This is a genomic window from Variovorax sp. J22G73, assembly GCF_030317035.1.
Lineage (GTDB): Bacteria > Pseudomonadota > Gammaproteobacteria > Burkholderiales > Burkholderiaceae_C > Variovorax.
Map to the genome: position 1 here is coordinate 220,626 of NZ_JASZYK010000009.1, position 56,644 is coordinate 277,269.

Sequence of the window (56,644 nt, forward strand, 5' to 3'; positions counted from 1 at the left end):
CCATTCGATGGCCGAGGCCAGCTCGAACATGGCGCGCGCGCCGTGCTTGAGGTAGTGCGGCAAGGCCGGCAGCGCGGCGGTGCCGAAGTGATGCAGCACCGGGCGGATGCGCGACGCGTCGCTCAGCGCGTGCAGCAGCGCCGGCCCCTGCGTGAACACCGCCATGGCCAGCTGCGCCGGCAGCTGCCAGATGTAGTCGGCGGTCGACCAGGCCGTGCCGGGCGGGTCGCCGAAGTCGTCCGGCTGCATGTCGGCACCATTGGCGCCGTCGGCGATGTCGTCGATGCGCTCGGGCCGCACGCCGAGCATCCACAGGGCCTTGCGCACGCGGGCGCCATCGCCCTGTGCATCGCGGACAGCCTCTGGCGCCTTCGGCTCATTGCGCGCGAAATTCTTCACCTGCTCGTCGGAGCGCGCGCGCAGCGCCCGCACTTCCTGCGCCAGCCAGTCGTCCGACGCGTCGCCGGTGGCCTGCTGGTACTGCGGCGGCGGCAGGCCGGCCCAGTGCAGCGCGGCGGTCGCGGGCAGCGGCTGCAGGGCCAGCGTGGGAACCACCGGCAACGCCTGCCGGTTCTTCCACGGCGGGCGGCGCAGCAGCGCGGGCCAGGCTTCGGGGGCGGCGTCGGTCACGCCGTCGGCGCTGTCTTCCTGCAGGCGCGCGAGCGTCTTGCGCTGGCTGTCGTCGCAGGCTGCTTCCAACGGCGCTTGCCAGTCGGGATTGGCGGCCAGCAGCTCCAGCACGAGCGCGGCACCGGCCTGGTGGCGCGCCGGGTTGGCCGAGAGCAGTTCGCGCAGCACGAACAGCGGCCAGCGCGCGGCCTGCTTGGCCAGCGCGGTCTTGCAGTCGATCTGCTTGACCTGCGTCACGAAGAAGCGCACGACCGCCGCGTCGTGGATGGCCAGCAGGTCGGTCACGGCCTCCTTGTGCGGCGAGGGCTCGAAGAACAGCTCGGCCGCTGCGGCGCCATGCATCTCGAGCATGCGCAGCCGCGCGGCGCGGGGCGGGTAGAAGCTGGCGCGGTGGCGGCGGTAGAAGTCGAGGCTGTCGGCCAGGCTGCGCTCGGTGGACAGCAGCCCGCCGCAATGGCCGCAGGCCCGGTCGTTGAAGCGCGCGAGCGACTCGCGCATGCCCTTGGTCCAGCGCACGCTGCCATCGGGCTGTGCATGCAGGCCGCTCTTGCCTTCACTGCCTGCCTTGCCTTCGGTGCTTTCAGTGCCTTCAGTGCCTGTCCCTGCCTTCGATTTGCGACCCACCGCCATGCCATCCTCCCTCGAACTGATGCGAGCGGCATTGTCGGCCAAGGCCGCGCGGGCAAAAAAAAGCGCCCTCGCGGGCGCTCGAATCCTGGAGAGAGGCGTCAGCCTTCAGGGTTGCTTGCCCTGGAGCAGCCCGCTGAGCGAACCCAGCAGGTCTTCATGGTTGCCCAGGCCCTGCTCCGGCACCTTGCCGTGCGGTGTGAGCTGGTCGATGAGCGCGGGCAGCATGGTCGCGAGCATCGGCAGCAGCGTTTGCGCATTGATGCCCAGCTTGGACGCGATGGCGGCAATGGTGTCGCCGCCCAGCGCGTTCTGCAGCTGGTCGCCCGAGACCGGCTGGTTCTCGCCCTTGCCGATCCACGAGTTGATGACGCTGCCCAGGCCGGCCTGCTCGAACTTCGAGACCAGCCCGCCCAGGCCACCCTGCGCGCCATTGTTCGCAAGCAGGCCGCCCAGCGCCCCTGCGATGCCGCCGAGATCGCCCAACCCACCGAGGCCGCCGAGGCCTCCGCCTTGGGGCTGCTGCTGTGCAGCGCCTCCCAGCACTTGACCGAGTACCGAATCGAGCAATCCCATGGCCGTTTCCTTGGTGTGTGACAGAACCGCCAACATTGTTAAATGCGGCGGCGCTTAAGTGGAAAGTTGCACAGGCACTTTCGAACCGGCAACGTGACAAATTACTTGGTACGCGCCACGCGTTTGGGCAGCAGTGCGGGGCTGATGCCCTGCACGCCCACCAACCCGAGCACTGTCACCAGCGAATTCTGCGCGCCTTTCCAGGCGTCTGTCACGTCGATGGACTCGGCCAGCGAATGGAATCCCGAGCCCTTGCCGCCGCCGCCGACGATGATGGCCGGAATGCCCAGCGAGATCGGCACGTTGGCGTCGGTGCTGCCGCCGCGCAGCATCGTCTTGTGGCCGAAGGCCGCGTTCGATCGCGTGGCGGCCTCGACGATCACCGAGTCGGGCGGCGTGCGGCCGCCGGGCCGGTCGCCGATGAGGCGGGTGCTGGCGCTCAGCGAATTCACGTTCCAGCGCCTGTTTTCCTCGGCCACCGCCTCGTCGATGGCGGCCAGGATCTTCTTTTCGGTGTCCAGCAGCGCGCCCATGTCGTCCGAGCGGATGTCGATGGCCATGCGCGCGTCCGGCGCGATGGTGTTGACCGAGGTGCCGCCGCCCACGGTGCCGACGGTGAACGTCGTCTTGGGGAAGCTCGGCGTGCGCACGTCGGCGATCTTGGCGATGGCGCGGCCCATGCCGTGGATGGCGCTGGGCACCAGGCCGAAAGCGCCGAAGCTGTGGCCGCCCGGGCCCTGGAATGTGACCTCGTAGCGGTGGCTCGCGGTGCCCAGCACCAGCACCGCGCCCGGCGGCGAGGGCTCCAGCCCGACCATGCCGTCGATGTCGAGGTGGTCCCTGAAGATCGCCTTCATGCCGCGCAGGTTGCCCAGCTCTTCCTCGCCCACGTTGGCCACGAACAGCAGGTCGCCCACGGTCTGCACCTTGTTGTCGTTCAAGACCTTGAGCCACGACAGCAGCACCGACAGACCGCGCGTGTCGTCGCCGATGCCGGGGGCGTACAGGCGGCCGTCGCGCTCCTTCACCTTCACGTCGGTGCCGGCGGGGAACACGGTGTCGAGGTGGGCCGACACGAGCAGCCGGGGCCCGTTGCCCGTGCCCTTGCGCAGGCCGACCACGTTGCCTTCGGCATCGATCTTCGCGTGGCCCAGGCCGAGCGCCTTCATGCGGGCGAGAAAGGCCTCGGCGCGCTTGTGCTCCTTGAAGGGGGGCGCCTCGATCTCGGTGAGCATCTTCAGGTCTTCCACCGAGCGCTCGTGGTCGGCCTTGACCGCTTCGAGCAGCTTCTGGATGGCTGGCGAGGCCATCAGCTGCGTGTAGGCCTTGTCGACTTCAGGGCTGACTTGCGTGGGCGTGGGGGCGACAGCGGGACTTTGCGCCAGCGCGGCAGGGGCCGCGCACAGCATCGACAGAACGAAAGGGGCGAGGCAGGGGGCAAGGCGCAAAGCGCCCGGCAGGCGGGACATGGGGCAAAAGTCCTTCTTTTGTTTTAAAGAGGTAACGATTGTTTCCCAAGCCTTCGGCGCGCGCGTTGCGGAAAACACTCGTTTTTCGCCCTCTGTTCGGCGCTTGGGCTGCGCCTGGGCCGCTGGCCCCGCAAGTCGCAAGCGGCTCAGAGCCCTGCGAGCGACACCAGCGCGGCCAGCGCCGCCGTTTCGGCGCGCAGCACGCGGGCGCCCAGGGTGACCGGCGCGAAGCCGCGGCCGATGGCCTGCTGCTCCTCGGTGCCGCTCAGGCCGCCTTCAGGGCCGCTGAGCACGAGCGCGCCGTGGCTCTCGGGGACCTGCACCGCCGGCATGGCGCGCGTGCCTTCGGCCAGGCTCAGCACCAGGCGCACGGCGTTCGAGCTGCCCTGGGCGTCGATCCAGCCTGAAAACGACTGCACCGGGTGGATCACCGGCACGCGGTTGCGGCCGCACTGCTCGCAGGCCGCGACCGCAATGGCTTCCCAATGCGCCCGCTTCTTGTCGGCGCGCTCGCCCGACAGGCGCAGCACGCCGTGCGCGGTGGCCAGCGGCTGGATGCTCGCAACGCCCAGTTCGGTGGCTTTCTCGACCAGCCAGTCCATGCGCTCGTTGGCCGGCATGCCGACCACGAGGTGCACCGCACGCGGTGCCTCGCGCTCGACCGCCAGGTGGGCACCGACCACGACCGCGACGTCGCTGCGGCCCATGCGCTCGACCGTGGCGGCGTACTCGCCACCCGCGCCGTCGAACAGGGTGAGCGCGTCGCCGGGCTGCATGCGCAGCACCTGCACGTGGCGCGCGGCGCCGGAAGGCAGCGCCAGGCTGGCGCCGGCGGTCAGCGGCACGGAACAGTGAAAACGCGGCATGCTATTGAATATGTAGCGAAAGGCGCCCGCTGGGGACGCGTTCGGCGGGCATGGCGGGCATTGTGGGCATCACACCCGGCCGTAGGCAAAGCCGGTGAGCGCCGAAGTGCCCTCGACCTCGTCGATCACGCGCACCAGCGGCGTCAGCTCCATGTAGCGCCCGGCGGTGGCGCGGATGTAGGCGATGAAGCGCGGCGTGTCGGCCAGGTACTTGGGCTTGCCGTCGCGCAGCGTGAGCCGCGCGAAGATGCCAGCCACCTTCAGGTGGCGCTGCAGGCCCATCCACTCGACCGCGCGGTAGAAGGCGCCGAAGTCCTCGTCGACCGGCAGGCCGGCCTTGCGCGCCGCGGTCCAGTAGCGGATGGTGATGTCGAGCACGAACTCCTCGTCCCAGCTCAGGAAGGCGTCGCGCATCAGGCTGGCGATGTCGTACGTGATGGGGCCGTACACGGCGTCCTGGAAGTCGAGCACGCCCAGCGCGGGGGCCCCACTCACCATCAGGTTGCGCGGCATGAAGTCGCGGTGCACGTACACGCTGGGCGAGGCCAGGTTGCTGTCGACGATGAGCTTGAAGCTGCGCTCCAGCCGTTCCTTCAGCTTGCCCTCGATGGCAACGCCGCGGTGCCGGCCGATGTACCACTCGGGGAACAGCGCCAGCTCGCGCTCGAGCAGCGCGCGGTCGTAGGGCGGCAGCACGCCGGGCCTGGACGACAGCTGCCACTTGATGAGCGCGTCGATGGCCTGGTCGTAGAGCGGGCGGCTGGCGTCGGGGCGGGCTGGGTCGAGCACGTCCAGCATGGTCTGGCGGCCCAGGTCGTCGAGCAGCAGGAAGCCGTTCATGCGGTCCCAGTCGAGCACCTGGGGGGCCAGCACGCCGGCCTCGGCCATCAGCTGGGCGACCTGCACGAACGGATCGCTGTTTTCCTTGTCCGGCGGGGCGTCCATCACGATGCGGGTGGGGGCGGCCGGGTCGGTGGTGTCGACGCGAAAGTAGCGCCTGAAGCTCGCGTCGGCCGAGGCGAGCCGCACCGTGTCGGGCAGCAGCCGCTGGGCCGGCGCGATGCCCGCCAGCCAGGTCCGGAACACGTCGGCGCGCTGCGGATCGGTCCAGGCGATCGGCTCGGCAGACAGTTCGGCAAACGGCTCGGCGGGGTGCGGGGCGGGGCTCGGGGCCGAGTTAGGGGCCAATGAGGCCGGGGGCGAGGGTGCTGTCATGGATAATCGATTCTACAAATCCGCCTGGCGCGGCAACCCCTCGCGGCCGGCTTCCGGCCGAGCCGGGTCGCCGCCGGCCCCTGCAACCCGCCGGCTTGCCGCGCCGTCCCCCGACGAATCTTTCGTTCCGAACCGATGCCTACGACCCAACGCCTTCACGCTTGGCACCTTGTGCGCTCGCTGCTTACCCCCGGGGAGTCGCCTGCTTTCCTCGGAACGGCCGGGCGGGAGGCTTGATGAGCCGACGCGTTCGAGGTGCCGCCGTGCGGCGTTCCAGCCCGCCACTGCCGTTGGCGCTGCTGTCGCTGGCCCTGATGCACGCGCACGGCGCGTCCGCGCAGACCGTGCCTGGCGTGTCCGCGCAGCCCGCCGCCGGCGCGTCCTCGCAAACCGCCGTCGGCGTCGATGCGCCGCTCACCCTCAAGCGCACGCCGCTGCTCACCGAGGTGGTCCCACCCGCCGAGCGCGGCCAGCTGCCCAGCCTGGTCACCGGCGACCGCATCTCCGGTCGCCCCGACCTCGACACCGTGGTCGAGGGCAACGCCACGCTGCGCCGCGGGCCGGTGTCCATCACCGCCGACCGGCTCGAGTACTACCAGCCCGATGACCTCGCCAAGGCCACCGGCAATGTGCGCGTGAACCAGGCCGGCAACGTGTACGAAGGCCCCGAGCTGCAGCTCAAGCTCGAGACCTTCGAGGGCTTCTTCAACAACGTGCGCTATCAGTTCCTGGCGAATGAGGCGCACGGCGAGGCGCAGCGCATCGACTTCGTCGACGCCAATGTTTCGGTGGCCCGCCAGGCCACCTACACCACCTGCCGCCGCGAAGACTTTCCCGGCTGGATGCCCGCCTGGCTGCTGACCGCGACCACGCTCACCACCGACACCGAAGAAAACGAAGGCGTGGCCAAGAACGCGCGCCTGAGCTTCATGGGCATCACCACGCCGCCCATTCCGAGCGTGAGCTTCCCGCTGTCGAACGACCGCAAGAGCGGCCTGCTGCCGCCCACCGTCGGCATCGACAACACCAACGGCATCGAGATCGCGCAGCCGTACTACTGGAACATCGCGCCCAACCGCGACGCCACCATCACGCCCACGCTCATGAGCAAGCGCGGGCTCAACCTGAGCAACGAGTTCCGTTACCTCGAAAAGGAATACAACGGCACCGTTCGCCTCGACCTGATGGGCAGCGACCGCCTCGTGGGCCAGCGCTACAACGAGCTGCGCACCAGCCAGCTGCAGCAGCTGGCGAACGGAGAAATCCAGGCCAAGGACCTGACGAGCGCGCCCAGCAGCAGCAAGCGCTGGGGCCTGTGGCTGACGCACCACCAGGACTTCGACGCCAAGGCGTTCGGCCTGGACTCGCTGTCGGCCAACATCGCGATCAACCGCGTGAGCGACAACGACTACTGGCGCGACTTCACCCGCACGCCTTCGCTCGCGCAGCGCCAGCTGCCGAACGACGCGTCGCTCAACTGGAGCAAGGGCGACTGGAACGGCATGGTCCGCACGCTCAAGTACCAGAACCTGCAGTACAACCTGTCGCCGATCGTGCCTGCGTACGACCGGATGCCGCAGATCACGGCGAACTACAACAAGTACGACTGGCACGGCTTCGATGTGTCGCTCAACCTGGACTACACGCGCTTTCGCGTGAACACCATCCTGAGCGGGCAGCCCGGCTTCGACTTCAACCAGCAGTCGCAGCCCGATGGCGACCGGGCCTCGGCCATCGCGTCGATCAGCCGGCCGTTCATCACGCCCAGCTCGTTCGTCATTCCGAAGCTGATGCTGAACACGGCTTCGTACAACTACTACGTGCCGCAGGCGAACCTGCCGGTTCTCAACGTCAACGGCACGCAGTACATCGGCGGCATTCCCTACAACCCGGCCTCGCTGTATTTCCTGCCGACCTCCAGCAACCGGACGGTGCCCACCTTCAGCCTGGACAGCGGCCTGATCTTCGAGCGCGACGCCAACTACTTCGGCCGCGCCTTCCGCCAGACCCTGGAGCCGCGCGCGTACTACGTGTACACGCCGTACCGCAACCAGAGCATGCTGCCGAACTACGACTCGGCGGCCAACGACTTCAGCTTCGCGACCATCTACACCGAGAACGCGTTCTCCGGCGGCGACCGCGTTTCCGACACCAACGCCCTCACGCTCGGCGTGACCTCGCGCCTGATCGACCCGGCCACCGGCGTCGAGGCGGCGCGCTTCGGCATTGCGCAGCGCCTGCGCTTCGCCGACCAGAAGGTCACGCTGCCCGGCGGCACCCCGGTGACCGACCGCGCGAGCGACCTGCTGCTGGGCGCCCAGATCAACTGGACGCCGAAGTGGAGCCTGGACACGGTGGTGCAGTACAACCCCGACACGCGCAAGTCGGAGCGCTCGGCCGTCAGCGCGCGCTACAACCCCGAGCCGTACCACAACCTGAGCGCGGCGTTCCGCTACCAGGCACCCTCCACCCCCACCGCGACCGACGGCAACAAGTCGTTCGACGTGGGCTGGCAATGGCCCATCAACGACCTGTGGGGCGACAAGGGCAAGAACCTCGGCCCCGGCAAGGGCCAGGGCGGCGGACGCTGGTACGCGGTGGGCCGCCTCAACTACAGCCTGCAGGACAAGAAGCTGACCGATGGCGTGCTCGGCTTCGAGTACGACGGCTGCTGCTGGATCGGGCGCGTGGTGCTGCAGCGCATCACCACGGGCCTGGTGACGGCCAACACCCGCATCATGTTCCAGCTCGAATTCGTCGGCTTCTCCAGCATCGGCTCCAGCCCGATGCAGGCGCTGCGGCAGAACATCCAGCGCTACGAGCCCCTGCGCCAACCGGGCGAGGCACCGAGCCGCTTCACCAATTACGACTGAGTCGACTGACTGAGCTAGCCATGAAAAACATCCGTTCCATCATCACCCTCGGCTGCCTCGCGGCCATGGCTGCAACGTCGGGCGCCCAGGGCTTCCGCTCGGGCGGCGGCATCACGGACATCATGCGCGCAGGCCCGCGCCTCGGCCCGCCCGCGGCACGTCCGGCACCGAGCGCGCCCAGCGCGGCGCCGGTGCAGCGCTCGGCCGAATTCATCGTCGCGCTGGTCAACTCCGAGCCCATCACCAACACCGAGGTGGTCACCCGCGTGGAGCGCCTGCTGAAGGAAAACCCCGACGCCCAGCGCGTGCCGCGCAACGAACTCACGCGCCTCGTGCTCGAGCGCCTGGTTTCCGAGCGTGCGCAGCTGCAGCTCGCCAAGGAAGGCGGCATCAAGGTCGACGACGTGGCGATCGACCAGGCCGAGCAGACCGTGGCGCGCCAGAACGACATCAGCCTGGCCGAGCTGCGTCGCCGCGTGGCCGCCGAAGGCATCGCGCAGCAGGACTTCCGCAACGACCTGCGCGACCAGCTGCTGCTCACGCGGCTGCGCGACCGCGAGGTGGAGTCGAAGGTGAAGGTCAGCGACGTCGAGGCCGACGAATACCTGCGCGACCAGCGCAACGTGTCGGTGAAGAACGCCGCGCTCGAAAACCTGAACCTCGCGCAAATCTTGGTCGCGGTGCCCGAGAACGCCACCGACGCGCAGATTGCCACCGCGCAGCAGAAGGCCCAGGGCCTGGCCCAGCGCGCGCGCGCCGGCGAAGACTTCGCCAAGCTGGTGCAGGACAACTCCGATTCGCCCGACCGCGCCAATGGCGGCGCCATCGGCATGCGCAGCGCCGACCGCTATCCGTCGCTGTTCGTCGAGGCCACGCAGTCGACACCGGTGAACGGCATTGCCGGCCCGGTGCGCTCCAGCGCCGGCTTCCACGTGCTCAAGGTCGTGGCCAAGGCCACCGTGGGTTCGGGCGACGCCACCGTCACGCAGACGCAGGTGCGTCACATCCTGCTGCTGAACGACCCGAAGCGCACCACGGCGCAGGCCGTTGCGCAGCTGGCCGAGTTCAAGCGCCGCGTGCAGGCCGGCTCGGCCGACTTCGCGGGCCTGGCCCGCGACAACTCGCAAGACGCCAGCGCCAAGGCCGGCGGCGACCTCGGCTGGTCGCGCCCCGGCCAGTTCGTGCCCGAGTTCGAGGAAGCCATGGACCGGCTTGCCCCGGGCCAGATCAGCGACCCCGTGGTGTCGCGCTTCGGCGTGCACCTGATCCAGGTGATCGGGCGCCGCGAGGCCAAGCTGAGCCAGGGCGAGCAGCGCGAAGCCGCACGCGCCGCGCTGCGCGAACAGCGCATCGAGGAAGCGCTGAGCACCTGGATGCAAGAGGTGCGCGCGCGCGCCTACGTCGAATTCCGCGAACCGCCGCAGTCCTGATTCGATGGCACATATCGCCAGGAAGCGGTTCGGGCAGCACTTTCTGTCCGACGGCGGAATCATCGATGCGATCGTGCGGGAGATCGCCCCGCAGCCCGGCGATGCCATGGTCGAGATCGGCCCGGGGCTCGCCGCGCTCACCCAGCCGCTGGTGGAGCGGCTCGGCCGGCTCACCGTGATCGAGCTCGACCGCGACCTGGCCAAGCGGCTGCGCGACCATGCGCAGCTCGACGTGATCGAGTCCGACGTGCTCAAGGTCGACTTCGCCGCGCTCGCGGACCGATTCCCTGGCAAGCCGCTGCGCGTGGTGGGCAACCTGCCCTACAACATTTCCACGCCCATCCTCTTTCACCTGCTGGGCTCGGCCCACCTGGTGGCCGACCAGCACTTCATGCTGCAGAAAGAGGTGATCGACCGCATGGTGGCCAGGCCCGCCACCTCCGACTACAGCCGCCTGAGCGTGATGCTGCAGTGGCGCTACGACATGCAGAACGTGCTATTCGTGCCGCCCGAGAGCTTCGACCCGCCCCCGCGCGTGGACAGCGCCGTGGTGCGCATGGTGCCGCTGGCAACGCCGCCCGCGGTGGACGCGGCGCGGCTTGGCGAGATCGTGCAGGTCGCCTTCAGCCAGCGGCGCAAGCTGCTGCGCCACACGCTGGGCAAATGGCTGCAGGAACATGGGTTCGCCGGCGAGTTCGACACCCAGCGCCGGGCCGAGGAGGTGCCGGTCGCGGAATATGTGGCTTTGGCGCAAACCGTGGCCCCATGAAAAAAGCCCGTCACAGACGGGCTTTTTAATGTGCGCTGGGATCGTCCCTCGCGCACTTCCTGAATCGACGACGTTTAAGCCGCTGCGAGCCAGTAACCCGCGTTGAACGGGCTGCTCATGCGCAGTGCCAGCGGCGACACGTCGACGAGCTTGTCGGTCGGCATTTTTTCGCCGGCCGGCTCGGTGCTGGCGGTGGTTGCTGCTGCTGCGGTATCGGTCACTTCGATGCTGCCATCGAGGTTTTCAGCTTTGGGCTGAGCCTCGTTCGCCCGTTCTGCTTGGCTGGTAGATGCAGAACGGGCTACAGAAAAGAATAGAAGCACCGGAACGGGACCTTGCGGTCGCCCCAGTAGTCCGAGGCGTCGCGGAAGATGTCGAGCAGTTGCTCGCGCGCTTCCTTGTCGAACTTGGCGTTGGCCGGAATCTGCTCCAGCACGATGACGAAACCTGGCTGCGGGCCCGATTTATGCAACGGGTCGGTCATGCAGTCGTACAGCGCGTCGAAGTTCTTCCCGAAGTGGGCCGGGAACGTGAACTGCTGCGCGATCAGGTCGAGCACGTCCTGCTTGGTCTGGGCGTTGCCCAGGTTGGCGTACAGGAAGTGCTGGCCGGCTGCGTTGGCAGCGTCCTGCAGGTCGTTCACGCGGAACGCGCGGATCGATTGCACGATGTTCGGGCGTACGGCACGAAGGGATAAGGTCATCTCCGCTGGTCTTTCCATAGTCATCATCATTTCTTCGGGGCGCTTCGGAGCGCCACCCAGGTCGTTGTCATCGCTCATGGCGCAATCCGTCTGAAACTCGCATAGTGGTCCGCCGTGTACCAGCAGGCCTCGGGTGTGGTGCGTTGTTCGCCACCGCAAACGATCCGTTGTGCACCACGATTGCGCGAGCCGGGTGTCGTCACCGTGTACTCGCGGTAGTGGCCCCGCCGTGCCGGCGGCAAAAGACGTTCGCGATTGCCGAAGACCGTGCCGTCCTTGTCGTACTTGAAAGGGCCGCCGTCGAGGATGGCCCTGTAGGTACGCTGGCCCTGCGCCGGCAGGTCGGACAGTGCAATCGTTCCTTCAGTGGACGTTTTTCCTGCGCCGAACCAGCCGCGGGCCTCGGCCCCCGTCGTCAGCGCCGCCAGCATCAGGCCGGTGAGCGCGAACTTAGTGACAGAAGACGTGATCGAGGCGTAAGCCGCCATGGGGCACCACAAGAAAAGAGCGGGGGGGTGAATTGGCGATCAACCTCGGGGTTAACCCGCAAATTCAAGCCCGCGAGTGTGCACCACGCTGGAGAAAATAGCAAGCGACTGCTCAAAGTTTGAGCAGTCGCAAGGGCTTCGAATGGTGTTTTAAGTTGGCGACCACTCTCGCCAAAGTGCTTATCTCTCGGCGTTTGCGTCGGCCACTGTCAAGGCTGTCATGTTGACGATGCGTCGAACAGTCGCGCTGGCCGTGAGAATGTGCACAGGTTTGGCCGCGCCGAGCAGAACCGGGCCGATCGCGATGTTGCCGCCCGCTGCCGTCTTGAGCAGGTTGTACGAAATATTGGCCGCGTCGATGTTCGGAAAAACCAACAGATTGGCATCGCCCGCCAGCGCGCTGTGCGGCATGACGACCGCGCGCTGCTTGCTGTCGAGCGCCACGTCGCCGTGCATTTCGCCGTCCACTTCGAGCCAGGGAGCCTGCACGCGCAGCAGGTCGAGCGTCTTGCGCATCTTGATGGCGCTGGGCTCGTTGCTGGTGCCGAAGTTGGAGTGCGACAGCAGCGCGGCCTTCGGCTTCAGGCCGAAGCGCATCATTTCCTCGGCCGCCATGGTCGTGATCTCGGCCAGCTCCTCGGGAGACGGGTCGTAGTTGACGTGCGTGTCCACCAGGAACACCTGGCGGTCGGGCAGCAGCAGGCCGTTCATGCAGGCGTACACCGGCACGTCCTGCGGGGTGCTGGCGCAGCCGCCGGGGCGCTTGCCGATGACCTGGTCGATGTAGTGCAGGTGGATCAGCGTGGTGCCCCAGGTGCCGCAGATCATGCCGTCGACCTCGTCCTTGTGCAGCAGCATCGCGCCGATCAGCGTGAGGCGGCGGCGCATCTCGATCTTCGCGACCTGGGTGGTGATGCCCTTGCGCTCGGTCATGCGGTGGTAGGTCTGCCAGAAGTCGCGGTAGCGGTGGTCCTGCTCGACGTTGACCACGTCGTAGTCGAGCTCTTCCTTCAGGCGCAGGCCGAACTTCTCGATGCGCTGGGCAATGATGGCCGGGCGGCCGATCAGCGTCGGGCGGGCCAGGCCCTCGTCGACCACGATCTGCGCGGCGCGCAGCACACGCTCTTCCTCGCCCTCGCTGTACGCCACGCGCTTCTTCGGCGAGCGCTTGGCCGCGTCGAAGATGGGCTTCATCGTGGTGCCCGATGCGTAGACGAAGCTCTGCAGCTTGTCGCGGTAGGCGTCCATGTCCTTGATCGGGCGCATCGCCACGCCGCTTTCCTCCGCGGCCTTGGCCACGGCCGGCGCGATCTTCATCATCAGGCGCGGATCGAAGGGCTTCGGAATCAGGTATTCGGGGCCGAACGACAGCTTTTCACCGACGTAGGCGGCGGCCACGCGCTCGCTCTGCTCGGCCTGTGCCAGGTCGGCAATGGCGTGCACCGCGGCAATTTCCATCTCGTCGGTGATCGTGGTCGCGCCTGAGTCGAGCGCGCCGCGGAAGATGTACGGGAAGCACAGGACGTTGTTGACCTGGTTCGGGTAGTCGGTGCGGCCCGTGGCCATGATCACGTCGGGGCGCACAGCGTGCGCGTCTTCGGGGGCGATCTCGGGGTTGGGGTTGGCCAGCGCGAAGATCACCGGCTTGGGCGCCATCTTGGCAACCATGTCGGCCTTCAGCACGCCGCCGGCGGACAGGCCCAGGAACACGTCGGCGCCCACGATGACTTCGGACAGCTTGCGCATGTCGGTCTTCTGCATGTACTGGCGCTTGTCGTCGTCCATCAGCTCTTCGCGGCCTTCGTAGACCACGCCGGCCAGGTCGGTGACGAACACGTTCTCGCGCTTCAGGCCCACCTTCAGCAGCAGGTTCAGGCAGGCCAGCGCCGCGGCGCCCGCGCCCGAGGTCACCAGCTTGACCTCGCCGATGTTCTTGCCGGCCACCTTCAGGCCGTTGACCATGGCGGCGGCCACGGTGATGGCGGTGCCGTGCTGGTCGTCGTGGAACACCGGGATCTTCATGCGCTTGCGCAGCTCGCGCTCCACGTAGAAGCAGTCGGGTGCCTTGATGTCTTCCAGGTTGATGGCGCCGAAGGTCGGCTCCAGCGACGCGATGATCTCGACCAGCTTGACCGGGTCTTTTTCGTCGATCTCGATGTCGAACACGTCGACGCCGGCGAACTTCTTGAAGAGAACGCCCTTGCCTTCCATCACCGGCTTGGACGCCAGCGCGCCGATGTCGCCCAGCCCGAGCACCGCGGTGCCGTTGCTGATGACGCCCACCAGGTTGCCGCGCGAGGTGTACTTGAAGGCGTTCAGCGGGTCCTTGACGATCTCTTCGCAGGGCGCGGCCACGCCGGGCGAGTAGGCCAGCGACAGGTCGCGCTGGTTGACCATCTGCTTGGTCGCCGCGATGGCGATCTTGCCGGGGACGGGAAACTCGTGGTACTCGAGGGCGGCACGGCGCAGCTCGGCGCGTTTGTCTTCGGGCGTGGGAGTCGAGGTCGAGGGGGTCGAAGGGGTCGAATCGGACATGTGCCTGTAGCTCCTGGTGGCGCTTCTTCTGGGGGCGCCGATTGTAGACCTCGCTCCGCGGGGCCCGGGCAGAGGCCATACGCCGCATGGCCAGGGGGTGTACATGACCAAATGCACGGGTTACGCCGTCAAGTCGCTGTGGCAATATGCACAGTTCGGGCAAAAACCTGAAAACACCCTGATAACACCGAGAGGAGCGACCATGGCGCTGATGGATTTCATCAAGAAACAGTTCATCGACATCATCCAGTGGACGGAGACCGGCGATGGCACGCTGGCCTGGCGCTTCCCGATGGCGGAGATGGAAATCCAGAACGGCGCCTCGCTCACCGTTCGCGAATCGCAGGTGGCGGTCTTCGTCAACGAAGGCAAGGTGGCCGACGTGTTCGGCCCCGGCATGTACAAGCTCACGACGCAGACGCTGCCCGTGCTCACGTACCTGAAGAACTGGGACAAGCTCTTCGAGTCCCCCTTCAAGAGCGACGTCTACTTCTTCAGCACCCGCCAGCAGGTCGACCAGAAGTGGGGCACGCCCCAGCCGATCACCATCCGCGACAAGGACTTCGGCGCCGTGCGCCTGCGGGCCTTCGGCAACTACAGCTTCCGCATCGGCGACGCCAAGCTGTTCCACACCGAAATCTCCGGCACCCGCGACATCTACAGCGTGGCCGACCTCGACGGCCAGCTGCGCGGGCTGGTGCTGCAGAACATCAGCAACGCCATCGCGTCCAGCGGCGTGCCCTTCCTCGACCTGGCGGCCAACCAGATCCAGTTCGCGCAGGCGCTCGCCGCGCAGCTGGTGCCCGAGTTCGAGAAGATCGGCATCAAGCTCGAGAACATCACGGTGCAGAACGTGTCCCTGCCCGAGGAGCTGCAGAAGATCCTCGACCAGAAGATCGGCATGGGCATGGTCGGCAACGACATGGGCAAGTTCATGCAGTACCAGACGGCGCAGGCCATTCCGAAGTTCGCCGAAGGCGCGGCCAACGGCGGCGGCATTGCCGGCGACGCGATGGGCCTGGGCGCCGGCGTGGCGCTCGGCCAGGTGCTGGCGCAGAACCTCGCGCAGGGCCTGAGCCCCAACGCGGCGGCCGCCGCCGCGGCCACACAGCAGCAACCCGCCGTGGCCGTGGTGAGCCCCACCGACGTGATGACCACGCTCGAGAAGCTCGGCGAGCTGAAGACCAAGGGCATCCTCACGCAGGAAGAGTTCGACGCCAAGAAGGTCGAGTTGCTCAAGAAGCTGGTCTAACCCCCAGGCTTCGCGCACTTCGTGTCGCTTCCACTCCCCCCTTGCAGGGGGCGATGCCCGCGGCCCGGCGTAGCCGGACCCGTGGCGTTCCCCGCCCCGTTCGCCGTATCTCCGTCAGCGCGCCATGGCTGAGGAAACCGGCAACCAACGCTACTACCGCGCGCCCTGCCCCGGCTGCGGCGCGCCGGTCGAATTCCGCTCGGCGCAATCGACGCACGCGGTCTGCCCCTACTGCCAGAGCACCGTCGTGCGCCAGGGCGACACGCTCGCGCGCACCGGCAAGATGGCCGAGCTGTTCGACGACTTCAGCCCGCTGCAGCTGTTCGCCGCCGGCCGCATCCAGGACAAGCCGTTCACGCTGATCGGCCGGCTGCAGTACACCTACCCCGGCGGCCGCTGGACCGAGTGGATCGCCGCGCTCGACGGCGACCGCACCGGCGTGCTCAGCGAGGACAACGGCGCCTACGTGTTCGCGCTGCCGTTCGACATCCAGCGCGCCGCGCCGCCCTTCGGCGAGCTGCGCGTGGGCGCCACCACCGCCTTCGCGGGCCAGAGCTACACCGTCACCTCCAACGAACAGGTGGCGCTGACCTCCGCGCAGGGCGAGCTGCCGCACCTGCCAGAGCTCGGCAAGCCGTTCGCGATGGTCGAGCTGCGCAACGACAAGGGGCTGGTGCTCAGCCTCGACTACGGCACCGCGCCGCCCGCCGCCTACCTCGGGCGCTCGGTGCAGCTCGAAGACCTGCAGCTCACCGGCCTGCGCGAGGACTCCGCCAAGAACGAGACCGGCCGCAGCTTCAACTGCCCGAACTGCGGCTCGCCCGTCACCGTCAACCTGGCCGACAGCAAGAGCATCACCTGCCGCTCGTGCAACAGCATCATCGACCTGTCGCAGGGCATCGGCGGCGAGCTGAAGCACGCCGCGCAGAACGAGCCCGTGCGCCCGCTCATCGCGCTGGGCACCATGGGCCAGCTGCAGGGCGCGCAGTGGCAGGTGGTGGGCTTCCAGCACCGCATGGGCACCGAGCCCGGCGACGACGAGATGTTCGGCTGGGACGAGTACCTGCTCTACAACAAGAAGCGCGGCTTCAGCTTCCTGGTGGACGCCGAAGACGGCTGGAGCCTGGTCAAGCCGACCACCGGCGCGCCGGTGATGGCCGAGAACGGCAGCACCGCCACCTACCTGAGCAAGCGCTACCAGCAGCAGTACGCCTACAACGCCGAGACCACCTACGTGGCGGGCGAGTTCTACTGGCAGGTGGAGCGCGGCCAGAAGACCTTCAACCGCGACTTCGCCAACGGCCCCGCGCTGCTGTCGATGGAGCGCTCGGCCAACGAGCTCACGTGGTCCTCGGGCATCAAGCTCGACAGCGGCGTGGTGGCCACCGCCTTCAAGCTCGACGCCAAGAAGGACATGTTCAAGCGCGCCGACGCGCTGCCCGTGAGCGCCGCCTCGGGCATGGGCTGCGGCACGATCATCCTGATCATCGTGGTGATCATCATCGTGCTGATCATCCTGAGCACCTGCAGCAGCGGGTCGTCGGGCGGCTCGCGCAGCTCGGGCGGCTCCTACGGCGGTTATTCGAGTGGCGGCGGCCACAAATGACGGCGAAGATGCGCACGCGGTGTGCGATGACCCTTACTACTACGACTGGAGGTCCCCATGGGATTTGAATGGCTGAAACCGGGCGTGGTCCTCGGATCGCTCGTGTACGCGCTGATCGGCGTGATCATCTTCTGGCTCTGCTTCCTGATCATCGACAAGATCACGCCCTACGACCTGTGGGGCGAGATCGTCGAGAAGCAGAACGTGGCGCTGGGGCTGGTGGTTGCCGCGATGAGCCTGGGCATCAGCATCATCGTGGCCGCAGCAATCCATTGAGCGACGCGGCCCTGCCCGCGCGCACCCCGGATGCGCGGGGGCCGCAACCCGTGGAGGTCGCGCTGCTCGCCAGCGTGTTCGTCGTCGCGGCCTGCGGCCTCGTCTACGAACTGAGCGCGGCCGCGCTGAGCAGCTACCTGCTCGGCGACTCGGTGCTGCAGTTCAGCACCATCATCGGCACCTACCTGTTCGCCATGGGCGTGGGCTCGTGGCTCTCGCGCTACTTCGACCGCCAGCTGCCCGCGCACTTCCTGCGCATCGAGCTGATGGTGGCGCTCATTGGCGGCGCGCTGCCGGCCATCCTGTTCCTGGCCAACGCCTACGTGCCCAGCGCCTTCCGCCTGCTGCTGTACGGCCTGGTGATGGTCGTGGGCACGCTGGTGGGGCTCGAAATTCCGCTGGTCATGCGCATCCTGAAGCGCAACATCGTGCTGAAGAACCTGGTGTCGCAGGTGCTCACCTTCGACTACCTCGGCGCGCTCGCGGTGTCGGTGGCGTTCCCGCTCATCCTGGTGCCGCAGCTCGGCATGATCCGCACCGGCCTGCTGTTCGGCTTCATGAACGCGGCCGTGGCCGTGTGGGCGCTGTGGCTGTTCCGGCACGAGCTGCGCCGCATTGGGGCGCACGCGGTGGCCTGCTTTCTCGCGCTGGCCGCGCTGCTGGCGGCCTTCGTGTGGGCCGACCACATCACCACGCTGGCGGAAGATAAGTTCTACCAGGACCACATCGTCTTCAGCGCCACCTCGCCCTACCAGCGCATCGTGGTCACGCGCGGGCTGCTCGGGCACCGCCTGTTCCTGAACGGCAACCTGCAGTTCGCCGAGCGCGACGAGTACCGCTACCACGAGGCGCTGGTGCACCCCGTGATGGCCGCGCAGGGCGCGCCGAAGAAGGTCGCCGTGCTCGGCGGCGGCGACGGCATGGCGGTGCGCGAGATATTGAAGTACCCCTCGGTCGAATCGGTCACGCTGGTGGAGCTCGACCCGAACATGACCCAGCTCTTCACCACGCACGAGACGCTGGCCGCGCTCAACGGCCATTCGCTGTCGTCGCCGAAGGTGAAGATCGTGAACACCGACGCCTTCCAGTGGCTGCAGCAGCCGGGTGATACCTACGACGTGATCGTGGTCGACTTTCCGGACCCGACCAACTTCGCCATCGGCAAGCTCTACACCAACAGCTTCTACGCGCTGCTCGAAAAGCGCCTGTCGGCCAGCGGCTACGCGGTGATCCAGACCACCTCGCCGCTGGTGGCGCGCAAGAGCTACTGGACCGTGGCGAGCACCATCGAGTCGGTCGGGCTCACCGCCACGCCGTACCACGCGCACGTGCCCAGCTTCGGCGAGTGGGGCTACATCATCGCGAGCCGCCGGCCGTACCGCATGCCCGATGCGCTGCCCGCGGGCCTGCGCTTCCTGTCGCCTTCCACGCTGCCGCTGATGTTCGACTTTCCGCTCGACATGGCGCGCGTGCCGACGGAAGTGAACCGCCTGTCGAACCAGATCCTCGTCACCACTTACGAACAGGAGTGGGGCAAGGTGATGGCGCATTGATATGACTCGCCCCCAGGCTGCGCGCACTTCGTGTCGCTTCGCCAACCCCCTACCGGGGGCAACACCTGCGGCCCGGCAAAGCCGGTTCCGCGGTGTTCCTCGACGAAAGCAGGTGCCATGAGGCGTCGTGGTTTCCTGGGAGCCGCAGCGGGCGCCTTGGCGCTCGCGGGCTGCGAGGCGCCGCCCGCGCCCATCGAGGGCGGCTTCACCGGCATCGACGTCGCGCGCGGCCACGCCATGCGCGACGGCGCGCTCAAGCGCCAGGCGCCCGCCGTCGTGAAGCGCACGCGCGTCGTCATCGCCGGCGGCGGTGTCGCCGGCCTCGCCGCCGCGCGCGCGCTGCGGCTGGCGGGCATCGACGACTTCGCGCTGCTCGAGCTCGAAGACTCGGCCGGCGGCAACGCGCGCGGCGGCATGGTCAACGGCATCGCCTGCCCGCTGGGCGCGCACTACCTGCCGGTGCCCGGCGACGACGCGCGCGAGGTGCAGGACCTGCTCGAAGAACTCGGCCTGCGCCGCCGCGTGGCCGGCCGCTGGGAATACGACGAGGTCACGCTCTGCCACAGCCCGCAGGAGCGCCTGTTCTTCCACGGCGAATGGCAGGACGGCCTGCTGCCCGTGCACGGCGTGACCGACAGCACGCTGGCGCAGTACCGCAAGTTCTCGCAGCGCATCGACGCGCTGCAGCACGCGGCGCACTTCGCCATTCCCACGCTCAAGGTCGCGCTCACGCCCGAGCTGCTGGCGCTCGACGCCATCAGCTTCGCCAGCTGGCTCGACAGCGAAGGCTTCAGCGACGCGCAGCTGCGCTGGTACCTCGACTACTGCTGCCGCGACGACTACGGCGCGGGCATCGCGCAGGTGTCGGCGTGGGCCGGCATTCATTACTTCGCGAGCCGGCACGGCTTTCATGCGCCCGGCGACCCGACCGGCAGCGCCAACGACGCCAACCCCGAGCGCGACGGCATCCTCACCTGGCCCGAAGGCAACGGCTGGCTCACCAAGCAGCTGGCCCGCCCGCTCGGCGAGCGGCTGCGCACCGGCCAGGTCGTCACGCGCATCGCCGACGTGCGCGGCGGCGTCGAGGTCGACGCGTGGGACGCGACCAGCCAGTCGATGGTGCGCTGGCAGGCCGAGCGCTGCATCGTCGCGCTGCCCGTGTTCATCGCCGCGCGCGTGGTCGAGAACCCGCCCGAGGTGCTGAAGAACGCCGCCGCCCATGTGCGCTACGCGCCCTGGCTGGTCGCCAACATCCACCTGCGCGGGCCGCTGTCCGACCGCCACGGCGCGGCGCCCAGCTGGGACAACGTGATCTACGGCACCAAGGGCCTGGGCTATGTCGACGCCCGCCACCAGGCGCTGGACCCTACGCCGCGCGGCACCGTGCTGAGCTGGTACCGCCCGCTGGGCGCCAGCGGCTACGACACGGGAGACGGCCGCAAGCTGCTGCTGGAGCGCCCCTGGACCGGCTGGCGCGACGACCTGCTGGCCGAGCTGTCGGTGCCGCACCCCGACCTGCCTTCGCTGGCCACGCGCATCGACATCACGCGCTACGGCCACGCCATGTCCATTCCGCACCCCGGCCTGCTCGCGCGGATCGGCCCGCAGCGCAGCGCGCCCGACGACGCGCACCGCGGCAGCGTGGTCGCGGGCCGGCTGTCGTTCGCGCACGCCGACTGGTCGGGTTACTCGATCTTCGAAGAGGCGTTCACGCGCGGGCACGTGGCGGGCGCAGCGCTCGCATGAAGACGCTGGTGCTCGGCGGCTACGGCAACTTCGGTGCCCGCATCTGCCGCGCGCTGGCCGCGGACCCGCACATCGAACTGCTGGTGGCGGGCCGCGATGCGCAACGCGCGGCGGCCTTCGCGGAGACGCTGGGCGGTAACGCTCGCAACCCTCGCAACCCTCGCAATGCGCGCGGCGTGCGTGTCGACGTGCAGGCGCCCGGCTTCGCCGACATGCTGCGCGAACTCGGCGCCGAGCTCGTGATCCACACCGCCGGCCCGTTCCAGGGCCAGGACTACCGCGTGCCGCAGGCCGTGGCCGAGGCGGGCGCGCACTGCATCGACCTGGCCGATGGCCGGCGCTTCGTCTGCGACTTTCCGGCGGCGCTCGACGGCATCTTTCGCGCCGCGGGCCGCACGGCCGTGAGCGGTGCGAGCACCGTGCCCGCGTTGTCGTCGGCCGTGGTCGACCACCTCACCGCGGGCTGGCAGGCGGTTCGCAGCATCGACATCTGCATCGCCCCCGCGCAGGGCGCGCCGCGCGGCGAGGCCACGCTGGCCGGCGTGCTCGCCTATTGCGGCGAGCCGGTGCGCGTGTGGCAAGGCGGGCGGTGGGTCGAGCAGCCCGGCTGGGCGAACCCCACCAAGGTCGAGTTCGCGCGCATGAAGCCGCGCCGCGGCGCGCTGTGCGACATCCCCGACCTGGAGCTTTTTCCCGCGCGCTATGCCGGCGTGCAGTCGGTCATGTTCCGCGCCGCGCTCGAAGTCGGGCTGGCGCAGCACGCCTTCGCGTTCATGGCCTTCCTGCGCCGCGCGGGCTGGCTGCCCGCGCCGCACAAGCTGGCGCCGCTGCTGCATTCGGCCGGCCGCGTGTTCGATGCCATGGGCAGCGCGCTCGGCGGCATGGTCGTACGCGTCGAGGGCACGGATGCGCAGGGCAAGCCGGCGCGCCGCGCCTGGCACATCGCGGCCGACGACAACCACGGCCCCGAGATTCCCTGCATGGCCGCCATCCTGCTGGCGCGCCGCCTCGCGCGCGGCGACGCGTTGCCCCATGGCGCGCATGCCTGCGCCGGCCTGGTGACGCTGCAAGAGTTCGAGCCCGAGTTCGCGCGCTGGGGCATGGTGACCGACGTCGTCGACGAAGCCGCATCCGATGTACGGGGCCATGGCGCACCGGCGTTTTGAGTTCGACATGCCGGCCCCGGCCGACGTGGTGTTCGACGCCTTCCACTATCACGTGTGGCGCGCGCGCTGGGACTCGCTGGTCGGCAACGCCCGCGTGGTGGGCGGCGCGCCCTGCCCCTTCGTCGGCGCCGAGACCGAGAACACCGGCGGCGGCTTGCTGCGCGGCCTCTCGATGCGCACCCGCTTCGTCACCTTCGACCGGCCGCACGTGGCGGCGGCGTCGATGGTCGGCCAGTCCTTTCCCTTCAGCCGCTGGGCTGCGTCGATGCGGCACCGCGACACGCAGCCCGGCCAATCGGTGCTGATCTACGTCTACACCATCGAGGCCGGCCCGAAGGCGCTGCGCGGGCTGCTGGAGCCGGTGGTCGCATGGGTGTTCGCGCGGCAGACGCAGCGGCGCTTCATGCGCATGCGCGCGTTCCTGGCCGCGCACGCGCAGGAGGTCGTCGCGTGGCAGCGCACGCAGAGCACGCAACAAGGCCATGACGCCGCATGACGAACCCCGGTGACGACACCCGCCCGCTGCGCTTCAGTCTCGTGGCGGTGTGGTTGTTCACCGCCGTGGCCAGCCTGGTCGAGCTCCACGGCCAGAGCCGCGACGTGCTGGCCGCCGCCGGCATCGCCTCACCAGAATGGTGGGTGCAGGGCCTGATCGTCGGCGGCGCGGCGGCGGACCTGGCCGTCGGCATCGCGCTGTGGCGCTGGCCCGGCCGCGCAAGCTATGCCGCGGCCTTCGCCCTGATGCTCGGCATGACCGCCGTGGCAACGGTGCTGCAGCCCGGCCTGTGGCTGCACCCTCTGGGCCCGTTGCTCAAGAACATTCCCATCGCCGCCCTGCTCTGGCACCTGTACCGCCGCGCGACTCCATGAACACCTACCTTGTCTTGAAGTGGCTGCACATCGTTTCCAGCGTGTTGATGGTCGGCACGGGGCTGGGGTCGGCGTTCTACATGTTCTTCACCAACCGCAGCGGCAGCGTGCCGGCGCAGGCGGTGGTCAGCCGGCTGGTGGTGCGCGCCGACTGGTGGTTCACAACGCCCACCGTCATCCTTCAACCGGCCACGGGTTTCGCGCTGGCGCACATGGCGGGCTGGCCGATGTCCACGCCGTGGCTTGCGTTGTCGTTGCTGTTGTTCGTGTTCGCGGGCATCTGCTGGCTGCCGGTGGTGTGGCTCCAGGTTCGCATGGCCGCCCTCGCGGCGCAGGCGCACCGTGACGCCACGCCGCTGCCGCCGCTCTACGCGCGCTACCAGCGCTATTGGGAGTTGCTCGGCTACCCGGCGTTCGTGGCGATGGTCGTCGTGTTCTATCTGATGGTGAACAAGCCGCAGCTGTCGTTTTGAAATGGGGCGGACGCCGCGTTCAGGGCGCGATCAAGCCGAACCACGTGCGGTTTTCACGAAGACTTCACACACGGCGCCATCGCTTCACAAGCCCTGAGCACACTCCCCAACGCCAACAAAAACAGCGGAGGCTTTCATGCTTCAAGTCGCCAACAGAAAACTAGCGTCGCTCAGCGACGTGCTCTTTACCGGACTGGGCCGCGTGCTCGGCTTTCTGCATCCGGTGGCCCGCGGGCTCATCGGGTCATGGCGACCGCCGGGGTGGCTGCGCATCGCGGGTGCGTTCGTGCTGCTCGGGCTGCAGTGGCTCCAGCAACGCCTGGCCTGGCTCGTGTTGCTGCTGTTGCTGGTGCTCGCCGGCTGGATGGCCAGCCCCCACGTGCTGAAGTGGTGGCACGGGCTGACGCCTGACCGCGTCGAGCCCGTGGTCGCCACCGCGAAGACCGAGCCGCCGCAGCGCACGCAGATCGAATTCGACAAGGGCCCCAACCCCTTCGTCGTCAACTTCTCCGCCTCCGTGGCGCCCATTGCGCGCATCGGCCAGGAAGCGACCGGCGTCGCCATCGAGCCCGCCATTGCCGGCCGCTGGACCTGGGCCAAGCAGAACCGCCTCGAGTTCCTGCCCGCGCAGGACTGGCCCGTCGGCCAGCCCTACAAGGTGCAGCTGGCCGGCAATGTGCTCGCGCCGCACATCGAATTGGCGCAGCGCAAATACGAGTTCACGTCGCCCGAGTTCAACGCGCAGATCGCCGCCGCCGAGTTCTACCAAGACCCGGTGCAGGCCAACGTGCGGCGCGCCCTTTTCCAGGTGCGCTTCTCGCACCCCGTGAACACCGCCGAGTTCGAGAAGCGCCTGGTGCTCACCTACGACCAGGCGTGCGGCACCTCGTTCTTCAGCGTGGGCAAGTGCGCGAGCGAGAAGTTCACCGTCAGCTACGACAAGCTGCGCCTGAACGCCACCGTGCAGTCCGAGCCGCTGCCCGTTCCCGAGAAAACGCGCCCCGTGGTGCTGAGCCTCACGGCCGGCACCGTCGCGCAGAAGGGCGGCCCCGCCCAGCGCGGCGACGCTTCGCGCGCCGTCGACATTCCCGGCCTCTACAGCCTGAGCATCGCCAGCATCGACCCCACCATCGTCACCGGCGAAAACGGCGAGCCCGAACACGTGATGCACGTCACCGCCTCCATGCCCGTGCACGAGCGCGAAATGGCGCGCGTGGTGCAGGCCTGGCTGCTGCCCGCCACCGAAGAAGCCAAGGGCAACAAGGACGACAGCGACGAAAAGTTCGACTGGTCGGCCGACCCCGCCAAGGTGACCGACGCCGTGCTGCGCCGCGCGAAGAAGATCAACCTGCAGCCCATTGCCAGCGAGCGCGAAGTGACCGACCTGGTCAGCTTTCGCATGCCCCAGGCCGAGGGCGGACGCTACCTGCTGGTGCGCATCGCCAAGGGCCTGAAGACGCCCGGCGGCTACCAGCTGGGGGCGGCGCGCCAGGACGTGCGTCTGCTCAAGACCTTCGCGCCCGAGCTCAGCATCATGAGCCAGGGCTCGCTGCTCGCGCTCTCGGGCGAGCGCAAGCTGCCGATCCTGGTGCGCGACCTGCCGGGCATTCGCCTCGAAATCGGCCGCCTGCTGCCGCAGCAGCTGCAGCACCTGGTCACGCAGACCAACGGCGACTTCTCGCACCCGCAGTTCTACGGCGGCCTCACGTCGGACAACCTGGTCGACCGCTTCCAGAAGGACATTCCGCTGAGCATTCCCGCCGGCAAGGCGCACTACGAGACCGTCGATTTCGCGGAGTACCTGCGCAACGACGTGGCCGACCGGCGCGGCGTGTTCCTGCTGAAGGTGCAGGGCTACGACCCCGCCGCCAGGAAGAAGAAGCCCGAAGCCGACGGCGAAGCCCAGGCCGAAGACGCGCAGCAGGAAGAACAGTCTTCCGAGTCTTCCGAGAGCGAAGACGGCAGCGACAGCAACAGCGAAGCCGGCAACCCCGAGCAGCAGCTCGACCAGCGCCTGGTGCTCGTCACCGACCTGGGCATCGTCGCCAAGAAGTCGCTCGACGGCACGCGCGACGTGTTCGTGCAGAGCATTGCCAGCGGCCAGCCGGTGGCCGGTGCGCTGGTGGAGGTGTGGGGCCGCAACGGCATGATCGTCGCGTCGCAGAGCACCGACGCCACCGGCGCCGCCAGGCTGCCCAACCTGGCCGGCTACCAGCGCGAGAAGACGCCCGTGGTGCTGGTGGTGCGCAAGGAAGGCGACCTGAGCTTCCTGCCCTTCAACCGCAGCGACCGCACGCTGGACATCTCGCGCTTCGACGTGGGCGGCCTGCGCGCGGCGGGCGTGCCCAACCAGATGACGGCCTACGTGTTCAGCGACCGCGGCATCTACCGCCCCGGCGACACCATGCACATCGCGATGATGGTCAAGGCCGGCAACTGGGGCACGTCGCTGCGCGACCTGCCGCTGGAAGCCGAGATCATCGATGCGCGCGGCCTCGGCGTGCGCCGCGAAAAGCTCAAGCTCGGCCCCGGCGGCGCCGCGGAAATCGCGCACACCACGCAAGACAGCTCGCCCACCGGCAACTACACCGTCAACCTCTACCTGCCGCGCGAGTCCTCGCCCGGCACGCCCGAGGTGGAAGGGCTGCTCATCGGCAGCACCACCGTGAAGGTGCAGGAGTTCCTGCCCGACCGCACCAAGGTGACCGCCAGGCTCAGCAGCGAGGCCGCCGAAGGCTGGGTCAAGCCGAAGGACCTGAAGGCCTTCGTCGATGTGCAGAACCTCTTCGGAACGCCCGCGCCCGACCGCAAGGTGGAAGGCACGCTCACGGTGAGCCCGGGCTTCCCGGTGTTCCGCGCGTTCACCGACTACGCCTTCTTCGACCCGCAGCGCGCCGCCGACAAGCAGGTCGACGACCTGGGCAGCGTGCAGACCAGCGCCGAGGGCAAGGCCGAGTTCGACCTGCGCCTGTCGCGCTTCGACGCCGCCACCTACCAGGTGCACGTGCTGGCCAAGGCCTTCGAGCCCGAGGGCGGGCGCAGCGTGTCGGCCGAGGCGCAGACACTGGTGAGCGACATGCCCTACCTGGTGGGCGTGAAGACCGACGGCGACACCAGCTACGTGAGCAAGGGCGCCGCGCGCAACGCCACCGTGATCGCCATCGACCCGCAGGCGAAGAAGACGGCCGTGGCCGAGCTGAAGCTCGAGCGCGTGGAACGCAAGGTGCTGTCGGTGCTCGTGAAGCAGGACAACGGGCTGTACCGCTACGAGTCGCGCAAGAAGGAAGTGGTGCTCGACGAGAAGCCCTTCGCCATTGCCGCGGCCGGCAACACGGTGGCGCTGGACACCGGCGCGCCCGGCAACTTCGCGTACGTGGTGCGCAACGCGCAGGGCCAGGAGCTCAACCGCGTGGAGTACAGCGTGGCGGGCAACGCCAACGTGTCGCGCTCGCTCGACCGCAACGCCGAGCTGCAGCTCACGCTCGACCGCAAGGACTACGAGCCGGGCCAGGAGATCGCGGTGAGCATCCGTGCCCCTTACGTGGGCGCGGGCCTCATCACCATCGAGCGCGACAAGGTCTACGCGCACGCATGGTTCAAGACCGACAAGACCGCCTCGGTGCAGAAGATCGTCTTGCCCAAGGACTTCGAGGGCACCGGCTACATCAACGTGCACTTCGTGCGCGACCCGTCGTCCGACGAGGTGTACATGAGCCCGCTGTCGTACGGCATCGTGCCCTTCGCCACCGCGTTGACCAGGCGCACCGCCAACCTGCAGCTCACGAGCAGCGAGCTGGTGAAGCCGGGGCAGACCGTGAAGATGAAGCTCACCAGCGACAAGCCCACGCGCGCCGTGGTGTTCGCGGTGGACGAGGGCATCCTGCAGGTGGCGCGCTACAAGACGCCCGACCCGCTGAAGCACTTCTTCCAGAAGCGCGCGCTCGAGGTGGGCACGCTGCAGACGCTCGACCTGATCCTGCCGGAGTTCAAGAAGCTCATGCAGGGCGCGGCACCCGGCGGCGACGGCGAGGGCGAACTCGGCAAGCACCTGAACCCGTTCAAGCGCAAGCGCGACAAGCCGGTGGCCTACTGGTCGGGCCTGGTGGACGTGAACGGCAGCCGCGAGTTCAGCTACACCGTGCCCGAGAGCTTCAACGGCAGCCTGCGCGTGATGGCCGTGGCCATCAACGACGAGACCACCGCCGCCAAGAGCACGCGCACCGTGGTGCGCGGCGACATGGTGATCCTGCCGAACGCACCGCTGGCCATGGCGCCGGGCGACACGGTGGAGGTGGGCGTGGGGCTGGCGAACAACATCGCGGGCTCGGGCAAGGAAGCGCCCATCGCGCTGACGCTCACCGCCTCGGGCGGGCTCGAGGTGGTGGGCGACGCCACGCAGACGCTGAAGGTCAACGAGCGCGGCGAGGCCAGCACCAGGTTCAACGTGCGCGCCAAGCCGGGCGCGCAGGCGGTGCTGGGTTCCTCGGCGCTGGTGTTCACATCGACGCACAAGACCTTCAGCGCGCGCCTGTCGACCGAGGTCAGCGTGCGGCCCGCGTCGCCCTTCGTCACGCTGGTGCAGGCGGGCAGCTTCCAGCGCGCCGGCGAGCTGAGCAGCAAGGCCGACCTGTACCCGAACTTCCGCCAGAGCGACGTGGCCGTGTCGGCCGCGCCCTGGGCCTTCGCGACCGGGCTCATGCAGTACCTGGAGGCCTACCCGCACGGCTGCACCGAGCAGATCACGAGCCAGACCTTTCCGGCGGTGCTGCTGTCGGGCCGGCCCGAGCTGGTGAAGGAAATGGCGCGCGGCCGCACGGCCGAGCAGGGCCCGATGCCCGAGGCGCGCAAGACCTTCGAGCGCTACCTGGTGCAGCTGCGCGCGCGGCAGACGGCCGACGGCGGCTTCTCGCTGTGGCCCGGCGCGGGCACCGACGCCTTCGCCACGCTGTACGCGGTGCACCTGCTGGTCGAGGCCAAGGACCACAAGCTGCCCGTGCCGCAAGACCTGCTGCAGAAGGCCAACACCTACCTGCAGGGCTGGCTCGGCAGCGGCGACACCACGCTCGACGGCTGGCGCCAGCGCACGCAGGCGGCCTACCTGCTGACGCGCCAGGGCATCATCGCGCCGGCCGCGCTGGCCAACCTGCGCGAAGCCTGGCGCGGCAAGAAGACGCAGGGCTGGAACGACGACCTGGGCGCCGTGTACCTCGCCGCGAGCTACCAGCTCGTGAAGCAGGAGCAGGTGGCCGGCGAGTTGCTCGACCCGGTGTGGAACGACCTGCTCGCGCGCACCGAGAAAAAGCAGCGCCACAACATGTGGGGCGCGTACTACGACCCGCTGGTGCACGACAGCATGACGCTGCACCTGGTGGGCCGGCACTTTCCGGTGCGGCTGAAGACGCTGAAGCCCGCCGTGTGGGAAGGCATGGCCGCGATGGTGCGCGACGGTTGGTACAACAGCCTGTCGTCGGCCTCGATGCTGCTGGCGGTGGACTCGTACTTCGAGGCCGTGGGGCAGAACGCCGACGGCAAGCTCACCGCGAGCGCCATCGATGCGCAGGGCCAGGCCGCGGCGCTGGCGCTGGGTGCGGTGAACCCCATCACGCGCGCCGCGGTGCCCGCCGGCACGGCGAAGCTGAAGCTGTCGAATGACAGCGACTTCAACCTCTACTACAGCTGGGCCGAGCAGGGCTTCGAGCGCAACGTGCCCGCCACGCCGGTGAACCAGGGCATGGAGATCTTCCACGAGGTGCTCGACGCCAAGGGCAACCCGGTCACCAAGGTGAAGCTGGGCGACGAGGTCACGGTGCGGGTGCGCGTGCGCAGCCTGGAGCGCGCGCAGGTCAACGACGTGGCGCTGGTCGACGTGCTGCCCGGCGGCCTGGAGCCGGTGCTGCAGGCCGTGGGCGACGACGACGACACCCATGCCGATGCGCCGATCTGGAAGAAGCGCCTGGGCGGCGGCGGCTCGTGGCAGGTGCAGTACGCCGACATCCGCGAGGACCGCGTGGTGTTCTACGGCGGCGTCGGCAAGGAGCTGCTGGAGGTGACGTACAAGGCGCGCGCCACCAACGTGGGCGACTACGTGGTGCCGGCGGCGTACGGCGAGGCGATGTACGACCGCCGCGTGTTCTCGCGCTCGGCGGGTGGGCGCTTCCAGGTGGTGGCGAATTGACCGCGACAACGGCGCGCGTCGTCCCCTCTCCCGCATGCGGGAGAGGGCTAGGGTGAGGGTGCGGCCTTCGTATGAACACGCTGCCCGATCCATCGCCGTCGCCCTCACCCCAGCCCTCTCCCGCAAGCGGGAGAGGGAGCAAGGCAGCGCGTCGTGACCTGACCCTCGGCCTCTTCTTTCTTGTCCCCTCTCCCGCATGCGGGAGAGGGCTAGGGTGAGGGTGCGGCCTTCGTATGAACACGCTGCCCGATCCATCGCCGCTGCCCTCACCCCAGCCCTCTCCCGCGAGCGGGAGAGGGAGAGGGAAAGGGAGTAAATCCCGGGCGCGCAAGGCGCTCATCGTCTTCGCGATCGCCGCGCTGCTGCTCGCCCTGCTCCGCCTCTGGCCCCACGCTGCCCTGAGCGAAACCGTCGGCAGCTCCCGCGCCGTCTACGCCCAGGGCGGCGAGTTGATGCGCCTCACGCTCGCGGGCGACGAGCAGTACCGCCTCTGGGTGCCGCTCGAGCGCATCTCCCCCACGCTGGTCGATGCCGTGCTGCTGTACGAAGACCGCCGCTTCCACGCGCACCCCGGCGTCAACCCCGCCGCGCTCGCGCGCAGCGCATGGCGCATTGCCAGCGGCGAGCGCCGCCAGGGCGGCTCCACGCTCACCATGCAACTGGCGCGTCGCGTGTACGGCATCGACAGCCGCACGCCCACCGGCAAGATCGCGCAGATTTTTGCCGCGCTGTGGCTCGAGGCGCGCTTCAGCAAGCACGACATCCTCGAGGCCTACCTCAACACCGCGCCCTACGGCGGCAACATCGAAGGCGTGCAGGCCGCGAGCCTCATCTACTTCCGCAAGGACGCCGCCAAGCTCAGCCTGCCCGAGGCGCTGACGCTGGCCGTCATTCCGCAGAACCCCATCAAGCGCATTGCCGAGCGCGGCCGCAACACCGAGCTGCAGTCCGCGCGCGAACGCCTGTGGGCGCTGTGGGCCGAGCGCGACCCCACCGCCAGGCAGCACGCGCCCGACGCGCAGCTCGCGCTGTCGGCGCAGTCGCGCGGCAGCCTGCCCTTCCTGGCGCCGCACGCCACCGACATGCTGCTCGCGCAGGAGCGCGGCGTGCAAGAGGTGCGCACCACCATCGACCTGCGCATGCAGTCCACGCTCGAACGCGTGATGGCGCAGTACCTGCGCACGCACGCCGACGTGGGCATGAGCAACGCCAGCGCGCTGCTGCTCGACGCCTCGACCATGCAGGTGCGCGCCATGATCGGCTCGGCCGACTTCCGCAACGACGCCATCGCGGGCCAGGTCAACGGCGTGCTGGCCAAGCGCTCGCCGGGCTCCACGCTCAAGCCCTTCATCTATGCGCTGGCGCTCGACCAGGGCCTGCTGCACCCGCGCACGATGCTGAAGGACTCGCCCACCTCCTTCGGCCCCTACACGCCGGAGAACTTCGACCACCGCTACGCCGGCCCGCTGTCGGCGCAGGAGGCGCTGATTCGCAGCCGCAACATTCCCGCGGTGGCGGTGGCCGCGAAGCTCTCGAAGCCGGGGCTGTACGACTTCATGCGCCTGGCCGGCGTGCAGAAGCTGCAGGGCGAATCGCACTACGGCCTGGCGCTGGTGCTCGGCGGCGGCGAGGTCACGCCCGAGGAGCTCGCGGGCATGTACGCCACGCTGGCCAACGGCGGCATCTCGCAGCCGCTTCGCTACACCCGGCCCGCGCCCGGCGAGCGCCCCGCGCAGCCGCTGCGCCTGCTGAGCGAAGAGGCCTCGTTCATCACGCTCGACATGCTGCGCCACACGCCGCGCCCCGACACCACGCTGCCCGCGCGCCCCGCCATCGCGTGGAAGACGGGCACGTCGTGGGGCTTTCGCGATGCGTGGACCGCGGGCGTGTTCGGCCGCCACGTGCTGGTGGTGTGGGTGGGCAACTTCGACGGCAGCAGCAACCCCGCGCTGGTGGGCGTCGATGCGGCGGCGCCGCTGTTCCTGCGCATGGTCGATGCGCTGCGCGCGGAACGGCTCGACCCGGGCGAGGTCGCGTCGCGCCAGCCGCCGGACCTGCGCCAGGTCGAGGTGTGCGCCGCCACCGGCGGCCTGCCCGACGCCCTGTGCCCCGTGCGCGCGACGACGTGGTTCATCGCGGGCAAGTCGCCGATCCAGGTCAGCAACCTGCACCGCGCGGTGTGGGTCGACGAGACCACCGGCAAGGTGGTGTGCGGCCCGCAGCCGAATGCGCGCCAGCAGGTGGTGGAGCAGTGGGGCAGCGACATGCGCCGCCTGTTCCGCCAGGCCGGCCTGCCGCGCGCGAGCGCCCCGGCCGACGGCTGCGAGAAGGACGGTGAAGCATCGGATGGCGCGCCGCTCATCACCTCGCCGCTGCGCGGCGTGCGTCACACGCTGCGCGTGAACAAGCCCGAGCCGCTGGTGCTGCGCGCCGAGGCCGCCGCCGGCACGCAGGCCGTGTACTGGTTCGCCGACGACGCGCTCATCGGCCGCGCCGCGCCGGGCGAAGGCATCACGTGGATGCCGAGCCTGTCGGAGTCGGGCCGGCGCTATGTGCTGCGCGCGGTCGACGACCAGGGCCGCGCCGAGTCGCGCGAGGTCACGGTGGACATCGCGCCCTGACCTTCCGGGGCCCAAGGGATGTCATGGCGTCGTCATGCCCGGTCGGCATGGTCACGCGTTTTCGACTCGGAACTTTCCCGACCATGACGCGTCCCGTTTTCCTTTCCTTCATCGCCACGGTCACCGCACTGGCCGCCGCATTCGCATGCGGCAGCGTCGCCGCGCAGACCGCCTTCCCCTCGACGTTGGCCGGCCACGCCGTGCTGCCCGCGCAAAGCTTCGTGGCCGCGCCCAAGGACGCGCCGGCCGACCTGCAGGTCAGCGGCAAGTTCACCACGCCCAAGCGCGTCGAGGCCATCGGCACGGTCGAAGGCCTGTCGGGCGGCCGCAGCACGGGCGTGTCGGTGCCCTTCAAGGGCCAGCCGCTGCAGGGCCACTCGGGCATCAAGAAGATGGACGACGGCACGTTCTGGATCCTCACGGACAACGGCGCGGGCGCCAAGGCCAACTCGCCCGACTTCATGCTCTACCTGAACCACTACAAGGTCGACTTCAAGAGCGGCAAGTTCAACCACCTGCAGACCGTGTTCCTGCACGACCCCGACAAGAAGGTGCCGTTTCGCATCGTCCACGAAGGCACCAAGCAGCGCTACCTGACGGGCTCCGACTTCGACCCAGAGAGCTTCCAGTTCGCCGGCGGCGCGCTGTGGATCGGCGAGGAGTTCGGGCCCTTCCTGATCAAGGCCGACCTGAAGGGCAAGGTGCTCGCGGTGTACGACACGCTGGTCGACGGCAAGGTTGTGCGCTCGCCCGACCACCCGGCCGTGACCACGCCCGGCGTGCCCGGCGGCGCGGTCGATTTCCAGGTCAAGCGTTCCAAGGGCTTCGAGGGCATGGCCGCATCGAAGGACGGCAGCAAGCTGTACGCGCTGCTCGAAGGCCCGGTGTGGAACGCCGAGGCCAAGGACTACGAGCGCGTGGAAGGCAAGGAAGCGCTGCGCGTGCTGGAGTTCGACGTGGCCACCGAGAAGTGGACGGGTCGGCACTGGAAGTACGTGCTCGAAGCCAACGGCAACGCCATCGGCGACTTCAACATGATCGACGGCACTACCGGCCTGATCATCGAGCGCGACAACGGCGAAGGCACGAGCGACAAGGCCTGCCCCGAAGGCCAGAAGCGCACCGACTGCTTCCACGACATCGCGAAGTTCAAGCGCGTCTACAAGGTCGAGCTGAGCGACGCGAACGTGGGCGGCCCGGTGCGCAAGATCGGCTACATCGACCTGCTGAACATTGCCGACCCCGGCAAGCTCGCGCGCAAGCCGCTGAACGATGGCGTGCTGAAGTTCCCGTTCTTCACCATCGAGAACGTCGACGTGGTCGACGCGACGCACATCGTGGTCGGCAACGACAACAACCTGCCCTTCTCGAGCAGCCGCGAGCCGAACAAGGCGGACGACAACGAGCTGGTGCTGCTGGAGGCCGGCGCGCTGCTGCAGGCGAAGTAAGCCGCGGCGGCAATGCCCCGGCGGGGAGGCAGGGCGGAGGGCGAAGCGGGTTGGGAAAATCGCGCCAGATGCGTATGATTCTCATCTTCACGCGTTTTCGCTCTTTTTCCTTTCCCTTTCCCATGAATTTCCGAACGACCTCGCTCGCCGTCCGGCGCGCGTCGTGAGCGCCGGCGTTCGCTACCGCCTCGGCGTGGCGTCTCGCGCGGTGGCCGCCATTGCCGGCGGGTACGGCGTGGCGGCACTCTGCGCCGCCGTGCTCGCGCTGTGCCTGCCCGCCGCCTTCGGCATGGCGCGCAGCGAAGCCACGCTGACCGGCACGCTGTCTTCCTTTCTCGTCTTCGTCGTCGCCGTGATGTGGGTCTTTGCCGCGCGCACGGCGGTGCGCGCATGGACCGGCCTGGCCGTTGCCGCCGCGCCGCTCGGCGTGCTGCTGCTGGTGCTCCTGCGCATCACCGGAGCGCCGGCATGAAGGAAGGTTTTCGCCAGTCGATGGCGTGGCTGCACACCTGGTCGGGCCTGCTGGTCGGCTGGGTGCTGTTCATGGTGTTCGCGGCCGGCACGGCCTCGTATTTCAAGGACGAGATCACGTTCTGGATGACGCCCGAGCTGCACGCCGTCGCGCAGAACGTGGTGCCGCAAGCGCAGACGGCCGAGGGGGCCGTGGCCTACCTGCAGAAGCACGGCGCGCAGAGCCCGCGCTGGTTCATCAACCTGCCGACCGAGCGCCGGCCGTCGACCGACGTGCTGTACCTGGCGCCGCCCGCACCCACTGCCGCGGGTGCCACGGGTGCGGCCCCCGCCGAGCGCCCGCGCCGCCGCTTCGACCGCGCCTCGCTGGACCCGGCCACCGGCGACGCCATTTCCGCGCCGCGCGTGACGCGCGGCGGCGAGTTCTTCTACCGCCTGCACTTCGACCTGCACTACATGCCCGCGCTGTGGGCGCGCTGGATCGTCGGCTTCTGCGCCATGTTCATGCTGGTGGCGATCTTCAGCGGCATCGTCACGCACAAGCGCATCTTCAAGGACTTCTTCACCTTCCGGGCGAAGAAGGGCCAGCGCTCGTGGCTCGATGCGCACAACGTGACGGCGGTGCTCGCGCTGCCCTACCACCTGATGATCACGTACACCGGCCTGGTCACGCTGATGTTCATGTACATGCCGTGGGCGCCGCAGGTGGCCTACAAGGACCGCGGCGGCGAGCAGGCCTTCTTCGCCGAAGTGTTCCCCGGCGGCGGGCGCGACCAGTTCAAGGCCTCGGGCAACAAGGTGCCGCTGGCGCCGCTCGCGCCCATGCTGGCGCAGGCCAGCGCGCACTGGAACGGCGCGGGCGTGGGCCGCATCACCGTGCACCAGCCCAACGACGCCAATGCCGTGGTCTTGCTCACGCGCGCCGAAGGGCCGCAGCTGTCGAACGACCAGCCGTCGATGCAGTTCAACGGCGTCACCGGCGCGCTGATCGGCGCCTTCGGCGACGTGCCCAAGCCGGCCGCCGAGACGCGCGGCGTGCTCTACGGCCTGCACATCGGGCGCTTCGGCGATCCGCTGGTGCGCGCGCTGTTCTTCCTGTCGGGGCTGGCGGGCTGCCTGATGGTCGCGACCGGCCTGCTGCTGTGGGCCGTGAAGGAGCGGCAGAAGTTCGCCAAGACGCTCAAGCAGGGCGGGCGCATCAGCTTCGGGCTGCGCCTGGTCGACGGGCTGAACGTGGGCGCCGTCGCGGGCCTGCCGGTGGCCATGGCCGCCTTCTTCTGGGCCAACCGGCTGGTGCCGGTGGGCGTGGCGGAGCGCGGGGAGGTGGAGATCCGCTGGTTCTTCATCGTCTGGGGCGCGACCGCCGTGCTCGGCCTGCTGAGGCCCACGCTGCGCATGTGGCAGGCGCAGCTGGCGCTTGGCGCCTTGCTGTTCGTGCTGCTGCCGGTGCTCAACGCCTTCACCGGCCCCGCGCCGCTGACCGTCAGCCTGCGCTCGGGCCCGAGCGCGGTGGCGGGCTTCGATCTGGTCGCCATTGCGCTGGGCCTGGGGCTGGCCAGCGCCGTGTGGATCGTGGAGCGCAAGCGCCGCAAGTCGCTGGCCAAGCAGGTGAATGTGCAGGCGCAGGCGAACGTGCAGGCGTCCAAGGCGCCGGCCGCGGCGCAGCCGTCGCTGGTCACGTCGGAGCAGGGCTCGTGATGGATTCGCTGCTGCTCACCCTGGTGTTCGCCGCCTCGCTCGCCGGCTTCTGCGCGCTCAGCCTGGCCATGGACCGGCACAGCGAAGACGTGTACGGCCGCGGCAGCACGCCGGGCGCATGGCGGCGCTGGTTGCAACTGGGCGGCACCGCGCTGCTGTGCGTGTCGCTGGGCGCCAGCCTGCAGGCCGCGGGCGGCTCGGTCGGCTGGGTGCTGTGGCTGGGCGCGCTCACGGCCGCGGCGCTGTCCACGGTGGCGCTGCTGGGCTATGCGCCGCGGCGGTTCCCGTGGATCGGGTCGGCCGCGGCGGCCGTCGCCGTGGGCGGCGGGCTGCTGTACCTGCTGCTGGCCTGAACGGTTCAGGCCGGGCGGCGCGCCACCGTGCCGCCCGACACCACCCCCTGCGTCATCGGCAGGGCCATGAAGTCGTGCGGAAAGCCCATCGCCACCGCGCTGACGGCGTCCAGGCGCTGCAGCGTCGATGCGTCGAGCTGCACGTCGAGCGCGCCCAGGTTGTCCTCGAACTGCGCGAGCGTGCGCGCGCCGATGATCGGCATCACCACCGGCGCGCGGCGGTGCAGCAACCACGCCAGCGCGACCTGCGCGGACGAGCGGCCTTGCTCCTTCGCCACCTGCGCGACCACCTCGGCGATGCCCAGCGAGCGCTCGCTCAGCGCGCCGTTGCCGGCCGCCACGTCCTTGCGCGTGCCGGTCACGCCCGAGGCCGCGTCCTTCGTGTGGCCGATGTCGGCGCGCGTGTACTTGCCCGAGAGCACGCCGCTGCCCAGCGGCGACCACGCCATCACGCCCAGGCCGAGCTCGTGCGCCATCGGCAGCAGCTCGCGCTCCACGGTGCGCTCGATCAGGCTGTGCTCGATCTGCAGCGCCACCAGCGGCGTCCAGCCGCGCAGGTCGGCCAGCGTCTGCATGCGCGCCACCTGCCAGGCCGGCGTGTCGGAGATGCCCGCGTACACCACCTTGCCCGAGCGCACCAGGTCGTCGAAGCCGCGCATCACCTCGTCGACGGGCGTGAGGTTGTCCCAGATGTGCAGGTACAGCAGGTCGATGTAGTCGGTGCCCAGGCGCTTCAGGCTGGCCTCCACCGAGCGCACCATGTTGCGCCGGTGGTTGCCGCCCGCGTTGGGGTTGCCCGGCTGCATGTTCAGCGTGTACTTGGTGGCCAGCACCACCGACTCGCGCTGGCCTTCGAGGAACTGGCCGAGCAGCTTTTCGGAACTGCCGTTGGTATAGAAATTGGCCGTGTCGACGAAGTTGCCGCCGCGCTCCCGGTACAGGTCGAACATGCGGCGCGACTCGCCGGCGTCGGCGCCCCAGCCCCAGTCGCTGCCGAAGGTCATGGTGCCCAGCGACATGGGGCTGACGCGCAGGCCCGAGCGGCCGAGGGTGAGGTAGTGGTCGAGCTTCATGGTGAATGTCCTTTCGAGGTGGCTGGCGTTGCGGTTGCAGCGCCATGGCCTCGAAGGTAGTTGCGCCATTGCGCGGGAAAAAGCCCGCCGGGCTTGATGCTTTGTGAAGCTGGTCTTCATAATTTGCCGCATGTCGCCCGAACTGCTTCCCGCCATCGCCGCCTTCGCCCGCGTGGCGCACCACGCCAGCTTCACCCGCGCTGCCGAAGAGCTGGGCGTGTCGCCCTCGGCCTTGTCGCAGACGGTGCGCGCGCTGGAGCGGCGCCTGGGCGTGCGGCTGCTCGACCGCACCACGCGCCGCGTCGGCGTGACCGAGCTGGGCCAGCAGCTGCTCGAGGGCGCGCGCCCGGCGCTGGACGCGCTGGCGCAGGCGGTCGAAGGGCTGGACGAAGCGCGCGACCGCCCGGCCGGCCTGCTGCGCCTGAACGCGGCGCGGGTGTCGGCCGAGCTGCTGCTGTACCCGCACTTCGGCGATTTCGCGCAGGCCTACCCCGACATCACGCTCGAACTGGTCTGCGACAACCGCATGGTCGACCTGGTGGAAGGCGGCTTCGATGCCGGCATCCGGCTCGGTGAAAGCCTGGCGCAGGACGTGGTGGCCGTGCCCATCGGCGGGCCGCAGCGCATGGTGACCTTTGCCTCGCCGCGCTACCTCGCGGGCCGCGCGCTGCCCCGAACACCGGAAGACCTGCGCGCCCACCAGTGCCTGAACTACCGCCTGACCACGGGCGGCCTGTACCGCTGGGAATACGCGCAGGACGGCCGCGCGCTCGACATCGAGGTGGCCGGCCCGCTGGTGAGCAACGACAGCGACGTGCTGCTGGCCGCGGCGCGCTCGGGCGCGGGGATCATGGTGGCGTTCGAGGACGCCGCGCGCGAAGACTTCGCCAGCGGCCGGCTGGTGCCGCTGCTGGAGCCCTGGTGGCCGACTTTTCCGGGCTTCTACCTGTACCACCCGAGCCGCGCGCAGGTACCGCGCAAGCTCAGGGTGTTCATCGATTTCCTGCAGGCGCGGCACGCGGCGCCGCCGGTGTCGCAGCGGGCCAGCAAGCCGCTCAGGCCCGCATCAGTGCCTCGATCTCGTCCGCATCCACCGGCACGCCGCGAGAAATGAGCTCGCAGCCGGTGGCCGTGACGATCGCGTCGTCCTCGATGCGGATGCCGATGTGGTGGAACTGCTCGGGCACGCCCTCGCCGGGGCGCACGTAGATGCCGGGCTCCAGCGTCAGCACCATGCCCGGGTGCAGGATGCGGCTCGGGCGGTTCTTGATGACCTCGTTGGACAGCGGATCTTTCCGCTCGCTCACCTCGCCGACCTGCGTGGGCTCCACGTAGCTGCCGCAGTCGTGCACGTCCATGCCCAGCCAGTGGCCGGTGCGGTGCATGTAGAACTGGAAGTAGGCGCGCGAGTCGATCACGTCGTCCAGGCCGCCGACCTTGTTGGCGTCGAGCAGGCCCAGGTCGAGCATGCCCTGCGCCAGCACCTTCACGGCCGCGTCGTGCGGGTCGTTGAAGCGGTTGCCGGCCTTGGTGGCGTCGGCCGAGGCGTACTGGCTCTGCAGCACCAGGTCGTACAGCGCGCGCTGCGGGCCGGTGAACTTGCCGTCGGCCGGAAAGGTGCGGGTGATGTCGCTGGCGTAGCTGTCGAGCTCGCAGCCCGCGTCGATCAGCACCAGCTCGCCCGGGCGCACGGGCGCGGCGTCGGCGCGGTAGTGCAGCACGCAGGCATTGGCGCCGGCCGCGACGATGGAGCCGTAGGCCGGGTACTGCGAGCCGCCCAGCCGGAACTCGTGCAGCAGCTCGGCGTCCAGGTGGTATTCGCGCACGTCCTTGCCCTCGCGCAGCATGCGCGCCGACAGCTGCATCGCGCGGATGTGGGCGCGCGCGCTGATCTGCGCGGCGCGCCGCATGATGTCCTGCTCGTGCGCGTCCTTCACGAGGCGCATCTCGTCGAGCAGGCCGCACAGGTCGCGCTGCTCCTCGGGGCACAGCGCGCCGTAGCGCACGCGCGCGCGCACCGACTGCAGCCAGCCGTCGATGCGCGTTTCCAGCCCCTTGTGGGTGGCGAACGGGAACCACACGGTCGACTTGTTTTCCAGCAGCTTGGGCAGCTTCGCGTCGAGGTCGGCGATGGACAGGGCGTCGTCCACGCCGAGCGCGCCCGGCGCGGCTTCTGGGCCGAGGCGAAAGCCGTCCCAGATCTCGCGCTCCAGGTCCTTGGGCGCGCAGAACAGCGTGGAGCGGCCATCGCCCGAGAGCACCAGCCAGGCGTTGGGCTCGGTGAAGCCGCTCAGGTAATAGAAGTAGCTGTCGTGGCGAAACAGGAAGTCGCTGTCCCGGTTGCGCTGGCGCTCCGGCGCGGTCGGGATGATGGCGATGCCGTCCTTGCCCAGCTGCGAGGCAAGGCGCGCGCGGCGCTCGGCGTAGATCGTGGTGTCAATGGGCATGGAGTTTCACTTTCGATACGGTGCAAGTCCGGGGTCCGCGGGAACCAGGTGGCGCCATGGGAACACATCCTGCGCAAAGTGGCTGACGTAGCCGCCGATCGTTGACTGGATGACCATGAATTGCAGCCCCTGCCGCATGCGCTGCAACTGCTCGAGCTGCGCCAGGCCGAGGCAGGTGTTGCGCAACCTCAGCACGCGCAGCTGCGCGCCCATGGGGCCTTGCAGCAGGGCCTCGTAGTCCGCGAAGGGCGTGATGGCGTCCGGCGCCCGCTCGGCCGGCCACACCATCTGCTGCTCGGTGGATTCGGAAAAGTCCAGCAGCCGCAGTGCCGGCAGCTGCGTTGCCCCGGCCAGGTTGCGAATGAAATGCTGGGTGTCGAAATGGGCGCCGATGCACAGGCTGCCCAGCTGCGGCAGCGGCACCGCGAAGAAGTCGGCGTCCGGCGGGTTCGGCACGGTGAGCTCGCTCAGCCGCGGCGTCTTGCGCACCCAGCGCGCAATGTCGCCGCCCTCCTCGAGGATGCGGCCGCTCGCGCACACGAGCGAATGGTTGTGGTCCTCGGGCTGCGTGGGCTTGATGAACAGCGAGCGCAGCCGGGGAAAGGTCACGGTGCTGTCGAGCAGCGGCCCGAAGGTCCATTCGCGCGTGCCGTTCGCCCCGCTGTCCACGCCGCTGAACGACAGCGAGGTGATGCAGTCGGCCACCTCCTGGCGGGCGAGGCAGGCCAGGGTTTCTTCAAAAGCCTCGTCCCAGGTTTCGCCGAAGTACTCCACATGCCAGCCCTGGCGCATGGGCGCGAGCGCCAGGCGGGTGAAGTCGCTTTGGTACATGGGCACGCTCAGCGGGTCTTCGGGCGTGCCGTCGTTGCGTTCGGCGGCCGTTGCCAGGGCCAGGTCGTGGATGCGCAGGGGCAGCAGGCGCAGCGCGTCGGGGAGCGGGGCGATGGTCATGCGTCTCGGGTTCAGCGCGCCGGTGCCGGTGCTGCCCGTGCCGGTGCCGGGCCGGCGTTGAGTTGTTGCAGCCGCTGCGGCGTGCCCACATCGGTCCAGGCGCCGGTGTGAAGCTCGGCGCTGACCTGCCGGCGGTCCATCGCGGCGCGCAGGATCGGCGCCAGCGGGGCCTTGCGGCCGTCGGGGTTGCCGGGCGGAATGTCGCAGTACGGCGGCGCGAACAGCGCGGCGCGGTACAGGCCGATGGTGGAGAAGGTGAACTTCTCCGGGGCCGTGTTCAATGCCAGGCCGTCGGGCGCCAGGCCGAAATCGCCCTTCGGGTTGTGCTCGGGGTTGGGCACCAGCCACAGGTGGGCGAGCTTGCCGCTGGCGACGAAGCGGTCGACCGCGGCCTGGGTGAAGCGGAAATCGGGCGCGAACACGTCACCGGCCGCCACCCAGAACACCTCGCCCAGCAGCGGCAGCGCACGCACGATGCCGCCGGCCGTTTCCAGCGCGCCGCCGAAGTCGCGGCCTTCGTTGGAGTATGAAATTGATAGCGGTGTGCCGTTGCCCAGCAAGGGCTGCGCGCCGAAGCGCTGCGAAATCTGCTCGCCGAGCCAGTCGGTGTTGACCACCAGTTCGGTGAAGCCGCCGGCCGCCAGCGCCTCCATCGGCCATTGCATCAGGGGCTTGCCGCGCACCTCGAGCAGGGGCTTGGGGCAGGTGTCGGTCAGCGGGCGCATGCGCTCGCCGCGGCCGGCGGCCAGGACCATGGCGCGCGTCGCGCTGCCAGTGAGCACGGGGTTCACCGAGTTCACGCCGCGATGCGCCCGCGCTGTAGCGCGTTGCGCTCGCTGTGCAGCGGCTGGAACAGCGACACCAGGCATTCCATCAGCGCATGCGCCTTGGCCGAATGGTCGCCGCCGAAGTTGCACACGTACACGTCGAGCGTCACGCCGCGCTGCTCGGGCCAGGTGTGGATGCACAGGTGCGACTCGGCCAGCAGCACCGTGGCCGTGACGCCGCCCGGCCCCAGGGGCGTGGCCGGAAAGCCGTGCACCAGCTTGCCCACCGCCTGCAGCCCGGCGGCGGCCACCGCCTTCAGGCAGACGGCGCCCAGCGCCTCCCGGTCAGTGAGCCATTGAAGGCCGCATTGGCAGTCGTGGAGGTCGGCGGTAAGGTGCAGCCCATGCATGGGGGGCAACTCTAGCAGCGCGGGCGCGGTACACGGGAACATCGCCCGGGTGTTGGGCCCGTGTCGGCGCCCTGGCGGGCTCGCCCGGTAAAATCGCGGGTTCCCCCCAATCCCACCCACCCTTTTCCCCCGAAAGTCCCATGCCCATGGCAAACCAAGCCCTGATGGCCAACGCGATCCGCGCGCTGGCTATGGATGCCGTCCAACAAGCGAACTCCGGACATCCGGGTGCACCGATGGGCATGGCCGACATGGCCGTCGCACTCTGGGGCGATCACCTGCGCTACAACCCGGCGAACCCGCACTGGTTCGACCGCGACCGCTTCGTGCTGTCGAACGGACACGCCTCGATGCTGCTGTACTCGGTGCTGCACCTCACCGGCTACGACCTGCCCATCGGCGAGCTGAAGAACTTCCGCCAGCTGCACAGCAAGACCGCCGGCCACCCCGAGGTCGACGTGACCCCCGGCGTGGAAACCACCACCGGCCCGCTGGGCCAGGGCATCACCAACGCCGTGGGCTTCGCGCTGGCCGAGAAGCTGCTGTCGGCCGAGTTCAACCGCAAGGACCACGCCGTCGTCGACCACCACACCTACGCCTTCCTGGGCGACGGTTGCATGATGGAAGGCATCAGCCACGAAGCCTGCGCGCTGGCCGGCGCCTGGCACCTGAACAAGCTCATCGCCCTGTACGACGACAACGGCATCAGCATCGACGGCCAGGTCAAGCCCTGGTACATCGACAACGTGGCCGAGCGCTTCCACGCCTATGGCTGGCACGTGATCGGCCCGATCAACGGCAACGACGCCGCCGAGGTGTCCAAGGCCATCGCCAAGGCCAAGCAGTCGACCGACAAGCCCACGCTCATCAACTGCAAGACCGTCATCGGCAAGGGCAGCCCCAACCGCCAGGGCACCGCCAAGGCGCACGGCGAGGCGCTGGGCGCCGAGGAAATCAAGCTCACGCGCGACGCCATCGACTGGCACTACCCGCCCTTCGAGATCCCGGCCGAGGTGTATGCCGACTGGGACCACAAGCAGGCCGGCGCCAACCTCGAAGCCGAGTGGAACGCCAGGTTCGCCGCCTACGCGCTGGCCTACCCCGAGCTCGCCGACGAATTCACGCGCCGCATGAAGGGCGAGCTGCCCAAGAACTTCCACCAGGTGGCGTTCGACACCGTGGTCGCCGCCCACACCAAGGCCGAGACCGTGGCCAGCCGCAAGGCCAGCCAGCTCGCGCTGGAATCGTTCACCGCAGCGCTGCCCGAAATGCTCGGCGGCAGCGCCGACCTGACCGGCTCCAACCTCACCAACACCAAGAGCACGCCCGCCCTGCGCTTCGATCCGAAGACCGGCGCCGTGGTCATGAACATGCCGGCCGTCGAAGCCAAGCAAGGCGCCGAAGACGAAGCCAAGCCCGAAGCCCCGACCGAAGCCCCGCACGGCACCATCGGGCGCCACATCAACTACGGCGTGCGCGAGTTCGGCATGGCGGCCATCATGAACGGCGTGGCGCTGCATGGCGGCTACATCCCCTACGGCGGCACCTTCCTCACCTTCAGCGACTACAGCCGCAACGCCATCCGCATGGCCGCGCTGATGAAGCACCGCGTGATCCACGTGTTCACGCACGACTCCATCGGCCTGGGCGAAGACGGCCCCACGCACCAGTCGATCGAGCACGCCGCGTCGCTGCGCCTCATTCCCAACCTGGACGTCTGGCGTCCGGGCGACACGGCCGAAACCGCCGTGGCCTGGGCCGTGGCGCTGCAGAACCAGAAGCGCCCGACCGCGCTGCTGCTCAGCCGCCAGAACATCGCCTACGCCGCGAAGAGCGAGCTCGGCGACATCAGCCGCGGCGCCTACGTGCTGTCCGAGCCGGAAGCCGTGGGCCTGAAGAGCAAGAAGACCGTGGCCGTCATCATCGCCACCGGTTCGGAAGTGCAGCTCGCCATTGCCGCGCAGAAGCTGCTGGCCGAGAAGAAGATCGCCGTGCGCGTGGTGTCGATGCCCTCGACCACCACCTTCGACCGCCAGGACCTGGCCTACAAGAAGGCCGTGCTGCCCAAGAAGCTGCCGCGCATCGCCGTGGAAATGGGCTGCACCGGCGGCTGGTGGAAGTACGGCTGCGCCGCCGTGGTCGGCATCGACACGTACGGCGAGTCGGCCCCCGCGCCCGAACTGTTCAAGTACTTCGGATTCACGGCGGAGAACGTTGCCGCCACGGTGGAAGCCGCACTGCGCGACTGATCGCGCGCAGCGTTTCTTCCCGCCGGTTCACAACAAGTTTTTCAACCTTAGGAGCAAGTCAGATGGCTATCAAACTCGGTATCAACGGCTTCGGCCGCATCGGTCGCAACGTGCTGCGCGCAGCGGTGCAGAACTTCAAGAACGACATCGAAATCGTTGCCATCAACGACTTGCTCGAGCCCGACTACCTGGCCTACATGCTCCAGTACGACTCGGTGCACGGCCGCTTCAAGGGTGAAGTGACGGTCGAAGGCAACACGCTGATCGTGAACGGCAAGAAGATCCGCCTCACGCAGGAGCGCGACCCCGCGCAGCTGAAGTGGAACGAAGTCGGCGCCGACATCGTGCTCGAGTCGACCGGCCTCTTCCTCACGAAGGAAACCGCGCAGAAGCACATCGACGCGGGCGCCAAGAAGGTGATCCTGTCGGCACCGTCGAAGGACGACACCCCCATGTTCGTCTACGGCGTGAACGACAAGAAGTACGCCGGCGAAGCCATCATCAGCAACGCCAGCTGCACCACCAACTGCCTGGCTCCGCTGGCCAAGGTGCTGAACGACAAATGGGGCATCAAGCGCGGCCTGATGACCACCGTGCACGCCACCACCGCCACGCAGAAGACCGTCGACGGCCCGAGCAACAAGGACTGGCGCGGCGGCCGCGGCATCCTGGAAAACATCATCCCGTCGAGCACGGGCGCGGCCAAGGCCGTGGGCGTGGTGATTCCCGAGCTCAACAAGAAGCTCACCGGCATGAGCTTCCGCGTGCCGACCTCCGACGTGTCGGTGGTCGACCTGACCGTCGAGCTCGAGAAGGAAGCCACGTACAAGGAAATCTGCGCCGAGATGAAGGCGCAGAGCGAAGGCGCGCTGAAGGGCGTGCTGGGCTACACGGAAGACAAGGTGGTGGCCACCGACTTCCGCGGCGACCCGCGCACCTCCATCTTCGACGCCGAAGCCGGCATCGCACTGGACAGCACCTTCGTGAAGCTCGTGAGCTGGTACGACAACGAATGGGGCTACTCGAACAAGTGCCTCGAAATGGTGAAGGTCGTGTCGAAGTAAGGCTTCGCGGCTTCAATGACAAACGCGCCCTCGGGCGCGTTTTTTCATGGGCGGCCTGAACAGCTCGCGGCCTGCGCCGCGGTCGTCACCGCAACCTTCACTGCAGTTTTTCGTCCCTGCGAATCTCGCTGCTCAACTGCGTGGTCAACCGCGTCGCCGCCCTACGCGCGGCGAGCCCGAAGTCGCCTTTGAACTCCCCGAACTCCGCCGTGCCGTTGCCCGTCGCCTTCACGCGCGTGACCTCTTTGCCCGCCGCGTCGGTCACCACGCACGACACCTCCGCGGTGAACGAGGTCGGCGGCCAGCTGATGAAGGACGACGAGCTGGAATCGGTCCTGATGCGCGGCGCGAACACCAGCGACACGCCCGCGGCCTCGTTCGCGTTCGCGTCGCCGGCGGTGCGCAGCACCACCACGTCGCGGTACACGGCGCGCAAGGCATCGCGAATGGACTTCTCCAGGTCGCGGTACGGAAAGTAGCTCACGCGGTCGCCGCTGCCGCCGGGCGTGACCACCTCCTGGTCGCGGTCGGCGTCGGTCATCACGTAGGCGACCTTCTTCGGGAGCAGGTGCGCCTGCGAGCGCGGCGGCGCGGTCTCGGTGATCATGGTGATCGGGTGCACGCAGCCCGCGAGCAAGGCCGTGAGCAACACCGCGGCTGCGGTGCGGGCCGCGAGCGCACCACGCCGTGTCGCGGTCATCGGAAGGGCAATGGACATCGGGATCGCCTCCAGGGCAAAGAGGTCAATGGATCAACGACCGATGGCGGCCACGAACTGCGGGTCGGCATACATCTCGCGCAGCAGCGCACGCACCAGGCGCGGGTAGGCGGCCTGCCCCGCGGGCACGGCGACGATGCTGGCGTAGCTCGAATCGAAGGCGGTCTTCGCGCTGTAGGTCTTGCGCAGGCGCTGCATGCTGTTGCCCGCGGTGTCTCGCGTGACGGTGACCTCCACATCCATGCGGCCGCTGCCGTTGATCACGCCCAGGTCGATGTCGTTGACCACGATGCGCGCGGCGATGCGCGTGGGCGCCTTGGGGTCGTAGACGGCAATCTCGCTCAGGTCGCGCATCAGCGCGTCCTGCAGGTACTGCGCGAAGCTGCCGCTGGGCGACACCAGCCGGGCGCTGCGCAGGCGCACGGTGTTGAGCTTGTCTTCAGTGTCGGCGGGCTGGGCCTTGGCAAGGGCCACCATGCCGGGTCGCGTGGCTTCGAGCCGGTCGAGCGTCTCGTAGTCGGCCGCGTACGGCGGCGCAAGCAAAGGGGCGCAGCCGGTCAGCAGGAAGGCCATGAAGGCCATGTGGCCGCCAGCCCGTGCGCCTGGCGCCATCGGCACACGCCAGCGCCCACCCCGCGAACGAAAGATCGCCATGGCTTCGGTCCCTCTCTCCACGTCTGTCGCGTGGCCCCGGATTGCATGCATGGTGCCTCCGTGGTGCCTGCTCCCGGCGCGAAGGTAGCACGCATCGCGGCGCGCGCGAAGACGGAGTTGCGCGCGCTACGGGAACCGGTGGGACCGGCCGAATCGGCTGAACGGGCTGAGCCGATTCAGACCGGCTCGAGCACGTGGATCAGCTTGCTCTCGACCAGGTCCTTGGTCTTCGCGCCGTGTTCCTTCATGTGCGGTGCGACGGCATGGGCCTGCAGGTGCGCCAGCGTTTCCCACTTCTCGATCACGACGAAGGTCTCGGGGCCGAAGCTGGCCTTGGAGGTCGGCACGCCCTGCGCATCGACCGCGGCGCCGTACTCGATGCAGCCCGCCTCGGCCAGTACGGCCGCGCGGTTGGCGGCGAAGGCTTCGAGCAACGGAGCGCGCTGGCCGGGCTTGGCGGTGATGACGGCAACGACGTGGATCATGTGAAGGGTCTCCAGGGTGTGTAGGAATTCGGACGATCGAATCTAAGAGATTTCACGCCGCCGCGCAGAGGGCGCCGGTCCGGTCCGCGACAACGACATGACAACGCTCGAGAACGTTCGTCAAGACGGCCGCCTTGTCCCTATCATCGCCCGCATGTTCTTCCCGCTTCCCCGCACGGCCACCGCGCCCTTCTGCCCGTCCGAAGTGAAGGGCAGCGTCGCGGTCCCGCAAGAGCTGCCCTTCTTCAAGAAGCTGATGCGCTACGCGGGCCCCGGCCTGCTGGTGTCGGTCGGCTACATGGACCCGGGCAACTGGGCCACCGACATCGAGGCCGGCTCGCGCTTCGGCTACGGCCTGCTGTTCGTGGTGCTGCTCGCGAGCCTGGCGGCCATGCTGCTGCAGACGCTGTGCGTGCGCCTGGGCCTGGTCACGCAGAAGGACCTGGCGCGCGCCTGCCGCCAGCACTACCCGCCGCTGGTCAACCGCCTGCTGTGGCTGGGCGCCGAGCTGGCCATCGTGGCCTGCGACCTGGCCGAGGTGCTGGGCAGCGCGCTGGCGCTGCACCTGCTGTTCGGCGTGTCGATTCCGGTGGGCATCGCCATCACGGCCTTCGACACGCTGCTGGTGCTGGGCCTGCAGGGCGCGGGCTTCCGGCGCGTGGAGGCCATCGTGCTCGGGCTGGTGGGCACCATCGCGGCCTGCTTCATCGTCGAGCTGGCGATGGCGCCGCCCAACTGGTTCGGCGTGGCGATGGGCTTCGCGCCCAGCCTGGAGCGGCTGCACCAGCCGGGCGCGCTGTACCTGGCCATCGGCATCGTGGGCGCCACGGTGATGCCGCACAACCTGTACCTGCATTCGTCCATCGTGCAGACCCGGCTGGTGGCCGACACCGACGCGGCGCGCCGCGAGGCGGTGCGCTTCTGCACGCTCGACGCGGTGGTGTCGCTGTCGCTCGCGCTGCTGGTCAACGCGGCCATCATGGTGCTGGCGGCCAGCGCCTTCCATGCCACGGGCCACCGCGAGGTGGCGGAAATCGACGACGCCTACAGGTTGCTCGAACCCATCGTGGGCAGCGCCTTCGCGGCCACGCTGTTCGGCATCGCGCTGCTGGCCTCGGGGCAGAGCTCGACCTTCACCGGCACCATCGCGGGCCAGATCATCATGGAAGGTTTTCTCGACCTGAAGATCCCGTGCTGGCAGCGCCGGCTGATCACGCGGCTGCTGGCGCTGGGCCCGGCCTTCCTGGGCGTGTGGTGGTTCGGCGACGGCGGCGTGGGCAAGATGCTGGTGCTCAGCCAGGTGGTGCTGAGCTTTCAGCTGCCGTTCGCGATGTGGCCGCTCATTCGCTTCACGAGCCGTCGCGACATGATGGGCGACTTTGCCAACGGCCCGGTGCTCAAGCTGCTGGCCTGGGGCCTGTTCGGCGTGATCAGCGCGGCCAACGTGTGGCTGGTGGCGTCGGTGCTCAGCGGCGGTTGAGCGCGGGCTCGGCATCGTCCTTGCCGAGTGCTGCCGCCATGAAATCGACAAAGGCCCGCACGCGCGCCGAGAGCTGGTGGCGCTGCGGGTACACGGCGTGGATGTCGGCGTCGGGCGTGCGGCAGTGCGCCAGCACCTGCACCAGCCGGCCGCTGCGCAGATAGCGCGCAATGTCCCACTCGGCGCGCATCAGGATGCCGTGGCCGTCGAGCGCCCAGTTGACCGCGATTTCCCCGTCGTTGGTGCTCAGCGCGCCGCGCGTCTTCACGGCCTCGGTGCGCTGCGCCGTGCCGCGGCCCGTGCTCAGGCGCCACACGCCGTAGGCCTCGTCGCCCTGGCGGATGCCGATGCAGCGGTGGTGCGTGAGGTCGTTCGGCACCTTGGGCGTGCCGGCGCGCGCCAGGTACGCGGGCGACGCGCACAGCAGGCGCCGGTTCGATGCAAGGCGCCGCGCGATCACGCGCGCCTCGGGCGGCGCGCCGAAGCGGATGCAGACATCGAAGGCGTCCTCGGTCAGCGGCGGCGGGTTGACCGACAGCTGCAGCTGCACCTCCACCTGCGGGTGCTTGCGCACGAATTTCGAAATCAGCGGCGCCACATGGCTGCGCCCGAAGCCCAGCGTGGCGTTCACGCGCAGGAGGCCTTGCGCCTCGCCCTTGGCGCCGCCGAGCTGCTGCGCCATGTCGTCGATCTCGCCGAGGATGCGCCGCGCACTGGCCACGTAGAGCTCGCCCTCGGGCGTGAGGCTCATGCGCCGCGTGGTGCGGTTGACCAGCGTGACGCCCAGGCGCGCCTCCATCTGCGCGAGCCGCTTGCTCACGGCCGGCGTGCTGATACCGAGTTCGCGCGCCGCCGCGCTCAGGCTGCCGCAGGCCGCGAGCGTGGAAAAGAAGCCGAGGTCGGCGGGCTGGACGGGCGATGTCATGGCCGCTCCACTGTTGAACTGAAGTTAAGGATGGATTCACTTCGGGCATGAATCGTTCGGCCCGTCGAATCCTACAGTGGCCCTGTCCAAGCACATTCCACAGCACATTCGAAGGCACATCCATGAGCAGCTACAGCATTGCCACCATTCCCGGCGACGGCATCGGCAAGGAGGTGATCCCCGCGGGTCGCCAGGTGATGGAGGCGCTGGCCGCGGCCTCCGGCGGCGCCTTGCAGTTCAGCTTCGAGGACTTCGGCTGGGGCGGCGACTGGTACCGCGCGCACGGCGAGATGATGCCGGCCGACGGGCTAGATGCGCTGCGCCGGAAAGACGCGATCCTGTTCGGCTCCGCGGGCGACCCGCACATCGCGGACCACATCACGCTGTGGGGCCTGCGCCTGAAGATCTGCCAGGGCTTCGACCAGTACGCCAACGTGCGGCCCACGCGCATCCTGCCGGGCATCGACGGCCCGCTCAAGCGCTGCGCGCCGGGCCAGCTCGACTGGGTGATCGTGCGCGAGAACTCCGAGGGCGAATACGCCGGCGTCGGCGGGCGCGTGCACCAGGGCCACCCCATCGAGGCCGCCACCGACGTGAGCATGATGACCCGCGCGGGCGTCGAACGCATCATGCGGTTCGCCTTTGCGCTGGCCCGCTCGCGGCCCCGCAAGCTGCTCACGGTGGTGACCAAGAGCAACGCACAGCGCCACGCGATGGTGATGTGGGACGAGATTGCGCTGCAGATATCCAGCGAGTTCCCCGACGTGCGCTGGGACAAGGAACTGGTCGACGCCTGCACCGCGCGCATGGTCAACCGCCCGGCCACGCTGGACACCATCGTGGCCACCAACCTGCACGCCGACATCCTCAGCGACCTGGCGGCCGCGCTGGCGGGCAGCCTGGGCATCGCGCCCACCGGCAACATCGACCCCGAGCGGCGCTACCCCTCGATGTTCGAGCCCATCCACGGCTCGGCCTTCGACATCATGGGCAAGGGCCTGGCCAACCCGGTGGGCACCTTCTGGTCGGTGGTGATGCTGCTGGAGCACCTGGGCGAGGCGGAGGCCGCGCGCCGCGTGATGGCGGCGGTGGAGCACGTCACGGCCAACCCCGCGCTGCACACGCGCGACCTGGGCGGCAGCGCGACCACCGAGCAGGTGACGCGCGCGGTGTGCGAGCACATCGCGGGCGAGCCGCTGCGGCTGGCGGCCTGAGCCGCTGCAGCCGTACGACCTGCACGAGCGACCTCACGGTATTCGCGCGCCTCGATGCGCGCACCACGACAACAAGACGGAGACAACAACCATGAACGCTTCCTTCGAGGTGCGCCATCGGCGCACCGTGCGCCGGGTGACCTTGCTGACGCTCTCGCTGGGCACCACGCTGGGCATCAGCTTGGGCCTGGTCGCCACCGCCCCGGCCTTCGCGCAGCAGCAGCCCGCGGCCTGGCCCGCGCGGCCCATCAGCCTGGTCGTGCCCTTCCCCGCCGGTGGCACCACCGACGTGCTGGCGCGCGCGCTGGCCGACAAGCTCTCGCAGTCGCTGGGCCAGCCGGTGGTGGTCGAGAGCAAGCCCGGCGCCGGCGCCACGCTGGGCGCCGACTACGTGGCCAAGGCGAAGCCCGACGGCTACACGCTGCTGATGGGCGCGGTGCACCACACCATCGCCACCAGCGTCTACAAGAAGCTGCCGTACGACTTCCAGAAAGACCTGGCGCCCATCACCGTGGTGGCCATGGTGCCCAACGTGCTGGTCGTCAACGCGGCCCTCACGCCTGCGAAGAACGTGGCCGAGCTGGTGGCGCTCGCCAAGGCCGCGCCCGACAAGCTGGCCTACGGCTCCAACGGCAACGGCACGGCGCAGCACCTGATCGGCACGCAGTTCCAGGCCAGCACCGGCACCACGCTGCTGCACGTGCCCTACAAGGGCAGCGGCCCGCTCACCACCGACCTGCTGGGCGGGCAGGTGGCGATGTCCTTCGACACCATCATGCCGGTGCTGCAGCACATCAAGGGCGGCAAGCTGCGCGCGCTGGCCGTGACCACGGCGCGCCGCTCGTCGGTGCTGCCCGACGTGCCCACGCTGGAAGAGGCGGGCCTGAAGGGCTTCGACATCGGCACCTGGTTCGGCGTGCTCGCGCCGGCGGCCACGCCGAAGGAGGTGGTGGCGCGGCTCAACGCCGAGATGGTGAAGATCATTCGCTCGCCCGATTTCGCGCAGCGCATGCAGGCCATCGGCGCCGAGCCGCTGGGCGGCACGCCCGAAGAAATGGCACGCCAGATCCGCGATGAAACCGCCAGGTTCGCCAGGCTGGTGAAGGACGGGGGCGTGGCGATCGAATAGATCGGCGGGCCCCGCGGCGGCATGACGCAGCCGCTATGCAGGGCGTTGCGTCGGTTACCGGTGCGCACACTTTGGCGCAGGCGGCAGCCCCTAGGATCGGAATTCCCCGCACTTCCGCCCTCCGCCATGTTCATCGTCACCCTCACCTACGTCCGCCCGCTCGAGGAGCTCGACGCGCTGATGGACGCGCATGTCAGGTGGCTCAAGAAGCACTACGCCAGCGGCCTGTTCGTGGCCTCGGGGCGACAGGTGCCGCGCAAGGGCGGCGTGATCCTGGTGCGCTCGGGCGACCGCGACGCGCTGGACGCCGTGCTGTCGCGCGACCCGTTCGTGCAGAACGGCGTGGCGCGCGCGGAGGTGCTCGAGTTCATTCCGAGCATGACCGCGCTGGGCGCCGAGGTGCTGAAGACCCTCTAACTCCTCTGGCTCCCCTGGCGCCCATCGACCAACGGACTCAGGCCGTCGGCACTTCCTCACGCCCGCCCGGGTGCCTGGCGAAGCGCGCGGTCTCGCGGCCGTGCACCGGCGCCGTGTCGTCGAAGGGCCAGCCGCCGAACTGCGTGCGCCGGTAGTCGGCCATGGTCTGGCTGATCTCGGCCTGCGTGTTCATCACGAAGGGGCCGTACTGCACCACCGGCTCGGCAATCGGGCGGCCCTGCAGCACCAGGAACTCGCTCGCCTCGTCGGGCCCGTTGACCAGCTCGACTTCCAATTCCGCGCGCAGCTCGATGGCCACCGGGCCCTGCACGCGCTGGCCGCCGACCAGCGCCGTCGCGCCCTTGAAGAAATACAGCATGCGCCGCGTGCCCTCGCCGGTGGCGGCGGGCAGCGTCCATTGCGCGCCGGGCGTCATCTTGATCGTCCAGATCGCCACGTCGGCATCGGCCTGCGCGGCCCACGAGTCGGGCGGCGGCGCCAGCGGCTGGATGGGTGCCTGGCCGTTGGCGGCGTCGCCGAGCTGGCCCGCGATGACCGCGACGTCGGTGCGCCCGCCCTTGGCGTCGTCGGACGCGAAGCGCGGAATGTCGTCGGACCACAGCATCGTGAAATGCGGCTCGGCCATCTTGCTGCGCGCCGGCAGGTTCAGCCAGATCTGGAACAGCTCCAGCGGGTTCGGCGCCTTGGCGTCGAGCAGCGGGAACATCTCCGAATGCACGATGCCCTTGCCCGCCGTGAGCCACTGCACGTCGCCGCCGCCGAAGCGCGCGGTGGCGCCCAGCGAGTCGGAGTGGTCGACCAGGCCCTTGCGCACGATGGTCACCGTCTCGAAGCCGCGGTGCGGGTGCGAGGGAAAGCCCGGCACAGTGTCGCCGTGGTACATGCTCCAGCCGTCCTTGCGGCTGAAGTCCTGGCCGATCTGGCGGCCGGCCAGCGGGGCGTCGGGGCCCATGCCGGCGTTGCCGCGCGGGTAGGCGTCGTCGTGGTACACGCAGAACAGGAAGGGGTCGATGGTCTGCCAGGGAAAACCGAGGGGCGCGACCTGCAGCACCGGGCTGACGGGGCCGGCGGCACCGACTGCACCGGCGGAACCAGTGGGGCTCTGCACTTTGTTGTTGTCTTCGGACATGTAGCTGTTCCTTTCCATGGGGGGCATGGCCGATGGTGCCTTGCCAGTGGAAGGAATGTCGGGGCGCCGCCGCTTTCCGGTAGGTGCCTTGCCTGCAACAGTGAAGAGCGCGTATGGAACGATGGGCATCGTGCCGCCGGGGTGGTCGGGCCTCTGTGGACGGTTGCCTGCTGGTTGCCTACTGCTTGGGCATCTCGACGTTCGGGTCCATGAACACCAGCTCCCACAGGTGGCCGTCGATGTCCTGGAAGCCGTGGCCGTACATGAAGCCGTAGTCCTGCGGCTCGCGCGGAATGGTGCCGCCGGCCGCCTTGGCCTTGGCCACCAGGTCGTCGACCTCGGCGCGGCTCTCGCACGAGAGGCACAGGAGCACCTCGGTGGTCTTGCCGGTGTCCGCGATGGCCTTGGTGGTGAAGGTCTTGAAGAAGGGTTCCACCAGCAGCATCACGTGGATGCTGTCCTTCTGCACCACCATGCAGGCGGCGTTGGCGTCGGTGAACTGCGGGTTGAAGGTGTAGCCCAGCGCGGCGAAGAAAGCCTTGGTCTTGTCGAGGTCCTTGACGGGGAGGTTCACGAAGATCTGCTTGGTGGCCATGGTGCGGTCCTGTGTAGGTGAAGGGAATGAAGGGTGAAGGAGGTGGTTTTCCGGCGTGTTGTGTACACCGTCCACAAAAGATATCAAAGAAAATGTACGGCGTCCACATGAATTTTCGGCGAGGGGGTTTTGCTGTCTTGGCGCGCTGGGCGCGGGCATCATGGGCGCATGGAAATCGAGTTCAAGTTCTGCATCCCCGCCGGCCGCCTGAAGGCCGTCGAAGCCGCCCTGAAGCGCGGCGCCGTCCAGCGCACCCGCCTGCAGGCCCGCTATTTCGACACCGCCGACCTGCGCCTTGCCGCCCACGGCGTGGTGCTGCGGCTGCGCAAGGAAGGCCCGAGGTGGGTACAGACCGTGAAGGCCACCGGCGACAACGCGCTGCACCGGCTGGAGCACAACGTCGACCTGGGCGCCGGCAGTGCCGCGCCGCAGGTCGACCCGCAACGCCACCAGGGCACGCCCGTGGGAGAGCGGCTCGCGAAGCTGCTGGCGGGGAGCGACGGTGACGACGGCGCTGGTATTGGCCCAGGTGCGCTGGTCGAGCGGCAATCGACCGACATCGTGCGGCTCACGCGCGACGTGCGCGTCACCGGGGCCGGCGGTGCCGTGGTCGAGATGGCGCTGGACGTCGGCAAGGTCGTCGCGCACGCCGGCACGCCCGAGCAGCGCGAGTCGCCCGTGTGCGAGCTGGAACTGGAGCTGAAAAGCGGCGACGTGCAGGGCCTGGTGTCGCTGGCGCGGCGCTGGTCGCAGCAGCACGGGTTGTGGTTCAGCACCGTGTCGAAGGCCGAGCGCGGCGCGCGCCTGCTGGCCGCGCGCGAGCAGGTGGACGCCGTGAAGGCCGAGCCGCCGCGCTTCGCCACGCAGCACCCGGACGGCCGGGCCATCCAGCAGGCCGTCGTCGCCGCGTGCCTGGCGCAGATGCTGCCGAACGCCAGCGAGATCGCCGCGGGCAACGCCGACCCGGCGGACGAAGAGCAGGTCCACCAGCTGCGCATCGGCATCCGCCGGCTGCGCACCGCGCTGCGCGAACTGGCGCCGCTCGATGCGGATTCAGCGCTTTTCGAAGCCGCCGAGTGGGAGCCGCCGCTGGTCGAGGCCTTCCGCGCGCTCGGTGAGTTGCGCGACCGCGAGCAGGTCGTGAAGCTCGCGCAGCCGCGGCTGCGCGAAGCGGGCGCACCGGAGTTCGATCCGCTGGCGGGCGATGCAAGGAGCGATTCCGAGGGCGCCTCGCCGCTTGCTTCCGCCGGCGATGTCGTGCGTGCCGCGGCGTTCCAGAACGTGCTCGTGTCGCTCATCGGCTTCACCGCCCTGGCGCCGGCAGAAACCGCCGCGGTCGACGCCGATGACGCGCGGCGCCTGCTGCGCAAGCGCCTGCAGAAGCTGCATAAGCAGGCGGTGCGCGACGGCCAGCGCTTCGAGTCGCTGGACACCGAAAGCCAGCACCGCGTGCGCAAGCGGCTCAAGCGTCTGCGCTACCTGGCGGAGTTCGTGGCGCCGCTGTTCGAGGGGGAAGACAAGGACAAGGACGCCGCCGAGCGCTACCTGAAGGCCCTGCGGCCCGCGCAGGACGCGCTGGGCGAGTTCAACGACGAGGCCGTGGCGCTGGCGTTGTACCGCGACGCGGCGCAGCACGATGGGCAGGCGTGGTTCGCGGTGGGCTGGTTCACCGCGCGGCACGCGGGGGGCGCGAAGGCGTGCCGCAAGGCGCTGGCAAAGATCGAGGGTGCGCCGAGGTTCTGGAAGAAGGGCTGAAAGAGCGCTGAACGGTGGCGGCTTCGAAAGACGCGGCCGCTTCAGGCGTCTGTGTCAGTGATGGTGCCCGTGCGCCCCATGCACATGCTTGTGCTCGATTTCCACCGGCAGCGCCGCGCGCACATCTGTCACCTGCAGGCTGAACTTCAGCGCCTTGCCGGCCCAGGGATGGTTGCCGTCGAGCAGCACGACCGGGCCCTTGATCTTCATCACGGTGAACACGTGCTCGGTGCCGTCGTCTAGGCGGCCTTGCAGCTGCCCGCCGATCTTCACGCCCGGCGGAAACTCGGCCTTGGGAATGCTGCGCACCAGCGCTTCGTCGCGCTGGCCGAAGGCGTCTTCGGGCGAGAGGTTGACCACGGTCTGGTAGCCCTTCTCCTTGCCGTCGAGCGCTTCCTCTATCTTGGGCAGCGTGTTCTCGTAGCCGCCATGCAGGTAGGCCATCGGCTCGGGGCTCGCCTCGATGAGCTTGCCCTGGGCGTCGGAGACTTTGTACTTGATGGTGACGACGGTGTCTTTTTCGATTTTCATGGGGAGGCATTTTCGTTCGAACTGCGAACCAGTGTTCATGTCGGTGTTCATGCGCTTTCCGTTCGCCGGACCGTGCAAGGCTTCACGAAATGCTGTATGAAAAAACAGTATCCGCGCGAGGTTAAGAACTACACTTTCCGCCACATGGTTGCATCGAATCTGCTGGACACGGGAATCTACTCACTGGGTCAAGCCGCGCGCTTGATCGGTGTCGAAACTCGCGCAGTTCGGCGGTGGATGCGGGGACATCGATGGAAATACGGTGAAGGTCACCGCTCCACGCCTCCCCTGTGGAAAGCCCAACTGGCAGACGCCGATTTCGATGAGCCGGCCATTGGCTTCCGTGACCTGATGGAGTTGCGCCTTGTGCGCGCATTCACCGACGCGGGTGTGAGCCTCCAGGTGATCAAGGCCACCATCGAGGCGGCGCGCGACAGTTGGCACATGGACTATCCGCTGACGACGCGGCGCTTCCTGACGGACGGAAAGAAGATTTTCGAATCCGCGGTCGACGATGCGGGCGACGAGACCCTGACCGATGTGCGCGCACGCCAGATTGTCTTTACGCACGTCATCAAGCCATCGCTCTACACAGGCATCGAGTACGCGGGCAATGTCGCTCGCCTTTGGACGCCGTCCGGAAACAAGGGCGTCGCCCTGGACCCCTCGCGCCAGTTCGGCACTCCCATCGTGGTGGGCCCGAGCATTCCCACCGACACGATTTTCGATGCCTTCATTGCG

48 protein-coding genes (2 of these 48 only partly in view) are annotated in these 56,644 nt (G+C 68.8%); 27 read left to right on the forward strand and 21 right to left on the reverse strand.

The annotated features are described in order from the left end of the window. The 5 genes from QTI51_RS28090 to QTI51_RS28110 form a co-directional block, all read right to left on the reverse strand. A protein-coding gene (locus tag QTI51_RS28090) for a DUF4132 domain-containing protein (RefSeq protein WP_116911693.1) crosses the window boundary here: on the reverse strand, positions 1-1,260 show its beginning. 1,773 nt of this gene lie to the left of the window's left edge; 1,260 of the gene's 3,033 nt are visible here — the first part of the coding sequence; the start codon lies at positions 1,258-1,260; its stop codon lies off the left edge, out of view. A 105-nt stretch (positions 1,261-1,365) separates the two neighbouring features. Next, positions 1,366-1,833, reverse strand: a complete 468-nt coding sequence (locus tag QTI51_RS28095; RefSeq protein ID WP_116911891.1) for a YidB family protein — start codon at positions 1,831-1,833, stop codon at positions 1,366-1,368. Positions 1,834-1,934: 101 nt separating this feature from the next. After that, entirely contained in the window at positions 1,935-3,302 is a 1,368-nt protein-coding gene (locus QTI51_RS28100) for a M20/M25/M40 family metallo-hydrolase (protein ID WP_116911692.1), read from the reverse strand. Positions 3,303-3,448: 146 nt separating this feature from the next. Next, positions 3,449-4,168, reverse strand: a complete 720-nt coding sequence (locus QTI51_RS28105) for a 16S rRNA (uracil(1498)-N(3))-methyltransferase (RefSeq protein WP_116911691.1) — start codon at positions 4,166-4,168, stop codon at positions 3,449-3,451. A 69-nt stretch (positions 4,169-4,237) separates the two neighbouring features. Continuing rightward, positions 4,238-5,383, reverse strand: coding sequence for an aminoglycoside phosphotransferase family protein (locus QTI51_RS28110; RefSeq protein ID WP_116911690.1), 1,146 nt, complete (start codon positions 5,381-5,383; stop codon positions 4,238-4,240). 236 nt (positions 5,384-5,619) lie between these two features. Here QTI51_RS28110 and QTI51_RS28115 point away from each other — a divergent pair, with 236 nt between their 5' ends. Genes QTI51_RS28115 through rsmA form a run of 3 tightly spaced genes read left to right on the forward strand, consistent with a single transcriptional unit; the run spans position 5,620 to position 10,455 of the window. After that, positions 5,620-8,256 carry an LPS-assembly protein LptD gene (locus QTI51_RS28115; protein WP_116911689.1) on the forward strand — a complete coding sequence of 879 codons (2,637 nt, stop codon included), beginning with the start codon at positions 5,620-5,622 and terminating at the stop codon, positions 8,254-8,256. A gap of 20 nt (positions 8,257-8,276) precedes the next feature. Beyond that, entirely contained in the window at positions 8,277-9,686 is a 1,410-nt protein-coding gene (locus QTI51_RS28120) for a peptidylprolyl isomerase (protein WP_116911688.1), read from the forward strand. Between the two features lie 4 nt (positions 9,687-9,690). Continuing rightward, positions 9,691-10,455 carry a 16S rRNA (adenine(1518)-N(6)/adenine(1519)-N(6))-dimethyltransferase RsmA gene (gene rsmA, locus QTI51_RS28125; RefSeq protein WP_116911687.1) on the forward strand — a complete coding sequence of 255 codons (765 nt, stop codon included), beginning with the start codon at positions 9,691-9,693 and terminating at the stop codon, positions 10,453-10,455. Between the two features lie 74 nt (positions 10,456-10,529). On the opposite strand, the gene QTI51_RS28130 is transcribed toward rsmA, so the two are convergent. The 4 genes from QTI51_RS28130 to QTI51_RS28145 all read right to left on the reverse strand — a co-directional run bounded on the left by QTI51_RS28130 (position 10,530) and on the right by QTI51_RS28145 (position 14,181). Then, positions 10,530-10,676 (reverse strand): hypothetical protein, encoded by a 147-nt coding sequence (locus tag QTI51_RS28130; RefSeq protein ID WP_165840417.1) that lies wholly within the window; start codon positions 10,674-10,676, stop codon positions 10,530-10,532. Positions 10,677-10,756: 80 nt separating this feature from the next. Then, entirely contained in the window at positions 10,757-11,182 is a 426-nt protein-coding gene (locus tag QTI51_RS28135; protein ID WP_086011111.1) for a barstar family protein, read from the reverse strand. Between the two features lie 50 nt (positions 11,183-11,232). After that, positions 11,233-11,646 (reverse strand): guanyl-specific ribonuclease, encoded by a 414-nt coding sequence (locus QTI51_RS28140; RefSeq protein ID WP_116911686.1) that lies wholly within the window; start codon positions 11,644-11,646, stop codon positions 11,233-11,235. A 180-nt stretch (positions 11,647-11,826) separates the two neighbouring features. Next, positions 11,827-14,181: an NADP-dependent malic enzyme gene (locus tag QTI51_RS28145; RefSeq protein ID WP_116911685.1), complete on the reverse strand. Its 2,355-nt coding sequence runs from the start codon at positions 14,179-14,181 to the stop codon at positions 11,827-11,829. Between the two features lie 202 nt (positions 14,182-14,383). On the opposite strand from QTI51_RS28145, the gene QTI51_RS28150 reads away from it, so the two are divergent. The 15 genes from QTI51_RS28150 (at position 14,384) to QTI51_RS28220 (ending at position 35,889) form a co-directional block, all read left to right on the forward strand. After that, entirely contained in the window at positions 14,384-15,433 is a 1,050-nt protein-coding gene (locus QTI51_RS28150; RefSeq protein WP_286516866.1) for an SPFH domain-containing protein, read from the forward strand. A 124-nt stretch (positions 15,434-15,557) separates the two neighbouring features. After that, positions 15,558-17,039 carry a DUF4178 domain-containing protein gene (locus QTI51_RS28155; RefSeq protein ID WP_116911683.1) on the forward strand — a complete coding sequence of 494 codons (1,482 nt, stop codon included), beginning with the start codon at positions 15,558-15,560 and terminating at the stop codon, positions 17,037-17,039. 57 nt (positions 17,040-17,096) lie between these two features. Next, positions 17,097-17,315 (forward strand): DUF350 domain-containing protein, encoded by a 219-nt coding sequence (locus QTI51_RS28160; protein WP_093128864.1) that lies wholly within the window; start codon positions 17,097-17,099, stop codon positions 17,313-17,315. Continuing rightward, positions 17,312-18,868, forward strand: coding sequence for a polyamine aminopropyltransferase (locus QTI51_RS28165; RefSeq protein ID WP_503011548.1), 1,557 nt, complete (start codon positions 17,312-17,314; stop codon positions 18,866-18,868). The genes QTI51_RS28160 and QTI51_RS28165 overlap by 4 nt, the downstream gene beginning before the upstream one ends. A gap of 117 nt (positions 18,869-18,985) precedes the next feature. Then, on the forward strand, positions 18,986-20,614 hold the full coding sequence (locus QTI51_RS28170; RefSeq protein ID WP_116911682.1) for an FAD-dependent oxidoreductase: 1,629 nt from the start codon (positions 18,986-18,988) through the stop codon (positions 20,612-20,614). Continuing rightward, entirely contained in the window at positions 20,611-21,780 is a 1,170-nt protein-coding gene (locus QTI51_RS28175; protein ID WP_116911681.1) for a saccharopine dehydrogenase family protein, read from the forward strand. The genes QTI51_RS28170 and QTI51_RS28175 overlap by 4 nt, the downstream gene beginning before the upstream one ends. Before the next feature lie 7 nt (positions 21,781-21,787). After that, entirely contained in the window at positions 21,788-22,276 is a 489-nt protein-coding gene (locus QTI51_RS28180) for an SRPBCC family protein (protein ID WP_286516868.1), read from the forward strand. Next, the gene (locus QTI51_RS28185) at positions 22,273-22,650 is read left to right on the forward strand and encodes a DoxX-like family protein (RefSeq protein WP_116911679.1); all 378 of its coding nucleotides are present in this window, start codon (positions 22,273-22,275) and stop codon (positions 22,648-22,650) included. The genes QTI51_RS28180 and QTI51_RS28185 overlap by 4 nt, the downstream gene beginning before the upstream one ends. Beyond that, entirely contained in the window at positions 22,647-23,123 is a 477-nt protein-coding gene (locus tag QTI51_RS28190; protein ID WP_116911678.1) for a DUF2269 family protein, read from the forward strand. The genes QTI51_RS28185 and QTI51_RS28190 overlap by 4 nt, the downstream gene beginning before the upstream one ends. 136 nt (positions 23,124-23,259) lie before the next feature. Continuing rightward, entirely contained in the window at positions 23,260-29,298 is a 6,039-nt protein-coding gene (locus QTI51_RS28195; protein ID WP_286516869.1) for an alpha-2-macroglobulin family protein, read from the forward strand. A 233-nt stretch (positions 29,299-29,531) separates the two neighbouring features. Continuing rightward, positions 29,532-31,919, forward strand: coding sequence for a penicillin-binding protein 1C (gene pbpC / locus QTI51_RS28200; RefSeq protein ID WP_286516870.1), 2,388 nt, complete (start codon positions 29,532-29,534; stop codon positions 31,917-31,919). An 83-nt stretch (positions 31,920-32,002) separates the two neighbouring features. After that, a complete protein-coding gene (locus QTI51_RS28205) occupies positions 32,003-33,367 on the forward strand; it encodes an esterase-like activity of phytase family protein (RefSeq protein ID WP_116911676.1) in 1,365 nt (454 codons plus the stop codon). A gap of 163 nt (positions 33,368-33,530) precedes the next feature. Next, the gene (locus tag QTI51_RS28210; RefSeq protein ID WP_116911675.1) at positions 33,531-33,839 is read left to right on the forward strand and encodes a DUF3649 domain-containing protein; all 309 of its coding nucleotides are present in this window, start codon (positions 33,531-33,533) and stop codon (positions 33,837-33,839) included. Then, entirely contained in the window at positions 33,836-35,536 is a 1,701-nt protein-coding gene (locus QTI51_RS28215) for a PepSY-associated TM helix domain-containing protein (protein ID WP_116911674.1), read from the forward strand. Before QTI51_RS28210 ends, QTI51_RS28215 begins: the two co-directional genes overlap by 4 nt. Continuing rightward, positions 35,536-35,889 (forward strand): DUF3325 domain-containing protein, encoded by a 354-nt coding sequence (locus QTI51_RS28220; RefSeq protein ID WP_116911673.1) that lies wholly within the window; start codon positions 35,536-35,538, stop codon positions 35,887-35,889. Before QTI51_RS28215 ends, QTI51_RS28220 begins: the two co-directional genes overlap by 1 nt. A gap of 5 nt (positions 35,890-35,894) precedes the next feature. Here QTI51_RS28220 and QTI51_RS28225 read toward each other — a convergent pair whose 3' ends face one another. Next, on the reverse strand, positions 35,895-36,962 hold the full coding sequence (locus QTI51_RS28225) for an aldo/keto reductase (RefSeq protein ID WP_116911672.1): 1,068 nt from the start codon (positions 36,960-36,962) through the stop codon (positions 35,895-35,897). Positions 36,963-37,092: 130 nt separating this feature from the next. Between QTI51_RS28225 and QTI51_RS28230 the strand changes: the two genes are divergently transcribed. Continuing rightward, the gene (locus QTI51_RS28230) at positions 37,093-38,076 is read left to right on the forward strand and encodes a LysR family transcriptional regulator (RefSeq protein WP_116911671.1); all 984 of its coding nucleotides are present in this window, start codon (positions 37,093-37,095) and stop codon (positions 38,074-38,076) included. Here the strand turns inward: QTI51_RS28230 and QTI51_RS28235 are convergent. Genes QTI51_RS28235 through QTI51_RS28250 form a run of 4 tightly spaced genes read right to left on the reverse strand, consistent with a single transcriptional unit; the run spans position 38,018 to position 41,537 of the window. Next, the gene (locus QTI51_RS28235; RefSeq protein ID WP_116911670.1) at positions 38,018-39,409 is read right to left on the reverse strand and encodes an aminopeptidase P N-terminal domain-containing protein; all 1,392 of its coding nucleotides are present in this window, start codon (positions 39,407-39,409) and stop codon (positions 38,018-38,020) included. The two genes, QTI51_RS28230 and QTI51_RS28235, sit on opposite strands and share 59 nt — an antisense overlap. Before the next feature lie 6 nt (positions 39,410-39,415). Next, positions 39,416-40,360, reverse strand: a complete 945-nt coding sequence (locus QTI51_RS28240) for a hypothetical protein (RefSeq protein ID WP_116911669.1) — start codon at positions 40,358-40,360, stop codon at positions 39,416-39,418. 11 nt (positions 40,361-40,371) lie between these two features. Beyond that, positions 40,372-41,115, reverse strand: a complete 744-nt coding sequence (locus tag QTI51_RS28245) for a nucleotidyltransferase family protein (protein WP_116911888.1) — start codon at positions 41,113-41,115, stop codon at positions 40,372-40,374. A 41-nt stretch (positions 41,116-41,156) separates the two neighbouring features. Next, on the reverse strand, positions 41,157-41,537 hold the full coding sequence (locus QTI51_RS28250) for an S-adenosylmethionine decarboxylase family protein (protein ID WP_116911668.1): 381 nt from the start codon (positions 41,535-41,537) through the stop codon (positions 41,157-41,159). Positions 41,538-41,683: 146 nt separating this feature from the next. On the opposite strand from QTI51_RS28250, the gene QTI51_RS28255 reads away from it, so the two are divergent. Beyond that, the gene (locus QTI51_RS28255; protein ID WP_116911887.1) at positions 41,684-43,786 is read left to right on the forward strand and encodes a transketolase family protein; all 2,103 of its coding nucleotides are present in this window, start codon (positions 41,684-41,686) and stop codon (positions 43,784-43,786) included. A 62-nt stretch (positions 43,787-43,848) separates the two neighbouring features. Next, positions 43,849-44,850 carry a type I glyceraldehyde-3-phosphate dehydrogenase gene (gene gap / locus QTI51_RS28260; protein WP_116911667.1) on the forward strand — a complete coding sequence of 334 codons (1,002 nt, stop codon included), beginning with the start codon at positions 43,849-43,851 and terminating at the stop codon, positions 44,848-44,850. A 97-nt stretch (positions 44,851-44,947) separates the two neighbouring features. On the opposite strand, the gene QTI51_RS28265 is transcribed toward gap, so the two are convergent. From QTI51_RS28265 to QTI51_RS28275, 3 genes are all read right to left on the reverse strand, one after another. Continuing rightward, entirely contained in the window at positions 44,948-45,568 is a 621-nt protein-coding gene (locus tag QTI51_RS28265; protein ID WP_286516871.1) for a hypothetical protein, read from the reverse strand. Positions 45,569-45,601: 33 nt separating this feature from the next. Next, positions 45,602-46,222: a YajG family lipoprotein gene (locus QTI51_RS28270; RefSeq protein ID WP_116911886.1), complete on the reverse strand. Its 621-nt coding sequence runs from the start codon at positions 46,220-46,222 to the stop codon at positions 45,602-45,604. Positions 46,223-46,398: 176 nt separating this feature from the next. Next, positions 46,399-46,707: a putative quinol monooxygenase gene (locus QTI51_RS28275; protein ID WP_116911665.1), complete on the reverse strand. Its 309-nt coding sequence runs from the start codon at positions 46,705-46,707 to the stop codon at positions 46,399-46,401. 154 nt (positions 46,708-46,861) lie between these two features. On the opposite strand from QTI51_RS28275, the gene QTI51_RS28280 reads away from it, so the two are divergent. Beyond that, entirely contained in the window at positions 46,862-48,187 is a 1,326-nt protein-coding gene (locus QTI51_RS28280; RefSeq protein ID WP_116911664.1) for an Nramp family divalent metal transporter, read from the forward strand. Here QTI51_RS28280 and QTI51_RS28285 read toward each other — a convergent pair. After that, positions 48,174-49,112, reverse strand: coding sequence for a LysR family transcriptional regulator (locus QTI51_RS28285; RefSeq protein WP_116911663.1), 939 nt, complete (start codon positions 49,110-49,112; stop codon positions 48,174-48,176). The two genes, QTI51_RS28280 and QTI51_RS28285, sit on opposite strands and share 14 nt — an antisense overlap. A gap of 122 nt (positions 49,113-49,234) precedes the next feature. On the opposite strand from QTI51_RS28285, the gene QTI51_RS28290 reads away from it, so the two are divergent. The 3 genes from QTI51_RS28290 (at position 49,235) to QTI51_RS28300 (ending at position 51,872) form a co-directional block, all read left to right on the forward strand. Next, the gene (locus QTI51_RS28290; protein WP_116911662.1) at positions 49,235-50,326 is read left to right on the forward strand and encodes a tartrate dehydrogenase; all 1,092 of its coding nucleotides are present in this window, start codon (positions 49,235-49,237) and stop codon (positions 50,324-50,326) included. Between the two features lie 91 nt (positions 50,327-50,417). Next, complete coding sequence (locus tag QTI51_RS28295) at positions 50,418-51,455, forward strand: tripartite tricarboxylate transporter substrate binding protein (protein ID WP_116911661.1); 1,038 nt, start codon at positions 50,418-50,420, stop codon at positions 51,453-51,455. Between the two features lie 126 nt (positions 51,456-51,581). Next, positions 51,582-51,872: a YciI family protein gene (locus QTI51_RS28300; RefSeq protein WP_116911660.1), complete on the forward strand. Its 291-nt coding sequence runs from the start codon at positions 51,582-51,584 to the stop codon at positions 51,870-51,872. Between the two features lie 37 nt (positions 51,873-51,909). Here the strand turns inward: QTI51_RS28300 and QTI51_RS28305 are convergent, their stop codons facing one another. Both QTI51_RS28305 and QTI51_RS28310 read right to left on the reverse strand, forming a co-directional pair. After that, the gene (locus QTI51_RS28305) at positions 51,910-53,040 is read right to left on the reverse strand and encodes a pirin family protein (protein ID WP_116911659.1); all 1,131 of its coding nucleotides are present in this window, start codon (positions 53,038-53,040) and stop codon (positions 51,910-51,912) included. A gap of 160 nt (positions 53,041-53,200) precedes the next feature. Next, positions 53,201-53,617, reverse strand: coding sequence for a VOC family protein (locus QTI51_RS28310; RefSeq protein WP_116911658.1), 417 nt, complete (start codon positions 53,615-53,617; stop codon positions 53,201-53,203). 168 nt (positions 53,618-53,785) lie between these two features. Between QTI51_RS28310 and QTI51_RS28315 the strand changes: the two genes are divergently transcribed. After that, entirely contained in the window at positions 53,786-55,372 is a 1,587-nt protein-coding gene (locus tag QTI51_RS28315) for a CYTH and CHAD domain-containing protein (protein WP_116911657.1), read from the forward strand. 54 nt (positions 55,373-55,426) lie between these two features. Here the strand turns inward: QTI51_RS28315 and QTI51_RS28320 are convergent, their stop codons facing one another. After that, on the reverse strand, positions 55,427-55,903 hold the full coding sequence (locus tag QTI51_RS28320) for an FKBP-type peptidyl-prolyl cis-trans isomerase (protein WP_116911885.1): 477 nt from the start codon (positions 55,901-55,903) through the stop codon (positions 55,427-55,429). Positions 55,904-55,999: 96 nt separating this feature from the next. Here QTI51_RS28320 and QTI51_RS28325 point away from each other — a divergent pair, with 96 nt between their 5' ends. Further along, positions 56,000-56,644: the 5' portion of a MerR family transcriptional regulator gene (locus QTI51_RS28325; protein WP_286516873.1), read on the forward strand. The gene runs 96 nt beyond the window's last position; 645 of the gene's 741 nt are visible here — the first part of the coding sequence; it begins with the start codon at positions 56,000-56,002; the stop codon falls past the right edge of the window.

Bases quoted from the DNA above. Each gene is read 5' to 3' on its own strand.
- QTI51_RS28250 (WP_116911668.1), bottom strand. From the start codon at position 41,537: ATGCATGGGCTGCACCTTACCGCCGACCTCCACGACTGCCAATGCGGC.
- QTI51_RS28315 (WP_116911657.1), top strand. From the start codon at position 53,786: ATGGAAATCGAGTTCAAGTTCTGCATCCCCGCCGGCCGCCTGAAGGCC.
- QTI51_RS28220 (WP_116911673.1), top strand. From the start codon at position 35,536: ATGGATTCGCTGCTGCTCACCCTGGTGTTCGCCGCCTCGCTCGCCGGC.
- QTI51_RS28255 (WP_116911887.1), top strand. From the start codon at position 41,684: ATGGCAAACCAAGCCCTGATGGCCAACGCGATCCGCGCGCTGGCTATG.
- QTI51_RS28185 (WP_116911679.1), top strand. From the start codon at position 22,273: ATGACGAACCCCGGTGACGACACCCGCCCGCTGCGCTTCAGTCTCGTG.
- QTI51_RS28175 (WP_116911681.1), top strand. From the start codon at position 20,611: ATGAAGACGCTGGTGCTCGGCGGCTACGGCAACTTCGGTGCCCGCATC.
- QTI51_RS28120 (WP_116911688.1), top strand. From the start codon at position 8,277: ATGAAAAACATCCGTTCCATCATCACCCTCGGCTGCCTCGCGGCCATG.
- QTI51_RS28295 (WP_116911661.1), top strand. From the start codon at position 50,418: ATGAACGCTTCCTTCGAGGTGCGCCATCGGCGCACCGTGCGCCGGGTG.
- QTI51_RS28190 (WP_116911678.1), top strand. From the start codon at position 22,647: ATGAACACCTACCTTGTCTTGAAGTGGCTGCACATCGTTTCCAGCGTG.
- QTI51_RS28180 (WP_286516868.1), top strand. From the start codon at position 21,788: ATGCCGGCCCCGGCCGACGTGGTGTTCGACGCCTTCCACTATCACGTG.
- QTI51_RS28115 (WP_116911689.1), top strand. From the start codon at position 5,620: ATGAGCCGACGCGTTCGAGGTGCCGCCGTGCGGCGTTCCAGCCCGCCA.
- QTI51_RS28265 (WP_286516871.1), bottom strand. From the start codon at position 45,568: ATGTCCATTGCCCTTCCGATGACCGCGACACGGCGTGGTGCGCTCGCG.
- QTI51_RS28320 (WP_116911885.1), bottom strand. From the start codon at position 55,903: ATGAAAATCGAAAAAGACACCGTCGTCACCATCAAGTACAAAGTCTCC.
- QTI51_RS28150 (WP_286516866.1), top strand. From the start codon at position 14,384: ATGGCGCTGATGGATTTCATCAAGAAACAGTTCATCGACATCATCCAG.
- QTI51_RS28225 (WP_116911672.1), bottom strand. From the start codon at position 36,962: ATGAAGCTCGACCACTACCTCACCCTCGGCCGCTCGGGCCTGCGCGTC.
- QTI51_RS28145 (WP_116911685.1), bottom strand. From the start codon at position 14,181: ATGTCCGATTCGACCCCTTCGACCCCCTCGACCTCGACTCCCACGCCC.
- QTI51_RS28170 (WP_116911682.1), top strand. From the start codon at position 18,986: ATGAGGCGTCGTGGTTTCCTGGGAGCCGCAGCGGGCGCCTTGGCGCTC.
- QTI51_RS28160 (WP_093128864.1), top strand. From the start codon at position 17,097: ATGGGATTTGAATGGCTGAAACCGGGCGTGGTCCTCGGATCGCTCGTG.
- QTI51_RS28110 (WP_116911690.1), bottom strand. From the start codon at position 5,383: ATGACAGCACCCTCGCCCCCGGCCTCATTGGCCCCTAACTCGGCCCCG.
- QTI51_RS28290 (WP_116911662.1), top strand. From the start codon at position 49,235: ATGAGCAGCTACAGCATTGCCACCATTCCCGGCGACGGCATCGGCAAG.
- QTI51_RS28155 (WP_116911683.1), top strand. From the start codon at position 15,558: ATGGCTGAGGAAACCGGCAACCAACGCTACTACCGCGCGCCCTGCCCC.
- QTI51_RS28205 (WP_116911676.1), top strand. From the start codon at position 32,003: ATGACGCGTCCCGTTTTCCTTTCCTTCATCGCCACGGTCACCGCACTG.
- QTI51_RS28235 (WP_116911670.1), bottom strand. From the start codon at position 39,409: ATGCCCATTGACACCACGATCTACGCCGAGCGCCGCGCGCGCCTTGCC.
- QTI51_RS28195 (WP_286516869.1), top strand. From the start codon at position 23,260: ATGCTTCAAGTCGCCAACAGAAAACTAGCGTCGCTCAGCGACGTGCTC.
- QTI51_RS28285 (WP_116911663.1), bottom strand. From the start codon at position 49,112: ATGACATCGCCCGTCCAGCCCGCCGACCTCGGCTTCTTTTCCACGCTC.
- QTI51_RS28310 (WP_116911658.1), bottom strand. From the start codon at position 53,617: ATGGCCACCAAGCAGATCTTCGTGAACCTCCCCGTCAAGGACCTCGAC.
- QTI51_RS28135 (WP_086011111.1), bottom strand. From the start codon at position 11,182: ATGACTATGGAAAGACCAGCGGAGATGACCTTATCCCTTCGTGCCGTA.
- QTI51_RS28140 (WP_116911686.1), bottom strand. From the start codon at position 11,646: ATGGCGGCTTACGCCTCGATCACGTCTTCTGTCACTAAGTTCGCGCTC.
- QTI51_RS28240 (WP_116911669.1), bottom strand. From the start codon at position 40,360: ATGACCATCGCCCCGCTCCCCGACGCGCTGCGCCTGCTGCCCCTGCGC.
- rsmA (WP_116911687.1), top strand. From the start codon at position 9,691: ATGGCACATATCGCCAGGAAGCGGTTCGGGCAGCACTTTCTGTCCGAC.
- QTI51_RS28270 (WP_116911886.1), bottom strand. From the start codon at position 46,222: ATGGCGATCTTTCGTTCGCGGGGTGGGCGCTGGCGTGTGCCGATGGCG.
- QTI51_RS28230 (WP_116911671.1), top strand. From the start codon at position 37,093: ATGTCGCCCGAACTGCTTCCCGCCATCGCCGCCTTCGCCCGCGTGGCG.
- QTI51_RS28300 (WP_116911660.1), top strand. From the start codon at position 51,582: ATGTTCATCGTCACCCTCACCTACGTCCGCCCGCTCGAGGAGCTCGAC.
- gap (WP_116911667.1), top strand. From the start codon at position 43,849: ATGGCTATCAAACTCGGTATCAACGGCTTCGGCCGCATCGGTCGCAAC.
- QTI51_RS28245 (WP_116911888.1), bottom strand. From the start codon at position 41,115: ATGGTCCTGGCCGCCGGCCGCGGCGAGCGCATGCGCCCGCTGACCGAC.
- QTI51_RS28280 (WP_116911664.1), top strand. From the start codon at position 46,862: ATGTTCTTCCCGCTTCCCCGCACGGCCACCGCGCCCTTCTGCCCGTCC.
- QTI51_RS28095 (WP_116911891.1), bottom strand. From the start codon at position 1,833: ATGGGATTGCTCGATTCGGTACTCGGTCAAGTGCTGGGAGGCGCTGCA.
- QTI51_RS28100 (WP_116911692.1), bottom strand. From the start codon at position 3,302: ATGTCCCGCCTGCCGGGCGCTTTGCGCCTTGCCCCCTGCCTCGCCCCT.
- pbpC (WP_286516870.1), top strand. From the start codon at position 29,532: ATGAACACGCTGCCCGATCCATCGCCGCTGCCCTCACCCCAGCCCTCT.
- QTI51_RS28275 (WP_116911665.1), bottom strand. From the start codon at position 46,707: ATGATCCACGTCGTTGCCGTCATCACCGCCAAGCCCGGCCAGCGCGCT.
- QTI51_RS28105 (WP_116911691.1), bottom strand. From the start codon at position 4,168: ATGCCGCGTTTTCACTGTTCCGTGCCGCTGACCGCCGGCGCCAGCCTG.
- QTI51_RS28305 (WP_116911659.1), bottom strand. From the start codon at position 53,040: ATGGAAAGGAACAGCTACATGTCCGAAGACAACAACAAAGTGCAGAGC.
- QTI51_RS28215 (WP_116911674.1), top strand. From the start codon at position 33,836: ATGAAGGAAGGTTTTCGCCAGTCGATGGCGTGGCTGCACACCTGGTCG.